This is a genomic window from Subsaximicrobium wynnwilliamsii (assembly GCF_007997225.1).
Lineage (GTDB): Bacteria > Bacteroidota > Bacteroidia > Flavobacteriales > Flavobacteriaceae > Psychroserpens > Psychroserpens wynnwilliamsii.
In genome coordinates, this window is sequence record NZ_VORM01000003.1 from 57,672 (window position 1) to 115,342 (window position 57,671).

The window sequence follows — 57,671 nt, forward strand, 5'->3', positions numbered from 1 at the left end:
TCATTAAGCCAGTCCCACACATATTGTATATAAAGGGTGTCATCAAATTTTTGATGCATGGAGTTGATGATAGTGAGTGCATTTTGTAGTTGTGAGAAATTTTCTAAATTGCCGTGGAAAGGCTCAAAATGTTGATGAACTGTTTGAATAGACTCACTTAGTGTTTTTTTTGACTGATTAATTACTGCTTTAAATGCATTAAAAATATGATTACCAGTTATCAAATTTGTTTTGGGAACATTGAATCTTGGTAATTTTAACCGGCTTAGATAGTTAAACGCACAGTTTGAGAGATTGAATTGCAACTTGCTTAACAGTTCTGAATCCACCAACAATACACGCACATTCAATTCCAGCCGTTTGCCTTTGTCGGCACAGTCAATGGTGACACAGTTTTTTTCGTCAATCAATGGGGATTCCAATAAAAGCATCACTATTTTGTTTTGCAAAATAGAGTTGGTTAACGGCTGTCTTTCGTCGTCTTCCGAATCTCGTGATAAAAGCTCAACACACGGACTTAAAGCCGCGTACTCATCTGCCCATTGATATATTGTACCCAAATAGCCATGTTTTGATACATCGGCGGCCAGAAAGTCTTCACTAATGGTTGATTCTTTATATTGCGTATAATCGTTTTCTTCAAAGGGAATCAAAAAACCGAGCGATGTAATTGCAGTACCACAATTAACGTGAATTGTTGTGGCATTTGGTTTACTTATCTCGAGACCGCAAACAATGCCCATACCCTGCAAGTAAACTCTAGACAAACGATCTTGTTCCTCTAAATAGCTAACAAGTTGGTTTAGGTGTTTTTGGCTTAGAACTTGATCGGCTTCAAAAATCGGATAATCTGTTATAGTCTGCGTCATGGTTCATATAATTTAAAGTGTTCCTAAAGTGCTGTTGTTTAATATAATGGGGTTATCTAATTCACTTTCCAAGCAATCATGTAAAGTGCCTTTTTCAAAAATTGTATTGAGTGCCTTCATGGCCTTCATCATATTGGAAAGTTGACTATTGTATCTCGTTTTTTCTTCGTTTGAAAGACTGCTATTGCAGTATTTTCGCCTCATTTCCCTAAACGCATGTAACCAAGGTTGGTACACTTGCTGAAATGCGATCATATCGTCTTTGCCCACCCAACAAATTTTTATTTGGGTGTGTGCGGGCGCTTCTTTTCTTATTAAATTTTCGGCATATTTCCGGAAGTATCTGTTGCCGAAACGCGGTAACCAACCTGGAAAAATTAAAGTTGCCTTAAATGAAAAAGGGTCTTGATTTGCATAAAATAAATCTAAATCGCTTTGCACACATTCATCGTTAAGGCACACAGGAAAAAGGTCGATATCGGTCAAGCCATCAGTAAAGAACGGACGAAGTAATACATGCTCTACACAATAAAAGTTTTCTAAATACCCAGTTATGAATTGAAACAGAGAAGGAATAAACTCTTCAGCTTCTAAAACTGAATCAAAAGTCTCGTCAAATCTTGCAATTCGTACTCCAGCGAAATCAACAAAATAGATATAGGTATTTGTAAATTTGACAGTTTGGTAGTTTCTAATATCATTGAACAATCCAAACACCAAATTCCACTTCTCATCTTGAGTAAAACCGGGAGGGTTCATCAATTTAATCGGTAAATTTTTGGTCTCTGTTTTAATTATCCAGTGGTCTTTTGCAGTGGTATCAACAATATCTTGAAAAGGGATTTGATTTATACCCAATAATGCTGAGATTCTATTTGCAAAACCGGAGCGATTTGGCAGCATCCAAAATGATGACGACGCATCGGGCTCTTGGTCATAATCGACGCCCAAACCTCTGCTATAACTTACATCTGCCACTTTATTTAAAAATCGTTGTTTGTCCTCAACAAGATCTTGAAGTGGCAATTTCAATTCGGAAATGCCTTTTGCATTTTCCTGCATTCTGTACATCATAAAAACATAATCGCCAAATGATTCACCAAATCTGGCCAATAAATGATCTAAAAAACGGTTCCTGCGATCATAAAAATCTTCATTGGTTTCATAATGGGAGCGCTCATTGCCACCATTAATAATGCCTGTTTCAAAACTTGTATCATAGGCCTCTGAATAAAAGAATTCATCTGCAATTCCCGGAATATCTTTAATTAAATTTGTAGCATAGGTTGATGTAAGGGTTGTTGTATTTAAGTATTCCTTTGCCATGTACAACTGTTTAAAGAAATCTGCCAATAATTGATCAAAATGAAGTAGATAGGCCTTTAATTGCTTGGCTTGGGCTTTGCGTAAATTTGTAGATGCTAGGGGTAACTCACCCTCTCCAATTCCGTAAGTGGATGGGAAATCATGTTGAATGCTATAATAGTCGTTTAATTGATAGTGTTTGCCTGCGGGGAATTCGAAATCTTTTTTTGGGTTTTTGAGCTTATAATTATTATTCTCCACTTTGAGGTAAAAAATCCCTCTATCCAACTCATTTTCACCAGCCTGAGAAATGACAAATGGAATACTGTCCCTAAACAATAAGATTTTGGACCATCGCGGTTGAAAAACAGGTCTTACAGCACCACTTAAATGAATACACCAATTTTGGTTGGCTTTCCCTTCTATGGGTTTGCCATTTATATCATAGGCAGTCATCAATAAATTCCTGACCAATTCCACACCTTCAACCCCCATAATTGCTGCAATAATATCTGAAGCATGAATACAGTCTGGTAGCTGTGCTGCATCCACTTCGCTATCAATTAAAAAACCATGATCTAGTGAAGGCCCTTTAAAAATGTCTCTAGGTTTATAATCTAAATCGAGCATCTGTCTAAGGGTGTAAAACCTAATGGGTGGATCGAGCAATCCATCGACGGTTTGATAGATATTGGCGAGAGCTTCTTCAGCATCTGTTCCTGAACTGAGCTGTACATCCATACAAATGCCAATATCCAAATTTGTTATGGTTTCCAAGCAAAGCCAATCCTCGGTAAGATTCCGGTTTTTATTGAGTTTTGCTTTTACCTCACTATAAATAGCATTGACTTTTTTTCTTTTTTCATTGAATTTGGAAACTATGTGGACCAAGTTTTCGATGTCGGAAAAGTGAGTTTCCGTATTTGACACTTCTGAAATATCATAAGGAAAAACATTAAATTGAATGCTCTGTACAGGATCGGCATTATTGACTGTAGTTATACGAACATAAGCAGCTTCTTGTCCTATATCGGTTATGGCGATATTAGCAGGGTTGGAAAAATGCTCTAACCAAGTCACTTTTTCATCTCCCCATGATTCAATTTCAGATTTAATATCAACCTGAATAAAACGGTCGCCATCTGTCCATGAGTATTGAACTGCAACTTCATTCAATTGCCCTAATTCCCTGTCGTCACTCAATTCAACAATTGGTCTTGCCAAACCTTCTAACCGAAGCGGCAGAAGGGTTTCTCCAAATTTGTTAACTGAAGAAAGGCTGAGTTTATCTTCCTTAAAGTTTACATATATGCGAACTTCATTTTTCAAAGCTGTGGGTTCGCCGTTATTATCAACAGAGTGGAAAACAAACCAAGCATTGTTAACCCCTTCAACATCGATAATTAGTTTCCGGTAATCCAGTTCGGTAAGCGGTGCATTCGTCATTATTTCGCTACACGGAAAAAATGTAGCGTTAGAAATTTTGTGGTCTTTGCCCGTTAAGAGATCTTCAATTGAAAAATTTGCTCGATACCCAAGTTCGGTGATGACATAGCAAAGCACCTCTAGAATAGTGATGCCAGGATCGTGCGCATTGAAATCTGTCCACAATTCATTGCCTAGGATTTCAATGTGTTTTTGCCCTTCCGAACGCAAAAAAGTGTAATTTTCTGCATTGGAAAGCTTACGTGCGGTCTCTATGTAGTTTAAATCACTCATGTGCAGCACAGGCTATTAGATTCTTGGATAAGATGTTCACCTGGTAAAAACAATGAATAGTCTGTCAAAGGCACAATTTTATCCATCGCCTTAAAAGTTTTTGATGCTTTTGCGGCATCAGTAAGATCCTCATCGTAATGTTTTGCCTTAAAATCAAAAATATAATCCACAAAGTTTTGACTTTCAATGATCTGAATTAATTTAGATGTATATATTTCATTTTGAAACTGTACATTTTCTTGTGTTTTATAAGCCCATGGACTCAAATAGGCATTGATAATGCCATTCAGACTTTCTTGATAAAGCCGGGTATCGGCATTTATAGCGTCATGATATTTTATTTGAAATGAAAACCGAACATGCTCCAAATTAGGCGGGATGACATCAATTTTTGCGTGTGGTGTGGCATGATTTTGTAAAAACAACTTAATTCTTTTCATCGTATTAAGGTCGACAAGTGGGCGCCAAGCTACGGGCAAATTTTCGTTGGTACTGGCTGCAACTGGCACTATGGTTACATTCCCCGCGCTTGTATTATTAACTCTATCACTTTTTACTTGATAATGCGGCAGACATTTTACACGATGAACCTGAGGAAATTCATCCAATACCAAGGTTTCATAATCCCATTTCGAAATTGCCCTTGTACGATGGCGCAAGCGTTCGCTGGTGCGTTTATAAAAATCGCTATCGGTATCTTTTGCGCGACCGCCAAAACTGCTATACGGCTGTTCAATTTTTTTGATTTGGTTTTTAGGTCTCAACAATTTAGTAATCGTTTTAGATTCTAGATGTTTAGTGAACAAAACACCCGTATTTTCATAATCAGTCAAAACCGCTTTGAAAGCTTGTAAATGGAGTCCAACCAAGTTGCATACAGCTGCCGTTCTTTGTGGAACTGCAATTCTCAACCAAAAGATGCTCTCCGTAAAAATTGTTTGCCCAGAAAACTGAAACTCTTTAGGGACTTTAAAAAATATAATTCCAGATTGCGTAAGACCGTTTGTTTCATCACCAGCGATGTCTTCGTCAAATTCACTCCAAACATTTTGCTGGTCCAAATACCTAAAATTTATTTCTGCTGGTGCTAAGGTTGGATCGGCACTGCCCTCTTCTACTTGAATAAGAAGACTTAAGGGCTGCCCAGCTTTCACATCTTTAATTCCGACGATCAATTCCCCTTCATTTTCAAATTTTGGAAGTAATTCTCTTAGACTTTTCGCTTCATATCCCTTTGGATAAAGATGAAATGTTTGAACTTCATTGTCATTTGAATCGGCAGAATATCTAAAACTAAAATCGGTAATTATCGGTAAATAGGGAAGATTTGTATTGACTTTATCTTTGCCGGCATCAATGAATATTTCTAAATATGAGTTTGTACCGGATTTAGAATCAGAGAAATCGTAATTAATAAATTTGATTCGTGCGATTCCATGGACTGTTTTCTTATTAAAAGCCGGATTTTCATCATACGTAAATTCTCTTTCTTTTATTTCATTGGTATTTGTTATGGGATTGTCTAAATCTATGGTTCCCCATGTTCCTTTATTTAAGAGATTTATCGTTGTGTGTTCAAAAATATTCCATGATAAGTCATCCATCTTAATTTCAAAATTTCCGATAGCATTTTTCTTCTGAAAAAACTCATTGCTGGAAAAGTAAATGGATGATTCTTTACGAGGAATTGGGCCAAATGCCTCGAATTTTTTTGAATGGTCAATTTCACCAAAATCTGAAAAGAGGCTGAATTCTTTATAATTGTTTACTTCAACTTCCAGTATAAAAGCATTGATTGCTTTTTGAATCAATTGCCCATTCTTAGCTATTATTTTTAAAATGGGAAAAGTAGTGTCGATGGTAACCCCATCATGAAAATCAGAATTGAAAGGGATGATTGGAGATATTTCGGCAGGGAGCGTAATTATTACCATGTTATTAACCCCAACGTATTCGTTTACTTCAATCCATTCTTCTTCTGCGGTCAAATAGAAATTGAATTTGTCTTTCAAACTTTGATAATTAAAATTCGTCCAACCATTTTCAAAAGAAAGTTTAATCTTTCTATCCCCACCTTTTAAAAAAAGCAATGGACTTGCCAGTGCAAAACCAATAGTGTGGGAAGCCGTGTGTTTTTCAAATGGCTTCCAAGCTTCTCCTGCTGTAATCAATTCTGTGAAATCATGGAAATAGTATTGGTCAAAATTTGTTTTATTTTCTAAAAAGCCACCAAAAACTTGATCGATTTTTGCATGATTCACAGCTAAATCAGATGTGGCGGCATAATATTTTGCTTTCCCGTCATCTGTTTTACCAGCAAGTAAAACGGCGTTTTTTTCCAATAAAAATGGATCTATGTTTTTATGCGATTGCACTATGCAATGCACAAAATCGGGTTCCGCAGAATTTGCTTCAAGACGCAAAATCTTCTTATAATAAAAATCCAAATGCCGTGTTGTGAATTGGTTTGCTTCCTTCTGCGCTTCAGAAAAAAGCTTTAAAAATGTGAGAAACAATGTATATTGTGGGCTGTGCTTTGGGTAAGAATCGATTTGCTCCTGAAAGCTTGATCCAGATTTTGTTTTCAAATCTAACAACATGCCAAATAAATTCCTGACTTGTTTATTGAATAAATGGTCGTGAAATAATTGAAGTGCATCCGTTGAAAGATCTATTTGATCCATAATATAAACCATCAACTCGTTGACTCGTATATAAAATGATAGGTAATACTCTTTGATGCTTATAGCTTCGGGCAGTTTGACCATTCTAGAATGGTACTCAGTTAACTGGTTCTGGATAGCCTGAAAAAACACTCGCATTTCAGATTTTCTATCTGCTTCATCTGCAATAAAAAGCAATTTTCTAAGCTTCAATTTCAATTCTTGCTGCAGGGCTTTAACGTTTAGGGTAGAGAGTTCGGCAAAGAGCGATGTAGATTCCCAACTGAATAACGCGCTCCAATTGCCATCAATCACATTTTCCGCCCCATAAAAATGGATGTGTTTGGATAGTTGAATTGTGGAAACGATAAGGTCTTGGATGCTCCGCTCGTCAAGCAATACAAAGTCGGTGCTTAACCCTTTCGGAAAACGGGAAGCCTGGGTGGCTCCCGGCTGTCTGTGAATTTCGATTTGTGTATTGCAATTTGCCATAATGATTATTGAACTAAACTACCTTCTTTTATATAAAACGGATAAACAAAATTGCTTCTAGAATTGGTTGTTCTTAATCTATAATGGATTTGGATGTAAAGAATGCCTTCTAATTCTATAGAATTCTTTAAGGATACATTTTCCAAGTCGATTCTGGGCTCATATTTCAAAATTGACTTTTCAATGAGTCTTTTCAATTTCGTCATCATCGTGACCGTCATGTTTTCAAAACTCATCGCTTTAATACCACATCCATAATCTGACCGCAGCACTCGTTCGCCGGGAGAAGTCGTTATCAAAAGCTCCAGGCTTTGTTCAATATCCAATTCACCGCTTACTGTTATTAAAGACTTTTGAGTCTTGTTAAATGTTGGTGGAAAGCTCCATCCTGTTCCTAAAAATTGTTTTTCTTCCATCCTGTTTTATTTAACCACCTATTAACACCGTACCTGCACCAATTACAATGCTTCCGCCATGAGCTGTGCTATCGCCCATTCTTGCAGCAGGTTTACCTCCAATTAATACGGAACCAGAGCCCGCTACAATGACATCCGGCGGACCAGCACAAGTGCATTGGTCGCCCATGCAAGCTGCCGGTAGTCCTTCTATCAGCACCGTAGCGTTGGAACCGGGCAGAATTGGCCCTCCAACGTGCGGAGAACCATTTGGGTTTGCCATTGGACAAACATGCATATCGTTTAATCTTGCTGCTAAAGACATTTTCTTAATTTAATTGTATTAAAGAACCTTGTATTTCCATGATGCCTGATGCTTTGAAAGAGTTTTGAACCCCTTCAATGGTGACGCTCATATTAGCTTTCAAGTTCAGGTCTTTTGCACTTTCTATAGTAATTCCGCTACTATCCATTTGTATTTTATTTCCATTTTGATCTTCGAGGATAATACCGGATTCATCATCACTAATAACTATAATATTGCCACCTGCGGTTTTTGCTTCAATAGATTTTTTTTCATCATCAAATATCAAATGGCTCCCTTCTTTGGTTACAATGCCTTGAATGAAATTGTCATTATTTAAGTCGAAAGGCGCAATATTATTATCACTATACAACTTACCAAGAATTACGGGGCTGTCGGGATTATCACTAAAAAACCCTAAAACAACTTCATCCCCAATATCAGGAACAAACCAACCACCACGGTTTTGTCCGGCTTGTATGGATGACAGACGAGCCCAATAGCCTTCACCCGAATCGTTTATAGAAGTAATTTGAACCTGTACACGATATTGACTTACGGGATCATCCTCCAGATTGGTAACTTTACCAATTTGCAAGCCTGAAATTGAATTCATTTGGCCTAATCTGCTTTCGTTTTTACTTTGAACGAATGCGTTAAATTCAACATAAGATTGACTATTCTCCAGCCCAAAAGCATATTCGGTTTTCCAACCATTTTCATCAATGCTGTGATGTTCTGAAGTTATCAATAGCGATTGTTCCTCAAAATCATTACCAGATTCTATAAAAGACATATATTCTCCATAATTCGCCTGTAAATTGCCAAAAGTTTTCACGCGACCAGAAAAGGTAGACAGTCTATTTTTTGCCGCTCTGCCTCTTGCGATTTTATTAATGGTTTCTGGTGTTAAATAAGTCTGCCCCAAATCGTTGACTTCAATACCCTCAGAACCTTCAACTTCTGTGTCCACCTCTTCTCTTTTGTTTTCCTGATCGCTGATATCCCAATATTCAATCATTACTGAGGCTACTGTTGAGGAGCGACGGTATTCTAAATCAAAAATATTAACGCCAAACTGCAGTTCTGTTGTCACTTCTCCCAGGTCTGTACTTAAAATTGCAGAAAACACACCCTTTTTAATGGTTGTTAAATATCCCAACGTATCTAAATAACTGATGATGAAATCCCAAGGTGAGAGATTATCAACTAGGCTAATTTGCTCATCCCCCAACGATGCTATTTCTAGGGTATTTGAAATGGAATGGTGACTCAACAGACGGTCAAATCTGTCTTGAAACGTTTCATTTGGAATTATTTCTTGAACCGTTAAGAGCCTAGAAACAATATCCTTACACTCTAGTTGTACCCGAAAACCACTGGCACTCATTTTTTTTTTAATTTCTTCAATGAGGCCTTTGAATAGGGTTTTCATTTCCCCATCTTCCCGAATTTTAATTTCTATTTCATCGCTAATGGCAAATGCAAGCGCTTTAGCCTTAGCGTTGTTTTGAAAATGATTGCCAGCTACAAGGTTTATTTTTGCGTAAGGGATTCTATTTACCTCATATTCAACTGTCAATGATTCAATTGATGTATGTAGATTATCATTTTGGCCATTAATAAACAGCTCTAAATCAATCGTTTCGTAAAGAGGGATTATTGGCATAATTTTATTTTAAAGGTGGAAAATGGATGTGTTCTCCTACACGAACATTTCGAAAACTAAGCAAGCCGTTTGACCGCGCCGCATCGATATAATAATTGTTGTTTTCATATACCTTTTCGGCCAACAATGGAAAACGATCTTGGAGTTTAAAAGTAAACTCATGAGTAACGTCAGGCGAAGCATCGTTTCTTTGGTTCAAAATTTCATTAAAAGATGTACTTTGAATAAACTCACAGGTAACTGTGGCTCGAATGGGCTGCCCATCGTTCCGAAAAAGGCTGTAATTGATTTGCATATTAGACACCCTACATTCAAAAAGCAACTTTCCCCAAAGGAGTCTTAAGTATCTAGGTTCGTGCGCATCACCATGATAATGCACCAAAGCCTCTTGGAATTTTGTTAATTTTTCATGAATACTATCAGGTGTATCAAACGGGTTTGTAACTGCTGGTTTTAAAGCTTCAATGACGGCATCACCAACAGGAAAATTATCTGCTTGCCCTTCCTCTATTCTAGCTGGTGGCAAAACTCCAGACGAATCAAATATAAAATCAAAAGAAAGTCTTTTTTGTCCCACCCATTTGAAAGTGGTTATTGTATTGGACCCTCCAATAACATCATCTTCATAATATTCAATGTTTTTGGTTTCTGAATAGCTTTCAGGATTTATTTGAACAAAGATTGTTTTTAATATTTCACGCTCACTGTACTTACTGGAAGGAAATACCTCTATGCGCATTTTATCAATAATACCCAAAATTCCTTTGATCATCGTCTTTGTTTTTGTTTCAATTCTTCTAAAACTTTACGTTTGCATTCACTGATAATATCAGATTTCATTTTTTTTAAAGCCCCGCTCAATAGCTCCTTATTATCGTGCTTATTGAGTGGCTCATGAACTATAATTTTGATATCTAATTCCTTAATTTCTATAGGCATAATTACTGGGTTTAAGGGATTGGAATTTCATTAAAAAACTGATAGTCGAGTGTTAAGGTTTCAAAAACGATAGTACTTGCTTCCGCATTAAAATCAGAAATTGAAAACGCTTTCGGAATTGCTTTTATAACATACCATGCTTTAACAGGGTTGTGTTCTTCATTGAGTAACATCACAAGCAGGTTTGCTGGAACAAACACAAAACTTTGCAAGGCGTTGTTTACCCACAAACGCAGGCCTGAAAAATCGTTAGTAACCCCTCTTTTTAAAACCAAATCGTCAAAATCATTCCCCTTTGGCAGTGCTATTTTAAACCTGTTTTGTCCACCCTCCGAAATACTTTCCATTTCCATAGTAGAGGTTAGCCCGCTTACGCTTTGAAATTTTGTATCAATACTAAACTGAGGCAACAGCTCAAAAACTACAGAAAAGTGGAATCCGGAAAATGGCATTGCGCTGGCCATGGCTTATGCGTATTTAACTGTGAAACCATGATTTGCAAGCACCATAGTATCAATTGCGTTACCATTTTCTTCAGCATTTAAACTAGAAAATTCAATGGAAGTAATGAAGCACTCTTTTACATTCCAGACCAGAGTTGGCTCGTGCTCTTCATTCAATAATGAAATCACTATATCTCTTTTTTCTACGGTATTTAATGCAACGGTGTTGTACCATTTATAGAATTCGTCGTCATTTAAGAAAACGCCTCTTTTCAGGGATATATCACTCAGAGTATGCATTCCAGGCATCTTCCGTTTGAAATATTCTGGGCTTGAACCTTCTCTGTATTCCAATATTTCGAGTTCTTTTTTAAGACCCGATACTTCTTGAAAGCCAATACTTGTGCCGCCCCAATCCACTCTAAAATGAAAATTTGGTAATGGAAAATCTTTCATAACTAATATGTTTTAGGTTTTTAATTTATTTATGATCTCTGTTGCATTTGTGTAAATTCAAGTACAATAAATTCTGCTGGTCTTGATGGCGCATAACCGATTTTCACAATCATTCGCCCCTCTAAAATATCTTGGGCTGTCATGGTTTGTCCTAAACCTACGCTTACAAAAAATGCATCCTCTGGTTTTGCTCCAGACAGACCACCGTCTCGCCACACAACACTTAGAAAATTGGAAATCATCCCATTTACAGCAACCCAGGTTTGTTTTACATTTGGTTCAAACACAAAATTAAAAGCTGCTTTTTTACAGGATTCTTCTATCATGTTGGCCAAGCGACGTACATTAATATAGCGCCAGTCGTTACTATTTCCGTCTAAAGTTCGTGCACCCCAAACCAACAAGCCTTTACCTGTGAACTTCCGGATGGCGTTTATTGATTTTCCGGTTTCATGTACATTCATTGTGGCTTGTTCTTTATAATTCACATCATCCGTTAAGCCTATGATGCCATTTAAACTCACATTTGCCGGAGCTTTCCAAACCCCTCGGTTTGCATCCACATAGGCATAAATACCCGCCATTGCGCCACTAGGTGGAACAGTATTCATGGTTCCATTCAGTCTTGTGATGATGCCGGAATATTCAGAAAGCATGGATACCAAATTATTTTCTTCCTGAAGTTCTAAATCTCTCAAATTCGCGACTAACGAATTCAAGCTTTGAACTATTTGATTGTGTAATTTATCCAAGAGATTTTTTACTTTGGAAAAGTCGGCAGCATCAGAGTCGCTGTTTTGGTTTAGTTGATTATCATAAGGATTTGGGGTTGAAACAGGGCCGGTTGAAGAAACCTCCCAAGGTGCTATAAAATCACTAGCACCTGTTACTAATGTAATATCTGTATTATCATCCAAGCCGTTAAAGGCGGTCGCGAAATCAAAAATTCGTTGTGCTAAAGATTGTAGAGAACCCGTAATGGCATTTTCTACTTCAGTTTCTAACAAGCCGCTTCCACTAACATCGCCTAAAGGCCTGAGTAAATTCCAAAGACTCGCATTATAATCGTTTACGTTTGATTCTGAAGTTATATCAATTTTAGCATTGGCAAGTTTAGCATCATGGCAAGCGGTGGCGAGTGTGTCTAAGTCAGATTGATATTCGTCAAATTTATCAATAGCTGTAGTTATCTCACTATTAGAACTATGCGCCGCTCTAAAATCCACACCCCCGTTTACAATATCGCGGTATCTGAATTGATGCCCAAAACTGGATTGTAAATAAGGATAATAAGCTGCACCGTACTTTAAGTCTCTGTTGCCAACCTGATCTCTAAAAGCCGCTAAATCGGTGCCCAAATCACTTGCAATCCTAACATCCATAATGGTAAACCGGTCCATTAGTTCACTACAATGCGTCAATGCAGCCTTTTGCACTAGTCCTAGATTTTCTGCAGTTAAATTGATGGCATCCGGAAAAAGGATCAAGGTGGGCTCATCGAAACTTTCCAAAAGTGCCAGCCCATCTTCAAACGGTGTGGAAGCACTGAAATCAGGGGCAGAATCAAAACTGCCAATTGAAACGATATAGCAATCGCCGCCGCCATTTGCGTAGAACAAGCGTAAACTATTATAAAGTTTAAATTGGCTTTCTGTGACATCATAGATGTTTGTAGCCAAATCAATATTCATGCTAGCTGGCGGGGAAACCCCTCCAAACAATACTTCAAATTCAAGCATAGATGCTATTTTAGTTGGCTCATTTGTGCCAAATTCTGTATAACCAATAAAGGCGGGAATTGCTGTGGCTACTTGTGCCACACTAGGCGGGAATGCATTCTTTTCGATGACATAAACGCCAGGGGTTTTGAGTGTACTCAACATAATATTTGTGTTTTAGTTTTTTGTTAAATCGTTTGTTGTTTCTATGACAAATCCATCAGCCGTTGATTTGTCCAATAAATCGATACGGACACGCTCAATGATGCCATATCCGTCTTCGGCAATACCTTGAATTGGAATCAGTTTTACTTTGTAAATAACAGATGGTAAGTACTTCCCTCCTATAATTGACCATAATTGATTTTGCTGATTGAGATCCATATTTTGAATCTCAAGTACAATCTGAAGGTTTTCAGGTCTTCCCGGTAACGGAATTTCATAAATATGTTGCTCTTGAAAACATTCCAAGACCTTTTCCAGTCTTTGTAAAGAATCTGTATATCTTGCATTACTACTGCAAGCCGCGAACAATAAGTTTAAACTAAAAGATTTTTGAGGATTAGACCTTTTACTGTAATCATCGTTTCCGTCTTTGATGAAATAGACATTTTTATTATTGGCCAAGCGTTCCTCATCAATCTTAAGAACCGTGATGAAAATTTTTGAAAAATTGACTGACTTAAATTCATCATCGCTCAAAAGTCCTACATTACCCACACTAACACTGTTAGAAGTCCCAGAAAAACTTTCGATTCGATCTTTAATAAATTCTAAGACTGGAACGATTGTGTTCATAATTATAACAAATAGTTTATATGGAAGTAAAAACCTTTATTTTCAATTGATAAATGCGATGTTATATGATTTACAATAGAGCTTGGCATAGCATAAATGGCAGCTTTTTGATTTCATTCAATAGCCAAAATTATGCTCGTGACAATGCATCTTTTTAATACATTATCAAGTTCAAAACTGTACTGTTAAAATTTTTGTGGAGATAATCTAATTTTACTAAACTAGATCTATATACTCGAAATATAAAAATATTCTTTCACAATCAGTTGTAAAAACCCGCCCTTTAATTTGAAAGTCAGGAATATAGTATGTTTTAGAAAGTGCTAATTGAAATGAATCAAGCAATTTTAGTGAAACCAAGTTCTTGAAGAAAACTGAATTTGTCAAAATGAAATTTGAAGAGAAATGCTCCACAATAAATTTTATAGTCCATGGAGGAATGGAGAAAATCCTGATATTATAAAAGCGAAATTAAGAGTGATTAGTAAGTAAGCCAATCAATTTGGGTTTCGGCAAAATTAAAATCAAAACGAACATTGATTTTAACTCTATTTTAGTTTGCTGAATCCATAACATTTGATTGTGATTAAACATCTAATGATATCTTGATAAAATGACAATCAATGGGATAATCCTTGAATCAAGTTCTCGTTTATAATAAACATATTCTGTGAATTTTTCCATATTATCATGGATAAGGCAGATCAATACAACAGCTTTGTCCGAAATCTCTGTATATCTAAATAAATGCAATAAGTCTGTAGCTAAATTTAAACTGTTTGTTTTTTCGGCTTCATCCTTATATTTTTCAATAATTGCCAAGGCATTGGGCAAAATGGGGATTTTGACCGTTTCATTTGTTTTTTCACGTTTGGTAAAGATCCAATAGTTGTTGTCGATGCCCCTAATAATATGGTTCAAAGTCAGTTCCCTGGCACCTAAATAAGAAAGTACCGTATAACAGGAAAATGTAAAACAGTCCTATACACGTTCCAACCGCTCCATAGTGAAATGCATGTTTTCAATCAGTTCGAGTTCGCGCTAAGCAAGGAACTGTCTGTCAAATTTATTGTACTTAAGCTGAAACTGATTGAACGGATTTTTTGGAAACCATAATAACTTAACGGCAAGGTTGCCCATTTTTTTAAAGCGTTTCAAATGTTTTATAATGCCATTATTGGAACGCACCAATTCCTTTTTTGGATTTCTGAAGGCTCTCAGGAACTGCTCAAATTCACCAATGAACCGATAGTTCAATTGTTTCAGGTAAATGTCATCCGCTTTTGAAACTTTACTCAAATACTTCAAAAGACATCTTCCTGTAGTGTGATATTTTTTCATGGTGCCATATTTCAAAATGCCGACCATGCTGGCACTATGGTAGGCTATGCGCTGATTTAGTGTCTTATGGCTCTCGTCCAGACCCAAATAACGTGCTTTAATGGCGTTTGCGGTTCTCTCCTTATTCCAGAAATTGTTTATGGCAGTCCAATTAAATGGCTATTTACTTGGTCTAGGCAGGTATTGAGGACTTTTGTTTTGTAGGAACTTCCACGTGCCCTATTCCTGTTGCTGTCCCATCATAACTTGATTCCATTTGGAGGAAACATAAATGATATGAACTAAGTATTTCGCTTTTTTAAAAAAAAGATCTACTTAGATTGTTTACATTTTTATATCTGAAGCAAACATAAAAAAAGCCAAAAAAAAATTAATTTTTTTGGCTTTTAATGGTCGGGGTGGCAGGATTCGAACCTGCGACCTCCGCGTCCCAAACGCGGCGCGATAACCGGGCTACGCTACACCCCGAATTGGTTATCTCTAACGGGATGCAAATATAAATTATTTTATTCATCTGAAAAGAAAAAAAAGATAAAAAATTTGTGTTTTTTGCGCTAAGGGCCTTCGCTATTAAGCCCTAATTTTACAATTCACTTTTTGAAGCCTCTTTTAAATGTCCCAGATTAAAACTTATCTCTCCATAACCCTATGTTTTTTCTGGTGCTACAGCGCATTGGCGCAAACCGAGTTTAATGCTAAGGTTATTGAAATGGCTAACGAAACACCCTTGGCCAATGCCTTTATTATCAACACAAAAACTAAAGACACACTAATTTCCAATAAAAATGGAAATTTCAATATCACTGATTTTGGCAGCTATCTCCTTCAAAAACCGGGTTATTTTTCAAAGACAGTCCAGTTTAGTCAAAACGATTATCGCATTGTAAGCTTGCAAATCAACCCTCAACAATTGGGCGAGGTCGTGTTTAACACAAACCATGTGCCTAAACCTTTAAAAAAGGCTACTGCAGCAATAAACATTGTCACTTCAAAAGACATAGAACGGGCAAACAACATCAATTTTTCCCCTGTCTTAAATCGGGTGCCTGGCGTTTTTATGCAGAGTGGCACCCTAAGCACCAATCGCATTGTGATTAGAGGCATTGGTTCAAGGACGCTTTACGGCACCTCCAAAATTCGGGCCTATTTTAAAGACATCCCCCTTACCAACGGAAGTGGCGAGACCAATATCGAGGATTTTGAATTGGGCAGTATCTCCAGCTTCGAGATTATCAAAGGTGCAGTCTCCAGTATTTATGGAGCTGGCCTAGGCGGCACCATTCATCTTAAGCCCGAAAGTGCAACGTTCAATCAAACGAGCTTTAGTACGGAGCTCACTTTAGGTTCATTCGGACTTGTAAAAAGCCTCAACGAACTCAATTATGGCGCTTCAAAAAGCAACTATAAAGTGGTGTATAGCCATACTGAAAGCGATGGATATCGCGATAACAACAATTACAATCGAGAAACCTTAACTTTAAACTCCAATCACTATTTAGGTGAAAAAGACGAACTGTCATTCTTGGGAAGTTATGTTGATTTAAAAGCTTTCATCCCAAGTTCTATCAATGCATCCGATTTTGAAAATCGTCCAAAAACCGCTGCTCTCAATTGGAAACAGGCTCAAGGATACGAAGCTGCAAAACGTGGGATTTTCGGCTTATCCTGGAAACACCAATATTCCAGTTCTTTAAACCAAAACACGAGCATTTTTACCTCTTTTAGAGATGCTTATGAGCCAAGACCTTTCAATATTTTAACTGAAAATTCTTTTGCCTTTGGCATAAGGACCAGGTTATTGGGCGACATAAAGCTACTCGAAAAGGATTTGAACTGGACGCTTGGCGCTGAAGTATTCCGGGAGCATTACCGCTCTAAAACTTTTGAAAATCTTTACGAAGCGTTTCCTATCGGGACTGGAAGTGTTCAAGGGGCAAAGGCTTCAGATTTCAAGGAAAAACGGGACTATTACAACCTCTTTTTTGAAGGCAACTATGAATTTTCAGAAGCGACTACGCTTTCCGTGGGATTGAACATGAATCAAACTGGGTATGATTTGACCGATGATTTTGCTGTTTCCGAAGAAAATCCAGACCAATCCGGCAATTTTCAGTTTAAAACCATTCTGTCACCAAAATTTGGGGTGTCGCATCTGTTTTCTGAAGCAATTTCAGCTTTTGCAAGTATTAGCCATGGCTTCTCGCCCATTTCATCGGCAGAGACCTTATTGCCCGACGGACAAATAAACACCCAACTCAAACCTGAAACGGGGTGGAATTTTGAATTGGGCACGCGTGGCACGTCTCTGGACAACAGACTCAATTATAGCCTGAATATATACCGCTTGGATGTCAAAAACCTACTGGTCGCAAGACGCGTGGGGCAAGACCAATATATTGGGGTCAACGCTGGTAGAACCCAACATGATGGTCTCGAATTATCGGCAGAATACCAGTGGTTTCAAAGCGCAGACTTTACTTTAAGCAGCTTTGCCAATTATAGTTTGAATCATTATAAGTTCAAGGAATTTATTGATGATGGGCAAAATTTTTCTGGTAACGAACTTACTGGCGTTCCCAATGGGATTTTCAATGCAGGAGTGGATGTGACATCTAAAATTGGCTTCTATGGTAATATCAACTTTCAGCAGGTGGGTAAGATGCCTATTACAGATAGCAACAACTTATATTCAAATGCTTACAGCTTGACCAACCTCAAAATTGGTTACGCACCAAAATTGAGCGAGCAATTACAACTCAATCTATTTTTTGGGCTCAACAATATATTTGACACGGCTTATGCCTCGCAAATTTTAATCAACGCCAACAGTTTCGGCAACGCGGCACCTCGCTATTATTATCCTGGAGAACCGTCAAATTACTTCAGCGGAATTAGCCTAAATTATGTTTTTTAATTAACTTGAACCAAAAATCCATCTCATGAACCATCGCTGCACGCTTTCAGTTTTAGCTTCCCTCCTTTTATGGAGTTTATTGGCCTGTGCCCAAGATAAAAATCCCATCAATACCAAAAATTCACATGAAGTGGTAGTACCCGATTTGAGCATTCCCTGGGGCTTCTGCTTTTTACCCGACGGTGCTATGCTCATTACAGAAAAGGAGGGCGAGCTCATTCATTTTAAGGATGGGAAAAAAACTCAGATTTCTGGCATTCCCGAAGTTTACAACCGTGGTCAAGGCGGACTCATGGACATAAAATTACACCCAGATTATAAGGACAATGATTGGATTTATCTAACCTATGCCTCTTCGGAAGGCGAGGAAGAAGGAGGAAATACCGCCTTGATGCGCGCTAAACTTAAAGACAATGCGCTTGTGGAACAGGAAATACTTTACAAAGCAACCCCAAACACCACAAGAGGACAGCATTTTGGGTCGCGCATTGTGTTTGACGATGACGGATATTTGTTTTTTACCATTGGCGAACGTGGCAATCGCGATGAGAACCCTCAGGATATTAGCCGAGATGGCGGGAAGGTCTATCGTTTGAATGACGATGGCAGCATCCCAGATGATAATCCGTTTGTGAACACGCCTAATGCCAAAAAAGCCATATATTCCTACGGGCATCGCAATCAGCAAGGGATGGTTATCAACCCTACAACCCAAGCCATTTGGGCGCATGAGCACGGGCCTAAAGGTGGCGACGAAATCAACATTGTCGAAGCTGGAAAAAATTACGGCTGGCCAGTTATTACATACGGCGTCAACTATTCTGGCACCACAATTACCGATGAAACCTCGAGACCCAACATGGCACAGCCATTGTATTATTGGGTGCCTTCCATTGCCCCCAGTGGTATGGAATTCATCTCTAGTGATGTTTACGAAGGCTGGAAGGGGAATCTCTTGGTGGGCTCCTTGAAGTTTCAGTATTTGGATAATTGCTATATTAAAGACAATAAAGTGGTCAAGCAAGAACGCCTATTGGATGGTTTAGGACGGGTGCGCTCTATAAACCAAGGCCCAGACGGGTTTATCTATGTGGGCATTGAAAATTTAGGTATCGTTAAATTGATTCAGACGAAATGAAAAATTCCTTAATAATCATACTTGCGGTTTTGATGTTCTGTGCTTGCAATACTACAGAAAAAAAACAGGGTTTAGCAGTCGCTTCTTCTTCCGAACTAAAACCGGTAAAACAGGATTCCGAACTTAGCGAAAGCATTGCACGAGGTGAGAGTATCTATACCGATTTCTGCATGAGTTGCCATTTACCAAACGGCCAAGGTGTTGCGAATGTGTATCCGCCCCTTGCAAATTCTGACTATCTCAAAAACAAGCAAACGGAAAGTATTAAGGCCATAAAATATGGATTGTCTGGCAAAATTGTGGTCAACGGAAGCCCTTACAATAACGTCATGTCGCCCATGGGACTTGAAGATGATGAAACCGTCGATGTGATGAATTACATCAACAACAGTTGGGGTAACACTTTTGGTACGTTGATAACTGAAACACAAGTTTCAAAAATTGAACAGTGAAAATAGTTGTGAATTGCTAAATTTGTAACCTAAACAAGTTATAAAAAATATGCTCATTATAGGAATCGCAGGCGGAACAGGCTGCGGAAAAACAACTGTGGTCAACCAAATACTCAACGAATTACCAGAAGGCGAAGTTGGTATTCTGTCGCAAGATTCGTATTATATGGATACCACGCATTTAAGTTATGAAGAACGTACCAAAATCAATTTTGATCATCCAAGATCTATCGATTTTGAGCTATTGGAGGCGCACCTCAAGGCTTTGCGCAGAGGAGAACATGTGGATCAACCCGTATATTCCTTTGTAAAACACAATCGAACCGGCGATACCATCAAGACCAAGCCCAGAAAAGTGATGATCGTTGAAGGCATCCTTATTTTGACGCACCCTGAGTTACGCAAGCTATTTGATATTAAGATTTATGTGCATGCCGATAGTGATGAGCGCCTCATAAGACGACTCAAACGCGATATTTCAGAACGTGGTCGGGATCTTGATGAAGTGCTTGCCCGTTACCAAAATACTTTAAAGCCTATGCATCAACAATTTATAGAACCTATGAAGGAGTATGCAGATATCATCATCCCAAATAACCGCCATAATATGGTGGCCATTGGCATTGTGAGAACCATTATAAATGAGAAACTCAACTATGTTTAAATATCTCAAAAATATCTTTGTGCTCATCTTCATCTGTTTTGCAATTTGGATGCTGTTTTTTGATGCCAATTCGCTAATAATCCACAGTGAACTCAACTCTGAAATCAGTGACCTCGAAGACCAAAAGGTCTATTATGGCAATGAAATCATCAAGGATAAAAAAGCCATTAAGCAACTGAGTACCGATGAAGGTATCGAGAAAATGGCACGTGAAAAGTATTACATGAAGAAAGAAAATGAAGACATCTACATCATTGAATATGAAGATAGCCTGAAATTAGAAACACAAGATGACTAAGCCATTATTCGAACAATTCAAAGCAGTTTCCGCAAAGCAATGGAAGCAAAAAATCCAGGCCGATTTAAAAGGTGCAGATTATAACGACACCTTAATCTGGCATTCCAACGAGGGCATTAACGTGAAACCTTTCTACCATGCCGATGATTTTGAACATTTGCCCAACACTTCAGAAGCGCGCGCGAGCCAGTTCAAAATTTGTCAGACTATTTTTGTTGCCAACGTGCAAATGTCCAACAAAAAAGCATTGGACGCCATAGAACGTGGTGCAGAGTCGATAAAGTTCATTATCCCTGCAGAAGACATTTCCATAGAGCAACTGCTTCAGAACATAACTCTAAGCAGCATTCCTATATATTTTGAATTGCAGTTTTTATCTTCGGATTATGTAAAAAACATCCCTTCAGAAAATACTGTTATTCTAAATGATATCATCGGAAGACTGACTTCAACGGGAAATTGGTTCAAGACGCTTAACGAAGATTTCTCAAAATTCGAAACCATTGTAAAACAAACCGCAAGCTTTTCCGTCGATGCGTCCATTTATCAAAATGCAGGTGCGAACATGACCCAGCAATTGGCCTATTGTTTGGCTCATGCTGCGGAATATTTGCAGGTTTTAGACCATAAATTAACTGAAGCAGAGAAAGCCAAATTAGAAGTGCATTTTACGGTTGCGGTAGGCAGCAATTATTTTTTTGAAATCGCCAAATTACGGGCTTTAAGAACCCTTTGGCGCAGTCTGGCTTCAGAATTTAACGTCAACCCGAAGTGTGAGATTTTTGCCATACCCACAAAACGCAACAAAACGCTTTATGACTATAACACCAACATGCTGCGCACCACTACAGAATGTATGAGTGCAATTCTTGGTGCTGCCAATACTGTTTGCAATTTAGCTTACGACGCCATTTACCATAAAGACAACGAGTTTGGCGAGCGCATTGCTAGAAACCAATTGCTCATTTTAAAAAATGAAAGTTATTTTGATAAGGTCGATAATCCAGCCGACGGCGCTTATTATATTGAAACACTAACAACCGAATTAGCCACTAAGGCCTTAGAAATATTTAAAGACATCGAAGCCAATGGCGGATTTTTAGCCCAATTGAAAGAAGGTACCATCCAACGAAAATCAAAGGAAAGCGCCCAACAGGAACAGCAACAGTTTGATCAGGGAAAAATCACGCTTTTAGGCAGTAACAAACATCCCAACCCCGAAGACCGCATGAGCGATGACATTGAGCTTTACCCGTTTGTCAAGACAAATCCCGTTAAGACCTTGATTGAGCCCATTATCGCAAAACGTTTGGCAGAAACCATTGAAAAAGAACGCCTCAAGGCTGAAACGGAGTAATCATCAATGGAAATACATTTTTATTTTAAACCATAATTTTTTTTACAAATGAAGCTAAAGATTACCCTTATCGTATTTTGCCTGTGTGTATGCACTTGCCAAAAAGACAACAAAGCCACATTAGAGTACACTTATGCTACAGACACTTCCATTTTGGATTGCGGCACAACAAATACCAAACTTTTTGAGGAAGCATTGCTATCTTTTGAAAATGATATCGTGGCCTTTTACAAGCCTTTTAATGGCCAAGTGGGCAATGCGTATAAACAGTTCATAACTGCTACCACGAATAGGCGTGCAACGTATAACGATATCATTTCAGACCACAGCAAAGCAGTTTTCGAGGCATTGAAAACTGATAAATCACTTTGGAAAGAAGGGCAGCAAGGTAAGGCATACAACTACAGTCATCCCATTTTTAGTTGCATTAGCGAGCACATAACCGATGAAAAACTTGGCACCACCTATAGGGCATTATTAAGCACAAACAGCATGTCACCACGCATGTTGGAATATGAAATCCAGCGTCGCGTGTTCAGCCTAAGTACCGATAAATTTTTTGCGACACACGTAGCCTTAGATCTGTTCTACGGAAAATTGCATGAAGTCGATTTTACCAAACCTAAAGCAGACCTTTCGGGAGAAATAATAGACCGAAAAAATAATCCGAAAACTGAAAAAGACCCGCATGCAGGGCATAATCATTAGATTGACGAGTGACGATTGACGATTGACGATTGACGATTGACGATTTTAGAATTTAGAATTTGGATTATTAATTGTTTACCAATAAAATACGATTGATGAAAATGTATCACTAATCACTAAAAAGCGCCATTCATGCAACGCCTCGCCTTTGCGCCTTTGCGCCTTTGCGAGATAAAATATAACTTTATTAGGAATTTGAATTATTAATGGGTTACCAATAAAATACGATTGATGAAAAAGTATCACTAATCACTAAAAAGCGCCATTCATGCAACGCCTCGCCTTTGCGCCTTTGCGAGATAAAATATAACTTTATTGGGAATTTGAATTATTATTAATGGGTTACCAATAAAATACGATTGATGAAAACGTATCACCAATTACTAAAAAGCGCCATTCAAGCAACTCTGCGCCTTTGCGCCTTTGCGAGAGAAAATATAACTTTATTAGGAATTTGGAATTTGATTTATTAATTGTTTACCAATAAAATACGATAGATGAAAATGCATCACTAATTACTAAAAAGCGCCATTCATGCAACGCTGCGCCTTTGCGCCTTTGCGAGAGAAAATATAACTTTATTAGGAATTTGATTTATTAATTGTTTACCAATAAAATACGCTTGATGAAAATGCATCACTAATCACTAAAAAGCGCCATTCATGCAACTCTGCGCCTTTGCGCCTTTGCGAGAAAAAATATAACTTTATTTAGAATTTGAATTATTAATGGGTTACCAATAAAATACGATTGATGAAAACGTCTCACTAATTACTAAAAAGCGCCATTCATGCAACGCCTCGCCTTTGCGTCTTTGCGAGATAAAATATAACTTTATTAGGAATTTGATTTATTAATTGTTTACCAATAAAATACGCTTGATGAAAATGCATCACTAATCACTAAAAAGCGCCATTCATGCAACGCCTCGCCTTTGCGCCTTTGCGCCTTTGCGAGATAAAATATAACTTTATTGGGAATTTGGAATTTTAAAACATTAAACCTTTCTCAATAACTCACAAATTTCACTTTGTACTTTGTACTTTGATCTTTCTACTATAAACAAAATTATGCGTAAAAACCTCCAACATATTCAGCTAGAGCCCGAAGGAAACAATAATTCTACGGAAGCATCCTCAGCTTCGTTTAAGACTGCCGAGAATATCGAACTCAAGCTTCAGTATTCAAAAACAGACCTTGAGCATTTAGAACATTTGAATTTTGTGGCGGGCATTTCGCCTTACTTGCGTGGTCCCTATTCCACGATGTACGTTCGCCGCGCTTGGACCATTAGGCAATACGCTGGTTTTTCCACTGCAGAAGACAGTAATGCCTTTTACAGGAGAAATCTCGCTGCGGGACAAAAAGGACTTTCCGTAGCTTTTGATTTGGCCACACATCGCGGATACGATAGCGACCATGAACGCGTCACTGGCGATGTTGGTAAAGCTGGGGTGGCCATTGATTCGGTTGAGGATATGAAATTGCTTTTCGACCAGATTCCGCTAGATAAAATGAGCGTGTCCATGACGATGAACGGTGCGGTTTTGCCCATTATGGCTTTTTATATTGTTGCCGCGGAAGAGCAAGGCGTAGCTGCAGAAGCGCTGCAGGGTACCATCCAAAATGATATCCTCAAGGAATTTATGGTGCGAAATACCTACATTTATCCGCCAACGCCTTCCATGAAAATCGTATCCGATATTTTTGAATACAGCAGCAAACACATGCCCAAATTCAACAGCATCAGCATTTCGGGCTACCACATGCAGGAAGCAGGTGCCACTTGCGATATTGAATTGGCCTACACGCTTGCCGACGGACTCGAATACATCAAAAAAGGGCTTGAAGCGGGGATGGATATTGATACCTTCGCCCCAAGATTGTCCTTCTTTTGGGCCATTGGCATGAATCATTTCATGGAAATCGCCAAAATGCGCGCTGCTCGTATGTTGTGGGCAAAGTTGGTGTCGCGATTTAATCCGAAAAACGAAAAATCCTTATCCTTACGCACCCATTGCCAAACTTCAGGCTGGAGTTTAACTGAACAAGACCCATTCAACAACGTGGCGAGAACCACCATTGAAGCTGCGGCAGCAGCCTTTGGTGGCACACAGAGTTTACACACCAATGCGCTTGATGAAGCCATTGCGCTCCCCACAGATTTTTCGGCACGTATCGCCAGAAACACACAAATCTATTTACAAAGCGAAACCCAAATCACAAAAACAGTTGACCCTTGGGCGGGCAGTTTTTATGTCGAAAAATTAACCCACGACATTGCAGAGGAAGCTTGGAAACTAATAGAAGAAGTTGAGGAATTGGGTGGTATGACCAAGGCGATTGAAGCCGGCATCCCTAAATTGAGAATTGAGGAAGCTGCTGCTCGAAAACAGGCGAGAATCGATTCTGGCAGAGATGTGATTGTTGGCGTCAATAAATACAGACGCGCTGAAGAAGACCCTATTACTACCTTAGAAGTAGATAACCAAACCGTTAGAAATGGCCAAATTGAACGCTTGGAACATATAAAAGCCACCCGAGATTCAAAGAAAGTCACTTCTGCCCTATCCAATTTAACCAAAGCTGCAAAATCTGGCACTGAAAATCTTTTAGAATTAGCCATTGAAGCTGCAAGACATCGCGCGACCCTTGGCGAGATAAGTGATGCGCTAGAAGTAGAATTTGGACGTTATAAAGCAGAAATAAAATCCTTTTCAGGCGTGTATAGTAAAGAAATAAAAGACGATAGCAGCTTTCAAAAAGCAAGAGAGCTCGCCGATAAATTTGCCGAGCAAGATGGCAGAAGACCAAGAATCATGATTGCCAAAATGGGACAGGACGGCCATGACCGTGGTGCCAAAGTGGTTGCCACAGGCTATGCCGATGTGGGTTTTGATGTTGATATTGGTCCGCTCTTCCAAACACCAAAGGAAGCAGCCAAACAAGCTGTTGAGAACGATGTGCATATTTTGGGCGTTTCCTCTCTCGCTGCCGGCCACAAAACGCTGGTGCCTCAAGTGATTGAGGAACTTAAAAACTATGGTCGCGAGGACATTATGGTCATTGTTGGTGGCGTGATTCCGCAACAGGACTATCAATACCTATTCGATGCGGGTGCAGTCGCTGTTTTTGGACCTGGCACTAAAATTAGTGAAGCCGCCATCGAAATTCTCGATATTTTGATGGGTTAAATTATGATTTCTCTTACGCTGAAAACACTTTTTTTAAAATCCCTTTCAGTTGGAATTCTTTTTCTAAAAAAAAGACGAATCCTTTAATTCACTATCTTGTTAAATAATATCTAAAAATCATTGGGGCTTTGCCCTATACGAATTTATGACATCCCTTCGGGATTGGATTCAGTCCTGAAGGGACCACATACACTAACGATGGACGCAGTTCGTCATTATGGATGCGAGGCGTCATATCTAGCGATAGATGCCGAAAAGTCTCGCCCCGCTCTCGATGCGCAGCACAGCATAGCCAGTCCTGAAGGGACGACATACACTAACGACGGATGCAGTCCGTCACTATAACCATCACTATGGGACAGTCACTAGTTAAAAACTATCTTCACATCGTGTTCAGCACCAAATACAGGCAAAAACTCATACATGCACCCTACGAAAAAGAACTACATGCTTACATCGGTGGTGTATGCAACGAACTAGAGTGTACAGTACTAATCGTAGGTGGCTACACAGACCATATTCATATCTTATGCATGCTCAGTAAGAAAATCGCCCTAATGAACTTAGTTCAAAAAGTAAAAGCCAATTCCTCAAAATGGTATAAAACGAAAGATAAGCGTTTAGAAGACTTCTTTTGGCAGGATGGTTATGGCGCCTTTTCAGTGAATCCAAAGGGGGTGGATGTGGTATATCGGTACATCCAAAATCAGCATGCACATCATGAGAAAACAGAATTTCAGACTGAATATCGCGCTATACTGAAAAAACACAAGGTGGAATATGACGAAAAGTACGTTTGGGATTAAAGCTTAGATAGATCAAGCGTAACCAACATGAATCGATTTCAAATTAAACCACAATGGACTTCAAGTCCATAGTTTTTTTGAAACCGACTGAAAGTCTATTGAATTCGTGAAATGAATGGTATCTCATGACGTCATTTTTAGATAACAAACGGTTTCGTGAAAACCTGCCTACCGGACAGGCAGGTTTGTGAAATTCGTGGCAAAACATTTTAACTTTATTTGAGACCAATAAAATGTAAACTCTAAAATCGACTTAGCGTTTATTCAAAATGTTCAAAATACACTCTTTTATGCTTATATTAGAGCATCTCAAAAAGTTCAAGGTTCAAAGTTCAAGGTTCACAATTTGGAATTTGGAATTTGGTCCCGATAAATATCGGCATGGAATTTAGAATTTTATCAACAATAAACTTAAAACAGCAAACATATGAATTACACCAACAAAATGCTTCGCGATGACGCGCTCAAAGGAAAAACCATAGTGGTCACTGGTGGTGGCAGCGGCCTGGGAAAAGCCATGTCCAAATATTTTATGGAACTCGGTGCCCAAGTCGCCATCACGTCGCGAGATTTAGATAAATTAAAAAACACAGCCAGTGCGCTTGAGAAAGAAACAGGAGGCTCATGTCTTCCCGTGCAGTGCGACGTGCGCCATTATGACCAAGTGGAGGCCATGCACGATGCGGTTATTGCCAAATTTGGTAAGGTAGATGTCTTGCTCAATAATGCTGCTGGCAATTTTATTTCGCCAACCGAGCGATTATCTGCCAATGCTTTTGATGTGATTATTGACATCGTTTTAAAAGGCTCCAAGAACTGTAGTCTCGCATTCGGTAAACATTGGATTGATAGCAAACAGGAAAACACCAGTGTGCTCAACATCGTTACCACTTATGCTTGGACCGGTTCGGGCTACGTTGTGCCAAGCGCTGCTGCAAAAGCTGGCGTACTCGCTATGACCCGCAGTTTGGCTGTGGAATGGGCAAAATATGGGATGCGCTTCAATGCCATTGCACCAGGACCATTTCCTACGAAGGGCGCTTGGGACCGTTTGATGCCTGGCAACCTTCAGGAAAAATTTGATATGGCCAAAAAGGTACCACTCAATCGTGTTGGAGAGCACCAAGAACTGGCCAACTTAGCGGCTTATTTAGTCTCTGACTTTTCGGCATATATCAATGGAGAGGTCATCACTATCGATGGTGGCGAATGGCTTCAAGGCGCGGGACAATTTAATATGCTTTCTGAAATTTCTGAAGATCAGTGGGATCAATTGGAAGCTATGATTCGCAAGAAAAAGAATAAGTAAGCCCTTTTCTTTAGTCTTCATTTATCGATTTTGTCAAATTAATTGAAAGAAAATCAGTACAACACTAAAGTTTAAACTAAATTTTTAGTTATTTTAGTGCCCTATTTTAAATCCATAAAACACTCTAAAACAATGATTAGAAAATCTAAACAACTACAGAGGCTCGCTTTTGCCCTTTGCTTTGTCTTGACCTCTTCGGTATTTGCTCAAGAAACGCTCAGCAAAAAGGCCTCAACAAACCTTTCCGAAGAAAAAATTCCATTCAACCCTGAAGTTAAAATGGGTAAATTGGATAATGGTCTTACCTATTACATTAAAAATAATGGGAAGCCTGAAAATAAGGTCGAACTGCGCTTGGTGGTCAACGCAGGCTCTATACTCGAGAATGACGAGCAACGGGGCCTCGCGCATTTCATGGAACACATGAACTTTAACGGTACCAAAAATTTCGAGAAGAACGAACTTGTGGATTACCTTCAAAGTATTGGTGTTAAATTTGGCGCACACCTCAATGCCTACACCAGTTTTGATGAGACGGTTTACATTCTTCCCATCCCAAGTGATGACCCTGAGAAACTTGAAAAAGGCTTTCAGATTATCGAGGACTGGGCACACAATGCCTTATTGACCGACGAGCAAATCGAAAGTGAGCGCGGTGTCGTGCTTGAGGAGTATCGTTTGGGTCAAGGTGCCAATGAACGCATGATGCAAGAGTACCTTCCTAAAATGCTTTACGGCTCAAAATATGCAGACCGCCTTCCGATAGGTCAAAAAGAAGTGCTTGAAAATTTTGATTACGACACATTAAGACAATTCTATAAAGACTGGTATCGCCCAGATTTGATGGCTGTTATTGCCGTTGGAGATGTGGATGTGGCTACTTTGGAAGCTAAAATCAAAGAGCACTTCGGAAATATTCCAAAACCAAATAACCCAAAACCTCGCGAGAGCTTCGAACTGCCAAACCACAAGGAAACTCTTGTTTCGGTAGAGTCAGACAAAGAAGCGTCTTTCTCTCAAGTGCAAGTGATGTTCAAGGACACCGAAGATGCCCAACCAGACACTACGCTAGAAGATTATAGAAAATCAATCGTTGAAAACGTGTTCTCCCAAATGATAAACAATCGTTTGGATGAATTGACCAATGGTGAGAATCCGCCCTTTGTATTTGGTTCCAGTTATTACGGAGGTACTTATGCCAAGACCAAAAACGCCTACCAATCTTTCGCCATGACCAGTGAAACTGGACAACTCAAAGCCTTACAAACACTTTTGGAGGAAAACCAACGCGTTAAACAACATGGTTTTTATGAGGGCGAATTTGAACGTGCCAAAAAAGACATCATGGCGCGCATGGAAAAAAGTTTCAAGGATCGCGATAAAATGGAATCCAATCGCATCGTCGGTGAGTACATTCGGAATTTTCTTGAAAACGAACCTATGCCAGGAATTGAATGGGAATATAATTTTTATAAAGAACAACTACCAAAAATTGATTTGACAGAAGTCAACGCTCTAATTTCTGATTACATCAAAGATGAAAACCGCGTGATCATTCTTACTGGCCCAGAAAAAGAAGGCCTTACCAATGCAACGGAAGCTGAAGTTCGCAGCATCTTGGAAGAAGTTGGCGAGGAAGAATTAGCACCTTACGAAGATACCGAAGTGGCCTCTTCACTTATAACAGACGTGCCAAAAGCTGGCACAGTGACCGATTACAAAACCAATGACGTCTTAGGAACTACTACCCTAACGCTAAGCAATGGTGCCAAAGTGACTTACAAAGTAACCGATTTCAAAAACGATGAAATTCTGTTTGATGCGTATAGTTACGGTGGAAACTCACTCTATTCGCTAGAAGATTACAAGGCGACAGCAAATGCCAATGGCGGACTTTCAGAAGCCGGCGTTAATGGCTTTGACAAAACCGAAATGGGCAAAATGATGTCTGGTAAAATAGTGAACGTGAGACCTCGAATCAGCACTTATAGTGAAGACATTTCTGGGAATGCCTCGCCAAAAGATTTGGAAGATTTGTTCCAATTGGTGCATCTCTATTTTACGGCTTTAAATAAGGATGAAAAAGCGTATAACTCTTACATTGACAAACAAAAATCATTTTTAGGCAATATGATGTCTAATCCGCAAACCTATTTTTCCATTAAAATGGGCGAATGGATGTATGGCGACAACCCAAGATATATGGGCTTCCCAACACCAGAAATGATGGATGAGGCCAATTATGATTTGGCTTATGAAAAATATAAGGAACGTTTTGCAGATGCAGGTGATTTCCATTTTTATTTCGTCGGAAATATCGATGAAAAAAAACTGGTAGACTTCGCAAGTCAATATATTGCAAGCTTGCCCGGGAAGAATTCCAACGAAATGTATGAAGTGAATGATTTTAGACCCTTAACTGGGCAACATGAGAAAATCATTGAAAAAGGTGCAGACCCAAAAAGTTCGGTAAGAATAACCTACCACGGGCCAACCACTTATGATACGAAGGAAGATTTTGCCTTGGAAACCCTAGGTGAAATATTGACCATAAAATTGGTAGAGCAATTACGAGAGGAAGAAGGTGGCGTTTATGGCGTTGGTGCAAGAGGAAACATGAGCAATATGCCTTATGATTGGTACTCCTTCACCATCGGTTTCCCATGTGGTCCAGAAAATGTGGACAAACTCAAAAATGCTGCCCTGGCAGAAGTTGATAAATTAGTAGCCAACGGCCCAACCCAGAAAGATCTGGACAAGGTCAAGGAAACCTATTTATTAGACCATAAAGAAGATATGAAAGACAATCGCTTTTGGTTGAACAGCTTAAAAAATGCCGATTATCTTAAAAAAGATGCCAACAAGCTCATGGATTACAACAAGAACGTAGAAGGCTTAACTACTGAGTATTTGCATGAAGTAGCTAAGAAATATCTCTCAGGAGATTATTTGGTGGGAATTCACAACCCAGAATCTTGATCTTAATCACAAGCTTTAAAAAGCATTTATGCATAAAGCAGTCCGCGAGGGCTGCTTTTTTTGTTTTCTCATATCCAATCAGTAATTGTATTAGGATTGAAAACCTGAATTTTTCAGTGGTTTCAAGACTTTTTAAAACTTTTCGATTTGCGCTTTAATGATTTTTAGAAGACAAACATTTGAAAAATATAGAGGAACGATTACACGGTTTGTCAACTAGGTAAAATCATCCTGACCATTTTGGGGATTGTTCATGATTCTCAAAGCGTAGGGGTCTCTAATCTTAACCGGGCAACAATGCGTTTTATAAGATAGTGTTAACAACTTCAATTTTCTAAACTCACAAATAATCGTATTTTTACAGCTCAAAAAACCAAATCAATTAATGGGTAAGATCATTGCTATTGCCAATCAAAAAGGAGGTGTGGGGAAGACCACAACATCGGTTAATCTCGCGGCATCCTTGGGCGTTCTTGAAAAAAAAGTATTACTTATTGATGCCGATCCGCAGGCTAATGCCACTTCAGGACTTGGCATTGATGTAGAAACCATAGAAGTGGGATCCTACCAACTTTTGGAACATACCGCCAAGGCGGAAGACTGCATCATTAGCACCGATTCGCCCAACGTGGATATCATCCCTGCACACATAGACTTGGTGGCCATTGAGATTGAGCTGGTCGATAAGGATCAGCGCGAGTATATGATGAAACAGGCCATTTCCCATCTTCGGGAGCAGTACGATTACATTCTCATTGACTGCGCTCCCTCATTGGGTTTGCTAACCTTAAATGCACTTACGGCTTCAGATTCGGTCATTATCCCAATCCAATGTGAATATTTTGCCTTGGAAGGTTTGGGTAAATTACTTAATACCATAAAAAGTGTTCAGAAAATCCATAATAAGGATTTGGATATTGAAGGCATGTTATTGACCATGTACGACCAACGCTTACGCCTATCCAACCAAGTGGTAGAAGAAGTTCAAAAACATTTTAGTGATATGGTTTTTGAAACGATCATTCAACGAAACGTGCGTTTGGGTGAAGCACCAAGTTACGGTGAGAGCATTATTAAATATGATGTGAGCAGCAAAGGTGCTTCAAATTACTTAAGTTTGGCGAAGGAAATCATAAACAAGAATTCATAATGGCGAAGGCAACAAAAAAACAAGCTTTAGGTAGAGGCTTATCGGCCTTGTTGAAAGATCCTTCCAACGATATCAATTCGATACAGGATAAAAATGCCGATACCATTATTGGCAATATCGTGGAACTGGATATTGAGGCGATAGAAATCAACCCCTTTCAGCCCAGAACCAATTTCAACGAGGAAACCTTAAGGGAACTTGCCTCTTCCATTCGCGAATTAGGCGTTATACAACCCATTACGGTTCGTAAAATGGAGTTCAATAAATTCCAATTGGTCTCTGGAGAGCGTCGTTTTAGAGCCTCAAAACTCATCGGTCTCCAAACAATCCCTGCGTACATAAGGATTGCGAACGATCAAGAATCCCTGGAAATGGCCTTGGTGGAAAACATACAACGCCAAGACCTCGATCCTATTGAAATTGCCTTGTCCTACCAACGCCTTATCGACGAAATTGCCTTGACTCAAGAGCAAATGAGTGAGCGTGTTGGCAAAAAACGATCTACCATTGCCAACTATTTACGCTTATTGAGGCTAGATCCCATCATACAGACTGGCATGCGTGACGGATTTATCTCCATGGGTCACGGCCGGGCCATTATCAATATAGAAGACCAAGAAAAGCAACTGGAAATCTACGAAAAGATCATTAGCGACAAACTCTCTGTTAGAGCTACAGAAACTTTAGTGAAAGCTTACCAAAACCCCAAAGAAACAAAGGCTCCTGAACCTGAGGAACTGCCGAAGTTTGTTAAAAAAGGCATAAAAGATTTTTCAGAATACTTCGGACATAAAATCAACGTTAAGGTCTCAAAGAATGGCAAAGGACAAATTACGATTCCATTCCATTCCGAAGAAGATTTTAACCGCATCAAAAAACTGGTTCAGAGTGCCAAATAAATCAATATATAGCTTTGCCTTGCTTTGTTTTTGGTCGCTATTATCCTTTTCCCAAGAAGATAAGCCTCCTGAGGACGTCAGTACCAAAAACGAGGTCCAAACAAACTTGATTCGCATCCAGGATTCAGTAAAGACCGAGCCATTAAACGTCCTTGCTCCTGCAAAAGCCGCCTTCTACTCCGCAGTCCTTCCTGGACTGGGCCAAGCATACAATAAAAAATATTGGAAAATTCCTCTGGTATACGCTGCCATAGGGATTCCTGCTTATTTTTACGTTAGCAATGACAAAGAGTATAAGCGCGTTCGAGATGCCTATAAAGACCGCTTGGCTGGTGTTGACCAATCTGGAACGGAGTTTGCCAACGTTTCAAACGATGGCCTTATAAGAGCGCAACGCGGCTACAGAAGAAACAAGGAATTAGCACTTTTATTGAGCATTGTTGGTTATGCTTTAAATATCATAGATGCCAACGTAGATGCACATTTGATGCAATTCAATGTCGATGAAAACCTTTCGTTAAGACCACACATCCAATACAATCAAAGAGAAAATGCATCGGACGTGGGATTAACCCTTAATTTTAAATTTTAAATCCATGAACATTGCACTTTTAGGCTACGGAAAAATGGGCAAGACCATTGAAACCATTGGCATAAATCGCGGGCATCACATCGTTTTGAAATATGATGGCGGTGCAGAAAATTTCAATTTGGAAAATTGTGATGTTGCCATCGATTTTAGTCTCCCCACTGCTGCCGTCAATAACATAAGCACCTGTTTAAAAGCGGGAGTCCCTGTGATTTCTGGAACCACCGGATGGTTGAAGGATTACGATAAAATAGTGGCGCTCTGTAAAGAAAACAAAGGCACGTTTTTATATGCCTCCAATTTCAGTTTAGGCGTCAATATTTTTTTTAAACTCAATGCCACCTTGGCAAAGTTGATGTCAAAACTTGAGCAATATAAAGCCAACATCACAGAAACCCATCACACACAAAAACGCGATGCACCAAGTGGTACCGCGATTACGCTTGCTGAAGGGCTTATTGAAAATTCCGACTATTCCAGCTGGACTTTAGACAGCCCTAAGGCCAAGCAATTAGGGATTGAAGCCAAACGTATTGACGACGTGCCCGGAACTCACGAGGTCGTTTACAAATCCCAGGAAGATAGCATTCAAATAACCCATACCGCACATTCGAGGCAGGGCTTTGCTCTGGGTGCTGTTATTGCTGCGGAATTTGTTCATGACAAAAAAGGGATTTTTACAATGAAAGACGTGCTAAATATTAGTTAATTTGCAAAACCGCAGTTGCTTTTCTATAGCCTTATACCTCTATATACCTTAAATTACAATTATGACAATTACGCAGTGGTTCATCTTTATTCTGGTCATTCAAATCATACATGGTCTTGCAACTTGGAAATTGTATCAAAAAGCAGGTCGCCAAGCTTGGGAAGCCTTTGTGCCTATCTACAACGCGGTCATCTTGATGAAGATCATTCGGCGCCCTTGGTGGTGGACGATACTTCTTTTTGTCCCCATTGTGAACCTGATCATGTTCCCAGTGGTTTGGGTGGAAACCGCGAGAAGTTTCGGCAAAAACCAATATCTCGATACTTTTTTAGCCATTGTCACTTTGGGTTTCTATAACTTTTACTTGAACTATGTGGCCGATGTGCACTACATTGAAAACAGGGATTTGCATCCAAAATCGAGTTCTGGGGATTGGGTAAGTTCCATTCTTTTTGCGATTGTTGCGGCCACCATTGTGCACACTTACTTTATACAACCGTTTACCATCCCAAGTTCCTCTTTGGAAAAATCATTGTTGGTAGGCGATTTCTTGTTTGTGAGTAAATTTCACTATGGCGCACGTATCCCAATGACTACCGTTGCGGCGCCTATGGTGCATGATACGATCCCATTTCTGAATAAAAAGTCCTATTTGTTTGATGACCATAAGGAAAAAAACAAAACCTCTTGGAAAAACAAACTTCAATTGCCCTACATGCGTCTACCCGGTTTTGAGGATATTGAGCGCAATGACATTGTGGTATTCAATCAGCCAGCAGATACCTTGCTGAATATGAATGACTTCAATCCAGATCGTAATTATTACAAACCCATCGATAAAAAAACCAACTTGGTAAAACGTTGTGTGGGCATTCCTGGGGATTCGTTGGAAGTTCGCGATGGTCTTGTCTTTATCAATGGCAAGCAAAATGAACTTCCAGACCGTGCATTACTTCAGTTTGACTATGACATTGTATTCAAGAACATAAGCTCAGATGAACAAGTGTATAGCATGCTAAAACGCTATGACATTACCGATCGTGTTGGTTTTGACCCAAAACAAGAATCCTATTATATTCAAGCGAGTCCGCAAGCAGTTGCCCAAGCCATAAACCACCCAAATATCGTTAGCATTACCAGACGCAGCACTCCTAAGGATTATGACCAAAATCTATTCCCACGTGAACCGCAGTTTCCTTGGAGCTACAATAATTTCGGACCTATTTACATCCCTAAGAAAGGCGTAACGGTTGATCTCAACCTCGATGTTCTACCCTTGTACAACCGCCTCATTTCCGAATATGAAAGTAACGACCTAAAGGTGAGAGGCAATCAAATCCTCATCAATGGGCAAGCAGCCACCTCGTACACCTTTCAGCAAAATTATTATTGGATGATGGGTGACAACCGAAACAACTCCATTGATGCACGCGCTTGGGGTTATGTGCCTTTTGACCACGTGGTTGGAAAACCCGTATTTATTTGGATGAGTTGGGACGGCTTAAAGAATCCACGTTGGGAACGATGGTTTACCACGGTTGGCGGAAGCGGAAAAGCGATTTCTTTCTTCATCCCGTTCTTGATCTTATTGGCCGTAATTTTTGCCTTCAATAAATTTAGAAAACGGAAGAAGGCTTAAGCTGTAGCCTTGTTTGTTGTGGAGTTGAATCTGAAATTTAACATTTGAGTTCGATTTTACATCGAAGTGCTAAATGGGATCTAAACGTTTTGCTTTAAATGGTATTTGGATTAGGCAATAGCACCACAACGAATGAGTTTAATCGTTTGATGATTGGTGTTGAATAGTAATTTGTTGAGTTGAAAAAATAAAATCACAACTTCGAATGAATCAAAAATTCAAGGACTCAGCAAATGCCGCTCATTCTAACTCAATAATCAGCAGCAGCGAAATATAACAATCAATAAGCTCGAGGCAAGCCCACGAGGTATGATTTGAAAGATGTTATTTGTATTTTGAGGCAAGCCTCGGGGAATAAAACCCTCTGGAGAGATTCAATATTAAAATGTCATGTAGAGCCGTTCAATATATTTAAAGAGGCTTGCAACTCCACAACAAACGATTCATCACCAAACAAATAAACAACAAACAACTTAACACCAAACAGCTTAACAACGAAATGACCGTCCTACTCCATCCAGCCTATTTCCCGAACGTGGCGCATTTTGTGGCGATGCTTCAGGCAGATGAGATCCTTTTTGAAGCTTGTGATAATTATCAAAAACAAACCTATCGAAACCGAACTACCATCTTTGACGCCAATGGCAGTTTGGATTTGAATGTTCCAGTAGTCTATTCCCAAAAAAACCGACAGCAATACAAAGATGTAAAAATTTTCAATGTTGAACCTTGGCAACAGCAACATCTTAAATCCTTGGAATCGGCATACCGCACTTCCCCATTCTTTGAATACTATATCGATGACCTGTTACCTGTTTTTACTGAAGAATTCACAAATATAATGACACTCAATATGTCGTGTTTGGAATTGATTTTCGAATGTTTACAACTGCCGTTCAACTATAAACTGACCAATAATTTTGAAATCGAGCCTGAACATGTTATGGATGCACGGCGCCTGATCAATTGCAGAAAGGAAATCAAGCAGAATTTCAATGCTTACGCCCAAGTATTTGATAAAAATCATAATTTCTTATCCAATTTAAGCATTTTGGATCTATTGTTCAATGAAGGTCCAGCAACTGAATTGTACTTGAAAAAACAAATCCTTCAGACAAAATGATTCAATCCCTGATACACTACGGCATTCATTTTGTTGCGCCAATGCTTGTCGCACTGCTGTTCTACAAACCAAAATGGATTCGTGCCTATCTCATCATGTGTTGTGGCATATTGATAGACCTTGACCATCTTTTGGCAACACCCATGTTCGATCCCAATCGCTGTAGCATTGGTTTTCATCCCTTACATTCTTATTATGCCATTGGCTTTTACCTGTTATTGTTGTTACCGAAGAAAACACGACTCGTGGGCCTAGGGCTCGTGATTCACATCATGGCAGACTTGGCAGATTGTGCATTGATGGGGTCTTGAAGATGAAGGAATGAAGAAAATAGACGGAAGACGGGAGAGAGAAGACGGAAGACCGGAGACGGGAGAGAGAAGACGGAAGACCGGATACGGGAGACGGAAAACTGTTGACTGTGGACTGAAAACTCTAGACTATAATTTTACCTTCGTCATAATGGGATAGTGGTCGCTATATTTTACGTCGAAAGTTTTATAGGCGTTGATCTCAAATACAGGATCCACTAAGATGAAATCGATACGCACAGGAAAGAACCGAAAATCGAAGGTACGCCCGAAGCCATTGCCGGCTTCCACAAAAGCATCTTGCATATCGCCTTTTACTTCCTTATAAACATAAGAATAGGCTGTATTATTAAAGTCCCCACAAATGATCATGGGATGCGGAGATTTTTGTTTGTGAATTATAAATTGCTCGGCTTGTAATTGTTGGAGTTTAAAGGTTTTGCTAACGCGCCTTAAGAGGTTCTCAGAATCTTCATTGGCTAGTTTTTCTACCGTAGGGTCAATACCCATGGATTGAAGATGCACATTGTAAATTCTAATCGTGTCTTTAGCTTTGACCACATCCACAAAAATGGCATTATTCGAGGTATTGGGAAATTTGATGGAACCTGAGTTCACAATCGGAAATTTTGTCAAAATCGCTTGACCATTTTTTACTTTGTGACCAGTAACTTGCTCATATTTAAAATAGCCTTCAAATTTCATCTCGGTATCTGGACGGTATTCTTGAAGACACAGCACATCTGGATTTCTTTCAGCAATAAAACGAGAAAGCTTACTTTTCAAATCGGGATCATCAATCCATTCAAAAACATTGAACAGGCGCACATTGTAGTTCATGATTGAGATGTTTTCAGCATGGGCCACATTTTTAGAAGCTGAAAACTTATAGAGCGAAAACACATAAGTATATCCAATGGCAAGCACCACAATTGATAGAAACATTTGTTTTTGCACCTTGAGCAACCAATACACAACAAACAATAAATTAAAGATGATCAAAAACGGAACTGCCAGACCAAGCACAGACACCACAGGAAAACGCTTGGGTTCTACGTACGGTAGAATGTAAGACAATAAAAGCAAAAATGCCATCAATGAATTGAGGATAAACATCAATTTCTCAAACGACTTCAGTTTACGCATATGGTTAGGTTACTTTCCTGCTTTGAATAAAAATTCCTTCTCCTCTTTTGTCAAACTCTCATAGCCACTTTTTGAAATTTTATCAAGAATGATGTCAATCTTCTTTTGATGACTAAACTCATTAAATTCATTCTTATTATGGCCCGCAAAAGGTTTCTTTTTAGTGCGGTGCACTGTTTTTAGATTTGATTTTGGTTTAAACCAATTGCTTACTTGATCTACCAATTTCCCAAAGCCGATGCCAATATCAGAACCTTTCAGCAAATTGGAAGCATACAAGTAGCCTAAAAGCGAGCCTCCCAGATGTGCCACTTTACCACCTTGATTCACGCCGAATAGTCCGATGATATCAAAAACAACGATGGCAACGCCAATATGCCACAATTTAATTCGAATCGTAAAAAAACGCGCTTCTTGATTCGGCATATAGGTACACAAGAAAATCAGCAAAGCATTGACCCCCGCCGAAGCGCCCACCAAAGCACCAACCGTAGCCATCATAGATTCTGGCAGCACATTATAAATCAAAAGATATGAGAACCCACCTGCCAAAATACCCATGAAATATATGTTCAAGGATTGTTTTGACGGAAACATATTAACCATGCTACGCGACACAAAATAAAGCACCAACATGTTGAACAACAGGTGTAGAAAATCGTAGTGTGTAAAACCGTAAGTCAATAGCGACCAAGGTTTAACAATAAAGTCGGTAAAATCTCTAGGCAGTTCCAGCCAAGACAAACCATAGCCACGGGGCAGCTTCAAAATCAATTGAATCAACCAACCCAATAGATACAGCAGCACATTCGCGATCATGATTTTCTCAAAAACATTCAGGTTTTTGAGTTTCTCTTTGAAATCGTAGTTTAATGAAGTCATTTGTCCCAGCGGTTTTGGTTAAACTGTGTACGTTTCCAGTACCACATGATGATAAAACCAGTAAGGGCTCCACCAATATGCGCCATATAGGCCGTATTGCTTGGGCTGAAGAAAGACTGACCCGAAATGGCAGAAATCACATCCAAAGCAATGATCCCAGGAATAAAGTATTTCGCCTTTATGGGAATGGGCAAGAAAATAAGCATCAATTTCGCATTGGGATTCATCATCCCAAAGGCTGCCAATATGCCCATGATACAACCCGAGGCACCAACCATGGAGGCTGCGACAATATTGTTCATCTCAAAAAGGGAAATGAAGGCATTTTGATTTATAAGATCGGCATTAAAATTAAAATTATTAAGGATGGGATAAAGTCCCTTTTCAAAGAGGGTAGGTTTAATATATTGACCGTCAATCGCATTAATATTCACAATTTCATGAATCATTTGCGAGGTCATTCCCAATCCTTGAATGCCGTCAAAAGCAAAATAGTATTTTACGTAATAAAAACCCAACTGAAACAAGACCGCTCCCAAACCTGCCGAAAAATAAACAAACAAAAACTTCTTACTGCCTAACACCTGCTCTACTGCGGTACCAAACATCCAAAGCGCGAACATATTGAATAGGATATGCATGAAATTACCATGCATGAACATGTGCGTAATGATTTGCCATGGCTGAAACATGTCGTTCTTCGGAAAATGCAATGCAAACCAATCGTAGAACAAATTGTTTCCAACTGCCATAGTTCCAATGAACAGGATTGCATTGATGATTATCAAATGTTTAACGGAGTCTGTTATTCCTCGCATCATAAGCTTTAATTATATAAATTTTTTATCAAAATCATCAACGCTCATCGTAATAAACGTGACTCTGTTGGTTGGTGATACCGAGGGTTCCTTACAAGCGAACAAGCTATTTACCAAATGCTCCTGCTCCATCCTGGTTAAAGATTGCCCCGTTTTAATGGCCAAACTCTTGGCCATGGATTTGGCCATCAAATCCATCGCACTAAAATTAGTGTCTGGCACTTCTTGCTGCACATCGCTCAATAACTGTTCTAAAATTATGGCGACCTCGCTTTCAGCCACATTAATGGGAACACCTGTGATCTCGACATTCCCTTTTACAAATTCTGAAAACAGAAAACCCGTATGTTCCAGATCCTCCTTTAATTCCTGAAGCACTTCCATTTCTGAAGTTGAAAATTGCAACTGCAACGGAAACAACAGTTGTTGGCTCACGGCTTCCCTAACGGTCAAACTTCTTAACAAGCCTTCGTACAGCACCCGTTGATGGGCGCGATTTTGATCTAAAATCATCATCCCAGATTTAATCGTGCTAATGATGTATTTATTGTGAAGTTGATACGTGGTTTGTCTGCTTTCCGCGGAAGCGTCATTAAACAAGCCCTGCGATTCTGGCTGACTCTCAAATTCCACCTGGCTAAAATTAGACCCGGTTTTGGTGCCCTTCGATTCCATCCCAACATACAAACTTTCCCATTGGGCAGATTCTTTTTTAAAGGGTTTTGCCAAGGAGCGCTTGTTGAAATTTTGCTCTTCCTGAAACGGATTGTAATTACGATCTACCTCTACGCTAGGCGTAGAAGCCCGCTTATTTTGATAATCATAAGGCGTATCAAGATTTCTGTCACGCTCAAAATCCAAGACTGGCGCGATATTGAATTGTCCCAAACTGTGCTTTACCGAAGCTCTTACAATGGCATAAAGCGTATGCTCATCATCAAACTTGATTTCGGTTTTTGTAGGATGGATGTTGATGTCTATGGTTTTTGGATCTACGCTAAGATTCAAAAAATAACTGGGATGACTGCCGTCTTTTAGGAGACCGTCGAAAGCCGAATTGATGGCGTGATTCAAATACGGACTTTTAATAAACCGATTATTGACAAAGAAAAACTGTTCATTCTTGCTGCGTTTGGCAAATTCTGGCTTTCCAACGAAGCCTGAAATTTTAAGGACTTCGGTCTCCTCTTCCACAGGCACCAATTTCTCGTTGGTTTTTACACCAAAGATATTGACGACCCGTTGCCTATAATTGCTTTTAGGAAGGTTGAAGGTCTCACTGCCATTGTGAAACATGGAAAACGCGATGTCTGGATGCGCCAAGGCCACCCGGTGAAATTCATCAATGATGTGCCGAAGTTCAACGGTATTTGATTTCAAGAAATTACGCCGTGCCGGAATATTGAAAAACAAGTGCTTTACAGCAATGGCGGTACCTTTAGGAGTTACGGTTACTTCTTGTGCCTTGATTTCGCTGCCTTCAATTTCAATTTGAGTGCCCAGCTCTTCCTGAGAACGCTTGGTTTTCAATTCAACATGGGCTATCGCAGCAATACTGGCCAAAGCCTCACCACGGAAACCTTTGGTATTGAGACTAAATAAATCATCGGCAGATTTTATTTTGGAAGTCGCATGACGCTCAAAACTGAGTCGCGCATCGGTAGCGCTCATCCCATGGCCATCGTCAATCACTTGCACCAAAGTCTTGCCTGCGTCCTTGACCACCAGTTTTATGTGCGTCGCAGCGGCATCAATGGCATTTTCCATTAATTCCTTCACTACGGAAGCAGGACGTTGTACAACTTCACCAGCAGCAATTTGATTGGCAACATGGTCGGGTAGCAATTGAATGATGTCAGACATTAGCGATTCGGAAAGAAAATGGAAAGATCGAAATCTATGATAAACAGAAAAATCAAGATGAGCGCTGCGACAATATAGACCACACGTCTATTGGCACCGTTGGTATCTGCATTGTATTTGTAATCGCCAACAGCGTTGTTCAGTTTGGTCTTTAAACCTTTATCACTCCCAGCAGTAACCCTAAAGTCGTCAAACTTGTGTTTAAGTTCATAGGGATTCCCTTCGCCTTTGTAATAACGCGGCTGATAGCTGTATTTCTTGTTTTTTCTTGTGTTTAAAATTCCCATAAGTTATGTGGTTTCGTAATGCGTTAAAAGGTACCATATCACAATGATCATACCTAAACCCAATAGAAGCAATGGTAAACCGTTTTTTGTTTTTCCGCGTTGTCTTTCGTGACCCCTAACCGATTCCCAATCCTCTTTTAATTTAGATGGAGCGTCCTCGCTGTTAGATTCAAAAGATCCCTTCGAATCTTTGTGATGGCGCGGCTTGTAATTAAAACGCTTGTTCTTACGTTGTTTGAATAAACCCACTGCAAAACCCAGTATATGTTATCCTTCAAAAATACAGAATTTACAAGGAACACGAGCGTTTCAAACGCTAAAAATTGTTAACAGTCTTGAGAAGATGAAGATGAAGATGAAGATGAAGATGAAGTTGAAGATGAAGACGAAGATGAAGATGAAGACAAAGACGAAGATGAAGATGAAGATGAAGATGAAGATGAAGATGAAGATGAAGACGAAGATGAAGATGAAGATGAAGTTGAAGATGAAGATGAAGATGAAGACGAAGTTGATCCCGATAGCTATCGGGAGAAATTGAAATCGAACTCAATTTTGTGATTTGTAGTTTAGGACTGAAGACTGGAGACCGAAGACTGGAGACCGAAGACCGAAGACCGAAGACTGGAGACTAAAGACTGAAGACTGAAGAATTTAATTATAAACCACGAAAGCTGAAACTACCCAACCTTGAACTTTGAACCTTGAACCTTCGAAATTGAACTAAAAAGTGCGTCGTAGGTGTGCCATTTTAATCGCAGCGATAGCCGCTTCCGTACCTTTGTTACCGAGCTTTCCTCCAGAGCGATCTAGGGATTGCTGCATGGTATTATCGGTCAAGACACAAAAAATAACAGGAGTATCACTTATCACATTCAAATCCTTGATGCCTTGGGTTACCCCTTCGCACACAAAATCGAAATGCTTGGTTTCCCCTTGTATCACACTACCTATGGCAATAACCGCATCCACTCGATGCTCAATCATTTTCTTGGCACCGTAAATCAACTCAAAGCTACCTGGAACATTCCATTTAATAATGTTGTCTTCATTGGCACCACAATCAATTAAGGCATCGTAAGCGCCTTGAAACAGGCCGTTGGTTATGGTGTCGTTCCACTCAGAAACAACAATCCCAAACCGAAAATGTTCTGCGTTTGGGAGTGTGCTTTTATCGTAATTGGATAAATTATGATTGGCTGTAGCCATAGTTGATTGTTTTTCTGGGTTTTTTCGGAAATCTTAATCAATAACCTCGGGGCAAGCCAACAAGGTACGAATTGAATGATGTTCTTTCCATTTCGAGGCAGGCCTCGGGGAATAAAACCTTCTAGAGAGATTTAATTAGCACTTGCTTCCGCACGACCAATAAACACCTCAATATTCTTAGCTTGATCTGAATCTGAAAATTCTTGTTGGATTCTTTCGAAATACTGCAAAGCCTTATCTTTTTGTCCTAAAGATTGCGCCACATTACCTGCTTTGAACAAATACATAGGGGTTGTATAATCGTTGGTAGATGCTGAAATCGCTTTTTCATAATAATCGAGCGCATCCTCCAATTGGTTAAGCTGTACAAAAGAATCACCAATACCGCCTTTGGCCACAGGACCCAAAACCGCGTCATCTGTTGTGAAGTCGCTTAAATATTTTACCGCATTGGTATAATCCTTAGTATTCAAATAGGCCATGCCTGCATAATAATTTGCAAGATTTCCTGCAGGTGTACCACTGTATTCACTTGCAATATCCACCATCCCAAATTTACCTTCACCACCTTTTAGTGCTAAGGTATATAGCGAATCTGCCGACTCGCCTGTGACGGCCTGATTAAAGTATTTTTGGGCTGTAAACATCTCATTCATTGCCTCTTCGGCTTTAGGGCCGGCAATAAATTTATTGTAAGCCAAATACCCTAAAAGGATAACTGCAGCTACGCCAATGATGATAAAGATCCCTTTTTGGTTCTTACCAACCCAAAGCTCTGCTTTATTTGCGCCTTCGTCCAAAGTGTTGAAAACTTCGGCAGTTGTTGAGTTATCCTCAATTACCTCAGTTTTTTCCTTTTCCGTTTTGGGCTTATATCCTCTTTTCTTGTATGTTGCCATGTTTGCTTATTTGTGGCGCAAAAATATAATTTTTATTGAGAATTAAAAGGTAATTTATTTGTTATTTTTGATATCACATTCCAACGCAATTTCTAAAGTCGCAAATTCCAACTTTTTCTATGATTTTAAAAGCCCTCAGTCTCGTCAATTACAAGAATTTTGAAAGTCAGGATTTTGAATTTGACGATAAGATCAATTGCTTTGTAGGCGCCAATGGCGTAGGAAAAACCAATGCCTTGGATGCCATTTACCACTTGTCTTTTGGTAAAAGTTATTTCAACCCAATCGCTTCACAAAACATCAATCACGATGCTGAATTTTTTGTGGTGGATGGCATATTTGAAAAGCACGAAAAGACCGAAAAAATCATTGTATCCTTAAAACGCGGTCAAAAAAAGATGATTAAGCGCAACGCAAAGGCTTATGAAAAGTTTAGTGATCACATCGGGTTTGTACCTTTGGTCATCATTTCGCCTGCCGATCGCGACTTGATCATTGAAGGCAGCGAAACCCGCCGTAAATTTATAGACAGCGTCATTTCACAAAGCGATAAAGCCTACCTTAACAATCTCATAAGTTATAATAAGGTGGTTGCCCAGCGCAATGCCTTGCTCAAATATTTTGCGCTTAACAACACCTTTAACGCGCAAACACTCGAAATTTATAATGAACAACTCGATAGTTATGGCGCGGAAATTTTCAATACAAGGCGCGAGTTTTTAGAAACCTTCATTCCCATTTTCAAAGCACGTTACAAGGCAATAAGTAACGATAATGAAGCGGTCAATCTTGTCTATAAATCTGATTTGCACGAACAGCGATTAAAAGATTTATTGGTTCAAAACCTCAATAAGGACAAAGCTTTACATTACACCAGCGTTGGCACGCACAAGGACGATTTGGTGTTTGAGATTGAGACCTATCCCATCAAAAAATTTGGGAGTCAAGGGCAGCAAAAATCATTTCTGATTGCCTTGAAGTTGGCGCAATTCGATTTTATCAAGGCCCAAAGTGGCGTGACACCCTTGCTGCTTTTGGATGATATTTTTGATAAATTAGATGAAAATCGCGTGGCACAGATCATCGGTTTGGTGGATGATGATAATTTCGGACAACTATTCATCAGTGATACCCATCCAGAACGCACAGAGCAAGTGATCAAACAAATCCATCAGTCTTATAAAATGTTTAAGCTTTAGAAGGATTTTCGAATGTTTCCAAATGATAAAAATTATTAATCGCAGAACCTAATTGAAAAATGAGTAGCAAATATCTTCTTATCGCAATCCTTTCCGCAGTTTTAATGAGCTGTAGCAAAGACCCCTCCCCTATGATTCCTCATCTCAGCGGGTATTGGGAAATAGACGAAGTCACGATGCCAAACGGCCAAATCAAGGATTATAACTATAATGCTACCATTGATTATATAGAACTGACCGATAGTTTGAGTGGTTTTAGAAAAAAACTGAGACCTAATTTCAAGGGCACTTATGAAACTTCTCAAAGTGAAGAACAACTGCAGATCAAAATCGAAAACGACAGTCTGAATATTTATTACTCCACCCCTTTTGCCCAATGGAAAGAAACCGTGCTCAAAGCCAATGAAACCGAGCTGTTGATTATAAATGACCGCAAGGTTAGGTACCTTTATAGACAGTATGAGCCTTTGGATTTGGATTGAAAATAGGTTAAGTGAAAGTCCATTTGAAAGTTTGATTGAAATAAAAAACAGAACACATGTCAAAACACATCATCTTAAACGACGGAAACAAAATCCCCATGCTTGGATTTGGAACATATAAGTCCACCGATCAGGAAGGAACCGAAGCGGTGAGATTCGCATTATCCAATGACTACCAACTCATTGACACCGCCGCTATTTACAAAAACGAGGCAGCCGTTGGCAAGGGCATAAAAGCCAGTGGCATCAACAGGGATGAGCTTTTTGTAACCACCAAATTATGGCGAACGCACTTGGGCTACGAATCGGCCAAAGAACAATTTGCCGAATCTTTAGAACGGCTTCAGTTGGATTATATTGATTTATACTTGATCCATTGGCCCGCAAACGCCAAAAACTACGAGAATTGGCAGCAAGCCAATGCCGATGCTTGGAAGGCCATGGAGAAATTGCAGGCCGAAGGCAAAATCAAATCCATTGGTGTAAGTAATTTTTGGCAGGAACATTTGGAGGCTTTATTTCAAACCGCCAAGGTGAGGCCTTCAATCAATCAAATTGAATTTCATCCAGGCTATTGGCAAAAGGATTTGGTGGCGTATTGCAAAACACAAAATATTGCGGTGGAATCCTGGTCACCTTTGGCACGAGGCGAAGTGTTTGAAAATGATCTTTTAAAACGTATCGCAGCGACCCATCAAAAATCGGTAGCTCAAGTGTGTTTGCGTTGGATCCTTCAACACAATGTGATTGTGATACCTAAATCCACAACCAACAAAAGAATTCTAGAAAATAGGGAAGTATTTGATTTTGAATTGTCTGCAGAAGAGATGGACCGTATAGACCACATGCCAAAAATGGGTTTTAGTGGCGAATCGCCCAACATGTGGCCCGATAGCGTTGAATAATTTTAGCTTTGCAGATTAATCAAACCTGTATCTTATTTTATAAATAGACGGGCATTGCTTTCAGAATCCGTACCTTTATTTTAATAGAAAAAACTGTGATTTTCATCAAACCACGGGCTTTAAAACAATACTATCATGGCAAGACGCAACAACGATAATCAATCCATCAGTGACATCCTTAAGGAATTTGTTGATTCCAACCGCTTACAATCTGGATTGAATAAGGTAGATGTGCAAGATGCTTGGGCCAAAATGATGGGCAACGGCGTGAACAACTACACCACAGCAGTGCAATTGGATAAGGATACGCTTTATGTTTCGCTAAGTTCTAGCGTTTTGCGTGAGGAATTGAGCTACGGAAAACAGAAAATCATTGACATGCTCAACGAATCCTTGGGCAAAGAAGTGATTTCGAAATTGGTTTTGAGATAGGTTTTCATCTGAAGACTTCTGAAATGAAATCTGAAATGACCTAAGACGCAATGACTTAGGACTTATGACAGTTTGGAATACCTGTGTTTGTTTTTTTTTAGAAAAATCATTTTCTCAAAAGTCGCTAAAATATGCGCGAATACTATCCCGTGAATCCCATTCATTTACTCAGCCTCTTCCGCCAACAACTCATTTATAAAATCATCAAATTCAACTTTAAAATCGCTGTACTTCTCCCCTGTTGCTGGCCCATTGAAACCGGTATGAATTTTTCGAACCTTGCCCTTTTTATCTATAAAAATCGTGGTGGGATAGGATAACACGTGATTCAGCATGGGCAATTTCTCTTCAGCCTGCAATTTGCTTGAGCTTCCGTATTGTGCCAAAAGAATGGGATAATTGATTCCGACTTCGTTTTTTAAACGGGTGATGCTTTCAAAAGCTTCTGCTTCGGTTTTGGCATATTCAAAAGCCAAAGCCACAAATTCCATATCCTTGGTAAGATTGGCATTGTCATATTCCGCATAAAAACGACTTTCATCCAAACAGTTGGGACACCAGGTGCCCATGAGTTGCACTACCGTCACTTTGCCCTTAAAGCGCTCGTCAGACAAAGCTATGATTTTACCAGAGGCATCTGGAAAAGAAAACTCCAAACGCTCATAGCCGTCCTTTAAAAACGTAAGCGCATTGGCATCTGGCAACTCATAACTGGGATTGCGTTTAGCGGTAAAGGGCTCTTCCCAGTGGTTACCAGAATAAAACTTGCCGTTCATTGTGCTATCTGTCACTTTTGCAGTAAACAAAAAGGCATGAGCCCCGTCAAATGTGGAAAGTTTCATCACATCGCCATCCATCACACCTTCCAGATAACGGTAGTCGCCCGTGGTAGTTTCAAAAGTACCGGTGACCTTGCTGCCATCCTGCTTAAAAACACCTTTGGCAAGGTATCGATCTGCTTCAAGGTTTGGACTGAAAAGCGCTTCCCAAGTACCCGAAACATTTTCCAGCGATTCCTTAGAGGTGCTTTCAAAACGAAACTCCTTGCCAAATTCGGCAGAAAACGGGACACGACGGTCCAAACTTTCAATCACAAAGCTTCCCTTTAACCTGTTACTGCTGTGAATCGCCTCGATATAACCTTCAAAAACAGGCATTTGAATACGAACCGTGTCGCCACTGTAACCAATGTCATGCACTTCTATTTGTTCCTCTGCATTAAAAATAGTTAAGGTTTCCGCAGCAGTCACTTCAAAATTGAAAGGCAAGGCTTCGTCATTAGTGAGTTGTAATTCCGCCCTCCATAAACCTGCTTCCAAAGATTGGGAGGGTTTTGATTTGCAGGAAATTAAAAAAATAAGGACGCTAATATATACGAGTGCTTTCAGCATAAAATGGTTTTTTAGAACTTAATTGTCTGAAAAATATGAAAATCTTACAATAAAACGTAACAACGAATTAATAAAACTAGCGAGAGTTATTATCTTTGCCCCTTATTTAGAACTCACAAATGAAAATTTCTTACAACTGGTTAAAACAGTTTTTAAAAACCGATTGGCCTGCAGAACGAACCGGCGAATTACTTACCAATTTAGGTCTCGAGATCGAAGGCATTGAACCTTACCAAACCGTCAAAGGCGGCTTAGAAGGCATTGTGGTTGGCGAAGTACTTACCTGCGTGCAGCACTCCAATGCCGACCGCCTCAAAGTGACCACTGTAGACATTGGCGCCGAGAGTCCCTTGCAAATTGTATGCGGGGCAGCCAATATTGCGGTTGGACAAAAAGTGCCGGTAGCCACCATTGGCACTACGCTTTATTCTGCGGAAGGCGAGCCATGGACCATCAAAAAAGGCAATATAAGAGGCGAATCCAGCCACGGAATGATATGTGCTGAAGACGAACTCGGCCTTGGAAATTCCCACGAAGGGATCCTGGTTTTAGATGCAAAAACCAAAGTGGGCACACCTGCTGCCCAACTTTTTGAGATTGAAAACGACCAAGTCTTTGAGATTGGCCTTACCCCCAATCGCGCCGATGCCATGAGCCATTTTGGCGTGGCGAGAGATTTAAAAGCTGGTTTCGTGCAGCAAGGTCTAAACACCGAGCTCATTACCCCATCGGTAAGTGCCTTTCACGTTGAAAACCGAACGCTCAAAATTGATATAGACGTTAAAAACAGCGATTTGGCACCACGTTATTGTGGACTTACCATCTCTGGCATCAAAGTGGCCGATTCTCCCAAATGGCTTCAAAACCGACTCAAAGCCATTGGTATAACACCCAAAAATAACGTGGTGGATATTACCAATTACGTGTTACACGAATTGGGACAGCCGCTTCATGCCTTTGATGCCGCCAAGATTGTGGGCAATAAAGTCATTGTTAAAACATTGCCAGAGGGCACAAAATTTCAAACCCTCGATGGGATTGAGCGCGAATTGAGCGCTGAAGACCTCATGATTTGCGATGCTGAAAAACCAATGTGTATTGCAGGTATTTTTGGCGGAATACATTCTGCCGTCAACGAGCATACCACGAGTATTTTTCTGGAAAGCGCTTATTTCAATCCGGTAAGCATTAGAAAAACGGCTAAACGTCATGCCCTCAATACCGATGCTTCGTTTAGATTTGAAAGAGGTATCGATCCTAAAATCACAGAATATGCGCTCAAACGCGCTGCAATCATGATTCAGGATATTGCTGGAGGCGATGTAACCAGTGATCTTTTGGAATATTACCCAAAGAAAATCGAGGATTTTCAAGTGCGCGTGAGTTTTGAGAACGCCAGAAAATTAATTGGGGAGGACATTCCCAAGGAAACCATCAAAAGTATTTTAACCTCCTTGGAAATCAAGATCAATAATGTTACAGAAACAGGACTCGGACTTACCGTGCCTGCCTATAGAAACGATGTGCAACGCGAGCCAGATGTGATTGAGGAACTCTTGCGTGTTTACGGCTATAACAAAATCAAGACTACTGAAAAATTAAATGCATCCATCTCAAATACCTCTAAATTTGAGGATTACAAGTTACAGAACGTCATCGGGAACCAATTGGCCTCCCAAGGCTTTTTCGAGATTCTATCAAATTCCTTGACTACGCCAAAGTACGCTGCCTTGAGCGATCAATTAAAAGCAGAACACAATGTCGAAATGCTTAACCCTTTGAGCCATGATTTGAGTGTGATGCGTCAAAGCCTATTATTTTCGGGATTGGAAACCGTAAGTCACAACCTGAACAGAAAGCGCGAGGATTTAAAATTGTTTGAATTTGGAAAAACCTACCATAATTATAATGGAACCCACGAAGAAAATAAGCACCTTTCGTTTCTGCTTACAGGAGACAAAACAAAACAACGCTGGAATAGCACAGCATCACCCAGCGATTTTTTCTACCTAAAAGGCACTATCGAAGCGGTCTTGATGCGTTTGGGACTTTCAAATTACAAGACAGCTCCCGTAAAAAATGATGTGTTTTCTGAAGGGATAAGTCTTAGTTTGGGTAAAAATCACTTGGTGGATTTTGGAATCGTCCAAAAACGCATTCTAAAGCATTTTGGCATTGACCAAGAAGTGTTGTTTGCCGATTTCAATTGGGACAGCGTTATTGATATGGCGAAACATAACAAAGTCAATTTCCAGAACGTGACCAAATACCCAGAGGTAAGACGTGATTTTGCGCTTTTATTGGACCATGCCGTAAGCTTTGAGCAAATAGACGCCATTGCCAATAAAACTGAAAAGCGCCTGCTTAAGGATGTCGATCTTTTTGATGTATATCAAGGAGAGAACCTTCCTGAAGGGAAGAAAAGTTATGCGGTAAGTTTTGTGTTTCAAGATGAGCAAACAACATTGACCGATAAGCAAATTGACAAGATCATGAGCAAACTCCAAAGCAATTTTGAACGAGAGCTTGGCGCAGAATTAAGATAAACTATTGAAAACAATTTACATAAATACCTGGCTGACCCTGCTTTTGGTTGCGCAACTCTCTTATGGGCAAAGCTTAGAGTCTAAAAAGGATAAAGACACAACATCTATTTGGCAATTGATGAAGCATGATGCTACGTACACTGCAAAAGGTGTTGGTTATTCGTTAAGCCGTCCTATTTATTGGAAAGCCAAGGATTTTACCAAAATGGGAACTCTCATTGCAGGAACTGCATTATTGAGTTTGGCAGATGATCCTGTAAGAGATTTTGCTTCTAACGGAAGAGAGCATGTACCCGAAATACTGCGTGATTTTGGATGGTATTTTGGGAGTCCGCAAAACTATTTCATGGCGAACGCTGGTTTATATGGTTTTGGCTTGCTCACAAAAAATGAACAGGTTAGAAAAACAAGTGTGCTCATCATTACTTCGTCTATTACGAGTGGCTTGATACAATCTTTTACCAAAACTGCTATTGGTCGTGCGAGGCCTGGCACTGAACTTGGGAACCACAGTTTTTCTCCATTTTCAAAAGAAGGTAGATTTCACTCTTTCCCTTCAGGACATACCATATTATCTGTAACTATGGCACATTCCATTGCCAAGCAGTTCGATAATATTTGGATAAAAACCGGGATATATGCTATAGGTGCTATTCCTCCTATGTCTCGTCTTATTGACGACGCGCATTGGATTACAGATATCGCGTTTAGCACAGCTTTAAGTATTATTATTGTAGATGGGGTGGACAAGTTCTTGTTTAATGAAGACGCATACAATTACCCTAAAAGACCAAAAACAATCTCTTGGAACATAACTTTTGGTTCAAATACTATTGGGGTCGTAGGTCAATTTTAAGGACACTGCAAATTATCTTTTGTTTTATTTATTTCCATTGGGATTTTTAGAGCTTCCGTTTTGTTAAACAATTCCAAAATTACGCTCGCAATTCTCGTTTAGAGCTCAAAAAATCCGTAAATTTAACATTCATCAAAACTCTATATATTATGGCACAAGTCACACTTCATGGCGATAAAATTCACACCCAAGGCACACTTCCGAAGAAAGGAAGCACTGCGCCAAACTTCAAATTAACCGCGACAGACCTGTCCACAAAAACCTTAAAGGATTATTCCGGTCACAATGTGATCTTGAATATTTTCCCGAGTGTTGATACAGGTACCTGCGCCCAATCGGTAAGATCATTCAATAAAAAGGCGGGAGACGTTGAAAACACCAAAGTGTTATGCATCTCTAAAGATTTACCATTTGCCTTCTCACGTTTTTGTGCTGCGGAAGGCTTAGACCATGTTGAAAGTCTTTCAGATTTTAAAGATGGAAACTTCGGAAAGCATTATGAGGTCACTTTTACCGATGGCCCAATGGAAGGCTTATTATCAAGAGCCGTTGTAGTTATTGATCCTGATGGCAAGGTCATATATACCCAGCAAGTTCCGGAAATTGCCGATGAGCCAGATTATGAGTCGGCATTGCAGGCCTTAAAATAATGGCAAAGAAAGAATCACTATTAATCAATAGACTAAAAAGTGTGCGCTATGCTTATAATGGCGCCCTTTTTTTGTTTAAAACAGAAGCCAGTATCAAGGTTCAAGTGGCATTTGCCATTTTGGTCACTGTTGCTGGCTTCTATTTTAAAATTTCAAATACCGAATGGATCCTACAAGTCATTTGCATAGGTCTGGTATTGAGTTTGGAGGGAATAAATACTGCTGTTGAATATATGGCAGATTTTATTCATCCAGACCATCACACAAGCATAGGGAGAATCAAGGATATTGCGGCAGGAGCAGTTTTTATGGCCGCCACCAGTGCTTTCATTGTGGCGCTTATTATATATCTACCCAGGCTTATAGACCTTCTCTAAATACTGTTTATAGGATGTATTAGGTGCCGATAGGCATTCTTAAAGCATCAGCCAACCTGCTTCTCAACTCTAAATATTTCTTTATCTTGCGATTTCCTAAATCTATAATCCAAATAATATTAGATGATTTACAAGTTCAAGTCCCTTATCCTGATAGTCTTAGTATTTCTACTAAATCATTTACAACCCAATCTTTACGCTCAAAACACCAACCGTATAAGCTCAAAAGACACCTTACAGGTAGGTATTGCGGGCAGTGAGCCCTTTGTTTTTAGCGATGCTGCGAATGCTGAAGGAATTGCCATCGAAATATGGGAAAACATTGCCAAGCAAAAAAAATGGAATTTTAAATACAGGCCTTTCGATACCGTTGAGGATGCGCTGCATTCTTTAGAAAACGGCAAATTGGATTTGGTCGTTGGTCCTATAAGCATAACGGCCAACCGGGTAGAGTATCTTCGTTTTTCACAGCCTTTCTACAATTCAAGTTTAGCCATTCTCTCTAGAGCCGACGCCCTCAATATCTGGCAAAAGATCAAGCCTCTATTTAGTGCAAAACTTATTGTGGCCGTTTTTATTTTTCTGTTCATACTCGCTATTGTAGGAACCCTGTTATGGCTGGCAGAGCGCAAACAATCTCCAGACCAGTTCTCTCAAAGCCCTGTCAAAGGCGTGGGAACGGGTATGTGGTTGGCGATCGTCACCATGAGTACCACAGGTTATGGTGACAAAGCCCCCATAACCCTTGCAGGCCGAATCATTGCTGGAAGTTGGATGATCATCTCCATAATTTTTGCAACGTCCATGATAGCTGGTATTGCGAGCACATTGACCTTAACCTCGATGGGGTCATCCACAGTATCTACTATTGAAGAATTGTCTGGCAGAAAAACGGCAACAGTTATTGGCTCTCCAACTGAATCCTATCTTAAAGCCTATAAGACAAAAATCACGGGTGTAAGCACACTAGACGACGCCATTTCAAAACTTAGGGAAAAGGAAGTGGATGCGGTGGTTTACGACAGACCACAATTGTTATATTATTTGAAGAACCATCGCAATGACGATCTTTTCATTGCCAAGGCAGAATACTACAAACAAGGCTATGGCTTTGCGTTTCCGCTGAGTTCTACTTTGGTTTATGATGTGAATAGAGCATTGTTAAGGCTCGCTGAAGCTCAAAAAACCACAAAAATAATAGACTTCTATTTGGATAAAGATGAATGAGCAATCGTCAAATTATATGGCGGAATAACCATTTGATTGACTATTTAAAAACCTAACAACTATTCAGTTTCTTCCTTCCTTTTGGGATTGTACATCACAATAATCTGAATCACAATGGCCAGGAAAATCAGGAGATAGATTTCGATCTGGGTAAAGAGCTCCACCGTATTCATGGCTTTTTTGCTAATAGAAAGCTGCCTTTTTCCTTCATTCAATTGGATTTTTGACAATTCGTGAAGGTTAATCCTAATTTTGGAAATACGATTTGATGCTTTTGTGTTTTGATTTGGCCAAAGCCGTTCAAGGTTAGTTTCGACCGTCATTAAGGTTTCTATATTGCTTTTTAGCTCATCAAAAACCTGTTCTTCCTTTCGGGTTAATCTGGTAAGTTCAAATTGCGCCAAATTATCATTAATTTCCTCATTGACTTGACGGTTTCGTTTTGAAAAATACAAACTATCATTGGTGGCAAGAGAAATATCCTTTTCATGAATCAATCGCGACATTTCAAAAATCAAATCATTGGCCACCAGTCTATCCTCATATAAGGTAACGACCGATTCCTTAACCCTAGCAAAATTATTTCTATCAATTAAATTTGTACTTAAAATGAGTATAAAAACCATTAAAATACCGAGTACCCATTTAACCTTGTTGTAAAAATTCATAATTACAGTTGTTTATTGTTTAATGCTAACGAAAATACGAAAAAAGTGCGCAATCTATGTGAATAAATCCAACTATGAGCTGCCAGTATTTCCGAAGAGGTCACTGCATCTATAGCAGTGAAATAAGGCATAACGCCTGGAACCGATTTTTTAAATAAAGCCTTAAACTATCATGGGAAGAATGAAATGTAGTGGGCACTCATTTAGACAAGTACAAAACAGCAAGTTATCGTATTGGCCAGTGTTCTTAAATTGAATGGTGCTGTAACATTAGTCACTATCGTGAAACGCCAATTTCAATTTTTTCATGGAAGTAAAACAGGGGTTGCCCTAAAGAACAACGCCATTGCACAAAAGGTTATTGATCAAGAGCGATTATTGAAAAAGCGGTCAAGGAATTGGATTTTAAGTGTTCTAATCCAACATAAAGCCCACTGAAATTTGAATCACATTATTTTGACGTTTAAGGTCGCTGGCTTCAATATCTACAATATTTGCCAAGCCAAGATAATAGCGCGCGCTCATAATTGTGCCGCTTCCAATTTGGTAACTAAACCCCAAGGCGGCACCATAATCAAAACTTTTAGTAGAATCCTTGTAATCTTCTGAACCTGATTCTGATGCATTGAACCCACCAGAGACCGTTTCCACAAACTCTCGCTTAGCAGAAATTAGATATGCAAGCTGCGGTCCGGCTTCAACACTAAAGCCCTTTGCAAAAAAATACTTGGCCAGCAAAGGCACACTAACGTAATCTAAGGTAACGGTCTCATTGAGGCTTCTCGTTATACCTGTAGTGGTTTTTGAAAATTCATTAGTATAACCTTGTCCGGAATAGAGGATTTCGGGCTGAAAGGAGAACTTATCGGAATATTGGATCTCCATGACCAACCCAGCGTGAAAAGCGGTTAAGCCACCTACACCCCCTGTGTCATCGCCACCAATGGACGATAAATTGACGCCAGCTCTGGCGCCTAACTTAAATTCTTGGGCATTGGAACTGGCTATAATGGAAATGGCAATAATTGCGAACATTGAGATTCTTTTCATAACTAAGGTAGATTAACAGGGGTTATTTGAAAAATTAAGCTGTAAACTTAGTTTAAGAATTCATGTCTTGCAAGAAAAAATACATAAAACAAAGTATTTTAACTGTGGTTTATGTATTTAATCGATACTTATTCCTATTTTAAACTAAAAAAACCGAAGCTTGGAAACTTCGGTTTAGATAAAATTAAATGTTTTTACTAGTTAAAGAAATATCCAATAGAAACACTAAGATTGGAGTTGTTGAGGTCATCTTGGAAAACACCCTCGTTACTCCCTTGATATACACTGGTCAAACCATGCACATAACGCGCTTGAACAAAAAGTCCAGAAGGAAGGGTGTAGGAAACGCCTCCGCCAATACCAAAATCAAATGCTTCAACACCATCCTCGACATCGCTTTGGGTAGAAGCCAATTCTTCACCATCTTGACCCTCGATTTGTATTTCATATTTAGAGGAGATGTTGAATCCAAATTGCGGACCAGCTTCAAGCGCGAATCCTTCAGCAACATAATATTTTGCCATTACTGGCACGTTAATGTAATCCAATTTCAACTTAGACTCACCCCCTTGAAAATCTTCTTGGAGTCCTTGTTGAGAATACAATACTTCAGGTTGCACTTTAAAAGTTTCCGTAATCCCGATTTCTGCAACAAGTCCTGCATTCAAACCTGTACGGCCGTCAGCATTTTCCACATCATCACCAGAAAGATTGGCGAAATTAACACCAGCTTTTGCTCCAAATCTTATTGCCTGAGCATTGACAGTTGTAAATCCTAATACTGCAACCGCAGCACATAACATTAATTTTTTCATAGTAAAAAGAGTTTTATAATTATTAGTCAGCCAAAGGACTCGCTTATTTATTGAACCATCAAATTTAGGTTTGACCTTATCAACAAATTTATTAACCTTACCGATTAAGTGATTATCATTCAACATTTTGAAAATTCACTTATTAACAATTTTTTGGGAATTGCCAACAAAAGCCGAAGTTCTATTAAGGAATCTTTAAGAGTTATTGCATGTTTTTCGGTCTCAAAACTTGAGAAATGGATTTTTGAAATCGGAAACGATGCGATATCAATAGTTCCTGCTAATTTTTTAGGCATAAAAAAAACCGAAGCATAAAAGCTTCAGTTTATAAAACACTGTATTAAGGTTACTAAATTAAAAGAAATAACCTACAGAAACCTGAATTACATTATTTTGCGTTTCAAAATCATCCGCAATTTCCGCGTTACCATTTTCAGATATATTTGATAAGCCCAGGTTATAGCGCGCTCCAAAAAACAAGCCATTTTCCAATTTGTAAGATACACCCGCTCCGAGACCAAAGTCGATGCCTTTGTAAAAGTCTTTTACATCTTCGGTATTCGATTCTGAAGTTCCATTAGATGTACTTTCTATTTTAGATTTTGCAGCAACAAGGAAA

Annotated in this window: 53 protein-coding genes and 1 tRNA gene (2 of these 54 cut by a window edge); 27 read left to right on the plus strand and 27 right to left on the minus strand. The window is 39.4% G+C overall.

The features are described from left to right. From ESY88_RS03140 to ESY88_RS03205, 15 genes are all read right to left on the minus strand, one after another. On the minus strand, positions 1 to 869 hold the beginning of the coding sequence (locus tag ESY88_RS03140) for a hypothetical protein (RefSeq protein ID WP_147084569.1). It extends 1,699 nt beyond the left edge of the window; only the first 869 of its 2,568 coding nucleotides appear in the window; it begins with the start codon at positions 867 to 869; its stop codon lies beyond the left edge, outside the window. Positions 870 to 881: 12 nt separating this feature from the next. After that, positions 882 to 3,893: a hypothetical protein gene (locus ESY88_RS03145; protein ID WP_147084570.1), complete on the minus strand. Its 3,012-nt coding sequence runs from the start codon at positions 3,891 to 3,893 to the stop codon at positions 882 to 884. Beyond that, positions 3,890 to 6,340 carry a baseplate J/gp47 family protein gene (locus ESY88_RS03150; protein WP_189702504.1) on the minus strand — a complete coding sequence of 817 codons (2,451 nt, stop codon included), beginning with the start codon at positions 6,338 to 6,340 and terminating at the stop codon, positions 3,890 to 3,892. Before ESY88_RS03150 ends, ESY88_RS03145 begins: the two co-directional genes overlap by 4 nt. A gap of 713 nt (positions 6,341 to 7,053) precedes the next feature. Next, positions 7,054 to 7,464, minus strand: coding sequence for a GPW/gp25 family protein (locus ESY88_RS03155; RefSeq protein ID WP_147084572.1), 411 nt, complete (start codon positions 7,462 to 7,464; stop codon positions 7,054 to 7,056). Between the two features lie 10 nt (positions 7,465 to 7,474). After that, positions 7,475 to 7,768, minus strand: a complete 294-nt coding sequence (locus tag ESY88_RS03160; protein ID WP_147084573.1) for a PAAR domain-containing protein — start codon at positions 7,766 to 7,768, stop codon at positions 7,475 to 7,477. 4 nt (positions 7,769 to 7,772) lie between these two features. After that, a complete protein-coding gene (locus ESY88_RS03165; RefSeq protein WP_147084574.1) occupies positions 7,773 to 9,416 on the minus strand; it encodes a phage baseplate assembly protein V in 1,644 nt (547 codons plus the stop codon). A 4-nt stretch (positions 9,417 to 9,420) separates the two neighbouring features. Then, a complete protein-coding gene (locus tag ESY88_RS03170; protein ID WP_147084575.1) occupies positions 9,421 to 10,188 on the minus strand; it encodes a CIS tube protein in 768 nt (255 codons plus the stop codon). Next, positions 10,185 to 10,355: a DUF5908 family protein gene (locus tag ESY88_RS20845; protein ID WP_189702505.1), complete on the minus strand. Its 171-nt coding sequence runs from the start codon at positions 10,353 to 10,355 to the stop codon at positions 10,185 to 10,187. The genes ESY88_RS03170 and ESY88_RS20845 overlap by 4 nt, the downstream gene beginning before the upstream one ends. An 11-nt stretch (positions 10,356 to 10,366) precedes the next feature. After that, complete coding sequence (locus ESY88_RS03175; protein WP_147084576.1) at positions 10,367 to 10,819, minus strand: phage tail protein; 453 nt, start codon at positions 10,817 to 10,819, stop codon at positions 10,367 to 10,369. A gap of 3 nt (positions 10,820 to 10,822) precedes the next feature. Further along, the gene (locus ESY88_RS03180) at positions 10,823 to 11,254 is read right to left on the minus strand and encodes a phage tail protein (RefSeq protein WP_147084577.1); all 432 of its coding nucleotides are present in this window, start codon (positions 11,252 to 11,254) and stop codon (positions 10,823 to 10,825) included. 29 nt (positions 11,255 to 11,283) lie between these two features. Further along, the gene (locus ESY88_RS03185; protein ID WP_223270702.1) at positions 11,284 to 13,137 is read right to left on the minus strand and encodes a phage tail sheath C-terminal domain-containing protein; all 1,854 of its coding nucleotides are present in this window, start codon (positions 13,135 to 13,137) and stop codon (positions 11,284 to 11,286) included. Positions 13,138 to 13,149: 12 nt separating this feature from the next. Then, the gene (locus tag ESY88_RS03190; protein ID WP_147084578.1) at positions 13,150 to 13,770 is read right to left on the minus strand and encodes a DUF4255 domain-containing protein; all 621 of its coding nucleotides are present in this window, start codon (positions 13,768 to 13,770) and stop codon (positions 13,150 to 13,152) included. A 594-nt stretch (positions 13,771 to 14,364) separates the two neighbouring features. Further along, the gene (locus ESY88_RS03195; RefSeq protein WP_147084579.1) at positions 14,365 to 14,691 is read right to left on the minus strand and encodes a site-specific integrase; all 327 of its coding nucleotides are present in this window, start codon (positions 14,689 to 14,691) and stop codon (positions 14,365 to 14,367) included. A 120-nt stretch (positions 14,692 to 14,811) separates the two neighbouring features. Next, positions 14,812 to 15,111 carry a phage integrase SAM-like domain-containing protein gene (locus ESY88_RS03200; RefSeq protein WP_189702506.1) on the minus strand — a complete coding sequence of 100 codons (300 nt, stop codon included), beginning with the start codon at positions 15,109 to 15,111 and terminating at the stop codon, positions 14,812 to 14,814. Positions 15,112 to 15,501: 390 nt separating this feature from the next. Next, positions 15,502 to 15,579: transfer RNA gene (locus tag ESY88_RS03205), tRNA-Pro, on the minus strand. A gap of 145 nt (positions 15,580 to 15,724) precedes the next feature. Here ESY88_RS03205 and ESY88_RS03210 point away from each other — a divergent pair. From ESY88_RS03210 to ESY88_RS03295, 18 genes are all read left to right on the plus strand, one after another. Next, positions 15,725 to 18,025 carry a TonB-dependent receptor family protein gene (locus ESY88_RS03210; RefSeq protein ID WP_223270703.1) on the plus strand — a complete coding sequence of 767 codons (2,301 nt, stop codon included), beginning with the start codon at positions 15,725 to 15,727 and terminating at the stop codon, positions 18,023 to 18,025. Between the two features lie 25 nt (positions 18,026 to 18,050). After that, the gene (locus ESY88_RS03215) at positions 18,051 to 19,163 is read left to right on the plus strand and encodes a PQQ-dependent sugar dehydrogenase (RefSeq protein WP_147084581.1); all 1,113 of its coding nucleotides are present in this window, start codon (positions 18,051 to 18,053) and stop codon (positions 19,161 to 19,163) included. Continuing rightward, on the plus strand, positions 19,160 to 19,615 hold the full coding sequence (locus ESY88_RS03220) for a c-type cytochrome (protein ID WP_147084582.1): 456 nt from the start codon (positions 19,160 to 19,162) through the stop codon (positions 19,613 to 19,615). The genes ESY88_RS03215 and ESY88_RS03220 overlap by 4 nt, the downstream gene beginning before the upstream one ends. Before the next feature lie 49 nt (positions 19,616 to 19,664). Then, positions 19,665 to 20,279 carry a uridine kinase gene (gene udk / locus ESY88_RS03225; RefSeq protein WP_147084583.1) on the plus strand — a complete coding sequence of 205 codons (615 nt, stop codon included), beginning with the start codon at positions 19,665 to 19,667 and terminating at the stop codon, positions 20,277 to 20,279. After that, the gene (locus ESY88_RS03230) at positions 20,257 to 20,577 is read left to right on the plus strand and encodes an FtsB family cell division protein (protein ID WP_223270704.1); all 321 of its coding nucleotides are present in this window, start codon (positions 20,257 to 20,259) and stop codon (positions 20,575 to 20,577) included. Before udk ends, ESY88_RS03230 begins: the two co-directional genes overlap by 23 nt. Further along, positions 20,570 to 21,934, plus strand: coding sequence for a methylmalonyl-CoA mutase subunit beta (locus ESY88_RS03235; protein ID WP_147084584.1), 1,365 nt, complete (start codon positions 20,570 to 20,572; stop codon positions 21,932 to 21,934). Before ESY88_RS03230 ends, ESY88_RS03235 begins: the two co-directional genes overlap by 8 nt. Before the next feature lie 48 nt (positions 21,935 to 21,982). Beyond that, positions 21,983 to 22,642, plus strand: coding sequence for a hypothetical protein (locus ESY88_RS03240; RefSeq protein WP_147084585.1), 660 nt, complete (start codon positions 21,983 to 21,985; stop codon positions 22,640 to 22,642). 1,067 nt (positions 22,643 to 23,709) lie between these two features. Further along, the gene (gene scpA, locus ESY88_RS03245; protein WP_147084791.1) at positions 23,710 to 25,836 is read left to right on the plus strand and encodes a methylmalonyl-CoA mutase; all 2,127 of its coding nucleotides are present in this window, start codon (positions 23,710 to 23,712) and stop codon (positions 25,834 to 25,836) included. 353 nt (positions 25,837 to 26,189) lie between these two features. Beyond that, entirely contained in the window at positions 26,190 to 26,642 is a 453-nt protein-coding gene (gene tnpA, locus ESY88_RS03250; protein ID WP_147084586.1) for an IS200/IS605 family transposase, read from the plus strand. A 427-nt stretch (positions 26,643 to 27,069) separates the two neighbouring features. Continuing rightward, complete coding sequence (locus ESY88_RS03255) at positions 27,070 to 27,951, plus strand: SDR family oxidoreductase (RefSeq protein WP_147084587.1); 882 nt, start codon at positions 27,070 to 27,072, stop codon at positions 27,949 to 27,951. A 132-nt stretch (positions 27,952 to 28,083) separates the two neighbouring features. Next, positions 28,084 to 30,930 (plus strand): M16 family metallopeptidase, encoded by a 2,847-nt coding sequence (locus ESY88_RS03260; RefSeq protein ID WP_147084588.1) that lies wholly within the window; start codon positions 28,084 to 28,086, stop codon positions 30,928 to 30,930. Positions 30,931 to 31,315: 385 nt separating this feature from the next. Next, complete coding sequence (locus ESY88_RS03265) at positions 31,316 to 32,080, plus strand: ParA family protein (protein WP_147084589.1); 765 nt, start codon at positions 31,316 to 31,318, stop codon at positions 32,078 to 32,080. Then, positions 32,080 to 32,979 (plus strand): ParB/RepB/Spo0J family partition protein, encoded by a 900-nt coding sequence (locus ESY88_RS03270; RefSeq protein ID WP_147084590.1) that lies wholly within the window; start codon positions 32,080 to 32,082, stop codon positions 32,977 to 32,979. The genes ESY88_RS03265 and ESY88_RS03270 overlap by 1 nt, the downstream gene beginning before the upstream one ends. Next, the gene (locus ESY88_RS03275; RefSeq protein WP_147084591.1) at positions 32,969 to 33,571 is read left to right on the plus strand and encodes a DUF5683 domain-containing protein; all 603 of its coding nucleotides are present in this window, start codon (positions 32,969 to 32,971) and stop codon (positions 33,569 to 33,571) included. The genes ESY88_RS03270 and ESY88_RS03275 overlap by 11 nt, the downstream gene beginning before the upstream one ends. Positions 33,572 to 33,575: 4 nt before the next feature. Beyond that, the gene (gene dapB, locus ESY88_RS03280; protein ID WP_147084592.1) at positions 33,576 to 34,277 is read left to right on the plus strand and encodes a 4-hydroxy-tetrahydrodipicolinate reductase; all 702 of its coding nucleotides are present in this window, start codon (positions 33,576 to 33,578) and stop codon (positions 34,275 to 34,277) included. A 61-nt stretch (positions 34,278 to 34,338) separates the two neighbouring features. Then, positions 34,339 to 35,916, plus strand: coding sequence for a signal peptidase I (gene lepB, locus ESY88_RS03285; protein WP_147084593.1), 1,578 nt, complete (start codon positions 34,339 to 34,341; stop codon positions 35,914 to 35,916). A 499-nt stretch (positions 35,917 to 36,415) separates the two neighbouring features. Beyond that, positions 36,416 to 37,039: a WbqC family protein gene (locus ESY88_RS03290; protein ID WP_147084594.1), complete on the plus strand. Its 624-nt coding sequence runs from the start codon at positions 36,416 to 36,418 to the stop codon at positions 37,037 to 37,039. Continuing rightward, positions 37,036 to 37,350 (plus strand): DUF6122 family protein, encoded by a 315-nt coding sequence (locus ESY88_RS03295; RefSeq protein ID WP_147084595.1) that lies wholly within the window; start codon positions 37,036 to 37,038, stop codon positions 37,348 to 37,350. Before ESY88_RS03290 ends, ESY88_RS03295 begins: the two co-directional genes overlap by 4 nt. 129 nt (positions 37,351 to 37,479) lie before the next feature. Here the strand turns inward: ESY88_RS03295 and ESY88_RS03300 are convergent, their stop codons facing one another. The 7 genes from ESY88_RS03300 to ESY88_RS03335 form a co-directional block, all read right to left on the minus strand. Next, complete coding sequence (locus ESY88_RS03300; protein ID WP_189702507.1) at positions 37,480 to 38,496, minus strand: endonuclease/exonuclease/phosphatase family protein; 1,017 nt, start codon at positions 38,494 to 38,496, stop codon at positions 37,480 to 37,482. Between the two features lie 9 nt (positions 38,497 to 38,505). Beyond that, on the minus strand, positions 38,506 to 39,378 hold the full coding sequence (locus ESY88_RS03305; protein ID WP_147084596.1) for a rhomboid family intramembrane serine protease: 873 nt from the start codon (positions 39,376 to 39,378) through the stop codon (positions 38,506 to 38,508). Beyond that, on the minus strand, positions 39,375 to 40,196 hold the full coding sequence (locus ESY88_RS03310; protein WP_147084792.1) for a rhomboid family intramembrane serine protease: 822 nt from the start codon (positions 40,194 to 40,196) through the stop codon (positions 39,375 to 39,377). Before ESY88_RS03310 ends, ESY88_RS03305 begins: the two co-directional genes overlap by 4 nt. Before the next feature lie 12 nt (positions 40,197 to 40,208). Then, positions 40,209 to 42,059, minus strand: coding sequence for a DNA mismatch repair endonuclease MutL (gene mutL, locus ESY88_RS03315; RefSeq protein WP_147084597.1), 1,851 nt, complete (start codon positions 42,057 to 42,059; stop codon positions 40,209 to 40,211). Beyond that, a complete protein-coding gene (locus ESY88_RS03320; RefSeq protein ID WP_147084598.1) occupies positions 42,059 to 42,346 on the minus strand; it encodes a riboflavin synthase subunit beta in 288 nt (95 codons plus the stop codon). The genes mutL and ESY88_RS03320 overlap by 1 nt, the downstream gene beginning before the upstream one ends. Before the next feature lie 723 nt (positions 42,347 to 43,069). Continuing rightward, complete coding sequence (gene ribH / locus ESY88_RS03330; RefSeq protein WP_147084599.1) at positions 43,070 to 43,555, minus strand: 6,7-dimethyl-8-ribityllumazine synthase; 486 nt, start codon at positions 43,553 to 43,555, stop codon at positions 43,070 to 43,072. 131 nt (positions 43,556 to 43,686) lie between these two features. Continuing rightward, positions 43,687 to 44,454 carry a tetratricopeptide repeat protein gene (locus tag ESY88_RS03335; RefSeq protein WP_147084600.1) on the minus strand — a complete coding sequence of 256 codons (768 nt, stop codon included), beginning with the start codon at positions 44,452 to 44,454 and terminating at the stop codon, positions 43,687 to 43,689. A gap of 119 nt (positions 44,455 to 44,573) precedes the next feature. Between ESY88_RS03335 and recF the strand changes: the two genes are divergently transcribed. The 4 genes from recF (at position 44,574) to ESY88_RS03355 (ending at position 47,472) form a co-directional block, all read left to right on the plus strand. Beyond that, on the plus strand, positions 44,574 to 45,653 hold the full coding sequence (gene recF, locus ESY88_RS03340; RefSeq protein ID WP_147084601.1) for a DNA replication/repair protein RecF: 1,080 nt from the start codon (positions 44,574 to 44,576) through the stop codon (positions 45,651 to 45,653). A 59-nt stretch (positions 45,654 to 45,712) separates the two neighbouring features. Beyond that, positions 45,713 to 46,135: a hypothetical protein gene (locus ESY88_RS03345; RefSeq protein WP_147084602.1), complete on the plus strand. Its 423-nt coding sequence runs from the start codon at positions 45,713 to 45,715 to the stop codon at positions 46,133 to 46,135. Positions 46,136 to 46,191: 56 nt separating this feature from the next. Further along, entirely contained in the window at positions 46,192 to 47,040 is an 849-nt protein-coding gene (locus tag ESY88_RS03350; protein WP_147084603.1) for an aldo/keto reductase, read from the plus strand. A 135-nt stretch (positions 47,041 to 47,175) separates the two neighbouring features. Further along, on the plus strand, positions 47,176 to 47,472 hold the full coding sequence (locus tag ESY88_RS03355) for a DUF721 domain-containing protein (RefSeq protein ID WP_147084604.1): 297 nt from the start codon (positions 47,176 to 47,178) through the stop codon (positions 47,470 to 47,472). A gap of 164 nt (positions 47,473 to 47,636) precedes the next feature. Here the strand turns inward: ESY88_RS03355 and ESY88_RS03360 are convergent, their stop codons facing one another. After that, positions 47,637 to 48,863, minus strand: a complete 1,227-nt coding sequence (locus tag ESY88_RS03360) for a peroxiredoxin family protein (protein WP_147084605.1) — start codon at positions 48,861 to 48,863, stop codon at positions 47,637 to 47,639. A gap of 119 nt (positions 48,864 to 48,982) precedes the next feature. Between ESY88_RS03360 and pheT the strand changes: the two genes are divergently transcribed. From pheT to ESY88_RS03385, 5 genes are all read left to right on the plus strand, one after another. After that, complete coding sequence (gene pheT / locus ESY88_RS03365; protein ID WP_147084606.1) at positions 48,983 to 51,409, plus strand: phenylalanine--tRNA ligase subunit beta; 2,427 nt, start codon at positions 48,983 to 48,985, stop codon at positions 51,407 to 51,409. 4 nt (positions 51,410 to 51,413) lie between these two features. Continuing rightward, on the plus strand, positions 51,414 to 52,265 hold the full coding sequence (locus tag ESY88_RS03370; protein ID WP_147084607.1) for a phosphatase PAP2 family protein: 852 nt from the start codon (positions 51,414 to 51,416) through the stop codon (positions 52,263 to 52,265). Between the two features lie 149 nt (positions 52,266 to 52,414). After that, positions 52,415 to 52,915 (plus strand): thiol peroxidase, encoded by a 501-nt coding sequence (gene tpx / locus ESY88_RS03375; protein ID WP_147084608.1) that lies wholly within the window; start codon positions 52,415 to 52,417, stop codon positions 52,913 to 52,915. Further along, positions 52,915 to 53,292 carry a diacylglycerol kinase family protein gene (locus ESY88_RS03380; protein WP_147084609.1) on the plus strand — a complete coding sequence of 126 codons (378 nt, stop codon included), beginning with the start codon at positions 52,915 to 52,917 and terminating at the stop codon, positions 53,290 to 53,292. Before tpx ends, ESY88_RS03380 begins: the two co-directional genes overlap by 1 nt. Before the next feature lie 123 nt (positions 53,293 to 53,415). Continuing rightward, positions 53,416 to 54,519, plus strand: a complete 1,104-nt coding sequence (locus ESY88_RS03385; protein WP_147084610.1) for a transporter substrate-binding domain-containing protein — start codon at positions 53,416 to 53,418, stop codon at positions 54,517 to 54,519. A 59-nt stretch (positions 54,520 to 54,578) separates the two neighbouring features. On the opposite strand, the gene ESY88_RS03390 is transcribed toward ESY88_RS03385, so the two are convergent. The 4 genes from ESY88_RS03390 to ESY88_RS03405 form a co-directional block, all read right to left on the minus strand. Beyond that, a complete protein-coding gene (locus ESY88_RS03390; RefSeq protein ID WP_147084611.1) occupies positions 54,579 to 55,187 on the minus strand; it encodes an MCP four helix bundle domain-containing protein in 609 nt (202 codons plus the stop codon). Positions 55,188 to 55,601: 414 nt separating this feature from the next. After that, entirely contained in the window at positions 55,602 to 56,237 is a 636-nt protein-coding gene (locus ESY88_RS03395) for a porin family protein (RefSeq protein WP_147084612.1), read from the minus strand. Positions 56,238 to 56,434: 197 nt separating this feature from the next. Then, complete coding sequence (locus tag ESY88_RS03400) at positions 56,435 to 57,052, minus strand: porin family protein (RefSeq protein ID WP_147084613.1); 618 nt, start codon at positions 57,050 to 57,052, stop codon at positions 56,435 to 56,437. 354 nt (positions 57,053 to 57,406) lie between these two features. Continuing rightward, positions 57,407 to 57,671, minus strand: the end of a protein-coding gene (locus tag ESY88_RS03405) for a porin family protein (RefSeq protein ID WP_147084614.1). 368 nt of this gene lie beyond the right edge of the window; only the last 265 of its 633 coding nucleotides appear in the window; its start codon lies off the right edge, out of view — the gene reads right to left on this strand; the stop codon is at positions 57,407 to 57,409.

What these genes read in the sequence shown, in the direction of transcription:
- ESY88_RS03145 (WP_147084570.1), bottom strand. Translation starts at nt 3,893, where the DNA reads ATGAGTGATTTAAACTACATAGAGACCGCACGTAAGCTTTCCAATGCA.
- ESY88_RS03155 (WP_147084572.1), bottom strand. Translation starts at nt 7,464, where the DNA reads ATGGAAGAAAAACAATTTTTAGGAACAGGATGGAGCTTTCCACCAACA.
- ESY88_RS03160 (WP_147084573.1), bottom strand. Translation starts at nt 7,768, where the DNA reads ATGTCTTTAGCAGCAAGATTAAACGATATGCATGTTTGTCCAATGGCA.
- ESY88_RS03165 (WP_147084574.1), bottom strand. Translation starts at nt 9,416, where the DNA reads ATGCCAATAATCCCTCTTTACGAAACGATTGATTTAGAGCTGTTTATT.
- ESY88_RS03170 (WP_147084575.1), bottom strand. Translation starts at nt 10,188, where the DNA reads ATGATCAAAGGAATTTTGGGTATTATTGATAAAATGCGCATAGAGGTA.
- ESY88_RS20845 (WP_189702505.1), bottom strand. Translation starts at nt 10,355, where the DNA reads ATGCCTATAGAAATTAAGGAATTAGATATCAAAATTATAGTTCATGAG.
- ESY88_RS03175 (WP_147084576.1), bottom strand. Translation starts at nt 10,819, where the DNA reads ATGGCCAGCGCAATGCCATTTTCCGGATTCCACTTTTCTGTAGTTTTT.
- ESY88_RS03180 (WP_147084577.1), bottom strand. Translation starts at nt 11,254, where the DNA reads ATGAAAGATTTTCCATTACCAAATTTTCATTTTAGAGTGGATTGGGGC.
- ESY88_RS03185 (WP_223270702.1), bottom strand. Translation starts at nt 13,137, where the DNA reads ATGTTGAGTACACTCAAAACCCCTGGCGTTTATGTCATCGAAAAGAAT.
- ESY88_RS03190 (WP_147084578.1), bottom strand. Translation starts at nt 13,770, where the DNA reads ATGAACACAATCGTTCCAGTCTTAGAATTTATTAAAGATCGAATCGAA.
- ESY88_RS03200 (WP_189702506.1), bottom strand. Translation starts at nt 15,111, where the DNA reads ATGAAAAAATATCACACTACAGGAAGATGTCTTTTGAAGTATTTGAGT.
- ESY88_RS03210 (WP_223270703.1), top strand. Translation starts at nt 15,725, where the DNA reads ATGTCCCAGATTAAAACTTATCTCTCCATAACCCTATGTTTTTTCTGG.
- ESY88_RS03215 (WP_147084581.1), top strand. Translation starts at nt 18,051, where the DNA reads ATGAACCATCGCTGCACGCTTTCAGTTTTAGCTTCCCTCCTTTTATGG.
- ESY88_RS03220 (WP_147084582.1), top strand. Translation starts at nt 19,160, where the DNA reads ATGAAAAATTCCTTAATAATCATACTTGCGGTTTTGATGTTCTGTGCT.
- udk (WP_147084583.1), top strand. Translation starts at nt 19,665, where the DNA reads ATGCTCATTATAGGAATCGCAGGCGGAACAGGCTGCGGAAAAACAACT.
- ESY88_RS03230 (WP_223270704.1), top strand. Translation starts at nt 20,257, where the DNA reads ATGAGAAACTCAACTATGTTTAAATATCTCAAAAATATCTTTGTGCTC.
- ESY88_RS03235 (WP_147084584.1), top strand. Translation starts at nt 20,570, where the DNA reads ATGACTAAGCCATTATTCGAACAATTCAAAGCAGTTTCCGCAAAGCAA.
- ESY88_RS03240 (WP_147084585.1), top strand. Translation starts at nt 21,983, where the DNA reads ATGAAGCTAAAGATTACCCTTATCGTATTTTGCCTGTGTGTATGCACT.
- tnpA (WP_147084586.1), top strand. Translation starts at nt 26,190, where the DNA reads ATGGGACAGTCACTAGTTAAAAACTATCTTCACATCGTGTTCAGCACC.
- ESY88_RS03255 (WP_147084587.1), top strand. Translation starts at nt 27,070, where the DNA reads ATGAATTACACCAACAAAATGCTTCGCGATGACGCGCTCAAAGGAAAA.
- ESY88_RS03260 (WP_147084588.1), top strand. Translation starts at nt 28,084, where the DNA reads ATGATTAGAAAATCTAAACAACTACAGAGGCTCGCTTTTGCCCTTTGC.
- ESY88_RS03265 (WP_147084589.1), top strand. Translation starts at nt 31,316, where the DNA reads ATGGGTAAGATCATTGCTATTGCCAATCAAAAAGGAGGTGTGGGGAAG.
- ESY88_RS03270 (WP_147084590.1), top strand. Translation starts at nt 32,080, where the DNA reads ATGGCGAAGGCAACAAAAAAACAAGCTTTAGGTAGAGGCTTATCGGCC.
- dapB (WP_147084592.1), top strand. Translation starts at nt 33,576, where the DNA reads ATGAACATTGCACTTTTAGGCTACGGAAAAATGGGCAAGACCATTGAA.
- lepB (WP_147084593.1), top strand. Translation starts at nt 34,339, where the DNA reads ATGACAATTACGCAGTGGTTCATCTTTATTCTGGTCATTCAAATCATA.
- ESY88_RS03290 (WP_147084594.1), top strand. Translation starts at nt 36,416, where the DNA reads ATGACCGTCCTACTCCATCCAGCCTATTTCCCGAACGTGGCGCATTTT.
- ESY88_RS03295 (WP_147084595.1), top strand. Translation starts at nt 37,036, where the DNA reads ATGATTCAATCCCTGATACACTACGGCATTCATTTTGTTGCGCCAATG.
- ESY88_RS03300 (WP_189702507.1), bottom strand. Translation starts at nt 38,496, where the DNA reads ATGCGTAAACTGAAGTCGTTTGAGAAATTGATGTTTATCCTCAATTCA.
- ESY88_RS03305 (WP_147084596.1), bottom strand. Translation starts at nt 39,378, where the DNA reads ATGACTTCATTAAACTACGATTTCAAAGAGAAACTCAAAAACCTGAAT.
- ESY88_RS03310 (WP_147084792.1), bottom strand. Translation starts at nt 40,196, where the DNA reads ATGCGAGGAATAACAGACTCCGTTAAACATTTGATAATCATCAATGCA.
- mutL (WP_147084597.1), bottom strand. Translation starts at nt 42,059, where the DNA reads ATGTCTGACATCATTCAATTGCTACCCGACCATGTTGCCAATCAAATT.
- ESY88_RS03320 (WP_147084598.1), bottom strand. Translation starts at nt 42,346, where the DNA reads ATGGGAATTTTAAACACAAGAAAAAACAAGAAATACAGCTATCAGCCG.
- ribH (WP_147084599.1), bottom strand. Translation starts at nt 43,555, where the DNA reads ATGGCTACAGCCAATCATAATTTATCCAATTACGATAAAAGCACACTC.
- ESY88_RS03335 (WP_147084600.1), bottom strand. Translation starts at nt 44,454, where the DNA reads ATGGCAACATACAAGAAAAGAGGATATAAGCCCAAAACGGAAAAGGAA.
- recF (WP_147084601.1), top strand. Translation starts at nt 44,574, where the DNA reads ATGATTTTAAAAGCCCTCAGTCTCGTCAATTACAAGAATTTTGAAAGT.
- ESY88_RS03345 (WP_147084602.1), top strand. Translation starts at nt 45,713, where the DNA reads ATGAGTAGCAAATATCTTCTTATCGCAATCCTTTCCGCAGTTTTAATG.
- ESY88_RS03350 (WP_147084603.1), top strand. Translation starts at nt 46,192, where the DNA reads ATGTCAAAACACATCATCTTAAACGACGGAAACAAAATCCCCATGCTT.
- ESY88_RS03355 (WP_147084604.1), top strand. Translation starts at nt 47,176, where the DNA reads ATGGCAAGACGCAACAACGATAATCAATCCATCAGTGACATCCTTAAG.
- ESY88_RS03360 (WP_147084605.1), bottom strand. Translation starts at nt 48,863, where the DNA reads ATGCTGAAAGCACTCGTATATATTAGCGTCCTTATTTTTTTAATTTCC.
- pheT (WP_147084606.1), top strand. Translation starts at nt 48,983, where the DNA reads ATGAAAATTTCTTACAACTGGTTAAAACAGTTTTTAAAAACCGATTGG.
- tpx (WP_147084608.1), top strand. Translation starts at nt 52,415, where the DNA reads ATGGCACAAGTCACACTTCATGGCGATAAAATTCACACCCAAGGCACA.
- ESY88_RS03380 (WP_147084609.1), top strand. Translation starts at nt 52,915, where the DNA reads ATGGCAAAGAAAGAATCACTATTAATCAATAGACTAAAAAGTGTGCGC.
- ESY88_RS03385 (WP_147084610.1), top strand. Translation starts at nt 53,416, where the DNA reads ATGATTTACAAGTTCAAGTCCCTTATCCTGATAGTCTTAGTATTTCTA.
- ESY88_RS03390 (WP_147084611.1), bottom strand. Translation starts at nt 55,187, where the DNA reads ATGAATTTTTACAACAAGGTTAAATGGGTACTCGGTATTTTAATGGTT.
- ESY88_RS03395 (WP_147084612.1), bottom strand. Translation starts at nt 56,237, where the DNA reads ATGAAAAGAATCTCAATGTTCGCAATTATTGCCATTTCCATTATAGCC.
- ESY88_RS03400 (WP_147084613.1), bottom strand. Translation starts at nt 57,052, where the DNA reads ATGAAAAAATTAATGTTATGTGCTGCGGTTGCAGTATTAGGATTTACA.